Origin of the sequence: Pseudomonas sp. PI1 (assembly GCF_000812405.1) — a bacterium.
GTDB classification, from domain to species: Bacteria; Pseudomonadota; Gammaproteobacteria; order Pseudomonadales; family Pseudomonadaceae; genus Pseudomonas; species Pseudomonas citronellolis.
The window spans coordinates 1-46,309 of sequence record NZ_JWMC01000031.1 but is presented as its reverse complement, the minus strand read 5'-3'; the positions used below and the strand labels follow the sequence as shown (position 1 = coordinate 46,309).

Sequence of the window (46,309 nt, the reverse complement as noted above, 5' to 3'; positions counted from 1 at the left end):
ACTTCGGTGTAGCCCTTGAGTTGCGAGGGGCTGCCGCCGGTGACTTCGTTGAGGATCTTCTGCGCCGCCTGGCCCTTGAGGTTGGGGTTGCCGAGGATTATCCCGCCCAGCTGGGTGCCCTGGGTCTTGCCGGTGGCGTTGTTGAGGATCAGGCCCTGCTGGCCAACGCCGTAGTCGCTGAATTTATTGTGCGAGAGACCGCTGCCGTTGGGCGTGGCGATGTTGACGATGGGCACGCCGTTGCCCGCCGCGCCGATCTGCGTGTTGCCGCCGGCGGCCGCATCCACCGCCAATTGGGCGGCGGCTGCGACTATCGGATTGAGGAACAGAAGGCCGGCCAGGGCGCTGGCGATGGCCTGGTGGAGGGGGCGGCGGATGTCCATATCGGGGGGCTCGCGCGGGGTAATCGTTGACCCGGCGGACTCTATTCCCCTACTCGGCATGGGGCCTTGAGGGTTTCCAGCCCCCTTGCGTAAGCCTTTTCCGAATCAAGCCGCCTGGCGGAACTCCCCGCCCCCAGGTGCGCCAGGGCGCACTTCGCACGCGGCTGTGGCGATGGGTATCGCTTCGCTCAACCCATCCTGCGGGGCTGCTCCACGGAGCAGACCGATCGCCGACAGGACAGACCTGCCACTGCTATCCGTATGAAGCGAGGTCCCTGGCCCTCACAGAACGGCCATGGTGCCTGGCCAATAGAGGGCGACGCCGAGAGCGCACAGACCTGCAAAGGTCAACGAAGGGTGCCTTTGGCCATATGACGTGCGTGCGAGTTTCCAATCAGCGGCTGTATAGGCCAGGGCAAAAACGGGGAGCGCGTAAACGCCCATAGACCAGTAAGCGCCGCCGACGTCATGGATATATCCCATGTAGAAGGTCGAGCTGAAATACCAGAAGGCCCCCCAGATGGCAGTGAAGGCAATCACCCTGACTAACATCATCTCGACTGCTCCAAGTAGCTCCAATGAGCCCCCATCCCCCCCCTTCCCACGCCATAGCACTAGCAGGAATCGAGGACTCACCATGCCCAAAGAAAACACCATCTCCGTCAACCCCATCTTGGAGCAAGCTCAGGTGTTCGCCAGCATCTGGTCTCTCGTAGATGGCCCCTTTGACAAAAGCGGCGCCATGGGGATCGGGAACGGACGTACAGCATCGTAAGCATTCAGAGCCCCGAGTCCACATGACTTGTTCCATTCCCTATGCGGCTCGTCAGCATACCCCGTTGGCCACTCGCCATCATGCCCCCCGGCAGTTAGGATGACGAGATGCATGGAAGCGCGCGTCAGGGGAGGACCTGATTCGAGAGTCTTCCGCCACCGGGCGTCATGGCCCGGTTTGAACAAGGAGAGCGGCATGAACGACGAAGTTATTGCACAGCCCGACAGCGAGCTGCCCCAGGATTCGCAAGCCACCGTCCAGGCTGTAGAACCTGCTCCGATAAAAACCGTTCGCATTCAGACCACACTGGTAGCAAAGCTGAATCTGGCCGACTTCCAGAATTCGGTACCAGTGATTCGGGAGTTGCGCCTGGTCAATGATACTGACCTGAAATACAACGACCTGGAACTTCAGCTCCTATCCGACCCTCTCGTCTTCAAACCCAAGACTTGGCACATCGACGCTCTGGGCCCAGGTACATTTCTTCCAATTCCCGGGCTTGACCTGCAAATCGATGGTGCACTGCTTGCTCGACTTACTGAGACCGAGAGCGCAACCGTTACCTTCGTTCTGACGGCTCAGGGCAATGCTGACGAAGAGCGCCAAGAAGTCGCTCGTCATGAACTCAATCTGGAATTGCTGCCACGCAGCCAGTGGGGAGGGTTATCACATCTTCCCGACATGACGGCAGCATTCGTCCAACCTAACGACATCGCTGTCGAACGGCTGCTGAAAAAAGCAGCGGAAGTTCTGCGCGCTCAAGGCAAAAATCCCGCGCTGAACGGATACTCCGGTGGTTCCGCGCACGCCTGGGAGATCGCATCGGCGATCTGGGCTGCAGTGGCGTCTCTTAAGCTGGATTACGCGCTTCCTCCAGCCAGCTTCGAGCAATTCGGCCAGAAAGTACGCAGCCCGAACCACATCTTGGAAAGCGGCTTGGCAACCTGTTTCGACCTGTCACTACTGTTCTGTGCAGCGTTGGAGCAAGCAGGCCTCAATCCCCTGCTGATATTCACGCGAGGGCACGCGTTCGCGGGTTTCTGGCTCAAAGCCGAAGAGTTCTCGAACAGCACAGTCGACGACATCACCGCGCTGCGCAAACGCATCAAGCTCAACGAGCTGAAGCTGTTCGAGACCACGTTGATTACTCAGCCAAACATACCGTCGCTTTCATACGCCATTGAGCGTGGCACCCAGCATCTTGCGGAGGGGCAGGAGCATGATTTCGAGCTCGCCTTGGATATCCGGCGCGCGCGGCTGCAAAGAATCAAACCGTTAGCCAGTGCAGAAGCGACGCCAACCCTCACGGGCATCACTCAAGAACAGAACCGGGCTGGCCAGGAACTGCTCATTGATTTGCCGCCTGACCTTCCTGATGACGCTCCTGTTGAAGTCGATACTGCCTCGTTGGATCCGAAAGATCGCCTCGCCCGTTGGCAACGAAAGTTGCTCGATCTGTCCTTGCGCAACAACCTTCTGAACTTCAAAGCTGGAAAGAAGGCCGTACGGCTAGAAGCTCCAGATGCCGCAGCACTCGAGGACATCCTCGCCAGCGGGCAACACCTGAAGCTATTGACACGTCCGGATCTCATGGATGGTGCCGATCCACGCGATCAAGCCCTGCATGAAGAACGAGAGCGCGAAGATCTACGACGTCAGCATGCTTTGGATGCTTTAAAGCGCAACGAGGTATTTGTTGGCTTGCCCGCTGCTGAGTTGGACTCCAGGCTCACCGAGCTTTATCGCGGTGCCCGAACAAATCTGCAAGAAGGCGGCTCCAACACCCTGTTCTTAGCACTGGGCTTCCTCACCTGGACACGCGAGGACAGAGAAAGCCAACGTTATCGGGCACCGCTGATTTTGGTACCGGTAACGCTAGAGCGGAAGAGCGCTCGTGCAGGCTTTACCCTGGTTATTCACGATGATGAACCACGCTTCAACCCGACGCTTCAGGAGATGCTCCGTCAGGACTTTGAACTGAGCCTGGGCATCAGCGAAGGAGAGCTTCCTAAGGACAGCTCCGGCCTTGATGTAGCGCTGATCTGGAGAACGGTTGCCCACGCGGTCAAAGACATCAAAGGCTGGGAGGTCAGCGAAGATGTCGTCCTTTCGATGTTCTCGTTCGCCAAATACTTGATGTGGAAAGACCTCTCGGAGCGCTCTGAAGCCCTTCGCCAGAGCCCAGTGGTCAGACATCTACTGGATACTCCACGCGATGCATTCAACGGCGGCGGTAACGGAGCATTCCCAGCAGAACGGATGCTGGATACGCAGTACAGTCCACAGCAGATCTTCTGCCCTCTGCCCTCTGACTCGTCACAACTTTCAGCTGTCTTGTCGGCAACGCAAGGGCACGACTTTGTTCTGATCGGCCCGCCGGGCACCGGCAAAAGTCAGACGATCGTGAATATGATTGCCCAGTTCATTGCGCAACAAAAACGCGTGCTCTTCGTCTCTGAAAAGATCGCCGCTCTGGATGTGGTATACCGGCGTCTACGCGAAGTTGGCCTGGGGGAGTTTTGCCTCGAGGTTCATTCGAACAAGTCGAAGAAAACTGAAGTTCTTTCTCAACTGCACTCAGCTTGGGAGGCTCGTGGTACCGCTGATGCAGAAACCTGGCAGGTCGAGGCCCAACGCCTGCAGGGCCATCGCGATGTTCTGAACCTCTATGTCGAGAGACTGCACAAACGTTACCCCAACGGGTACACGATCTATAACGCCATTGGCATAGTAAGCACGAACCAGGACATCGCCCCGGTCAGCCTCGCATGGACATCGCATTCACAACATCAGTCCGCCGATCTGCTCGCCATGCGGGAAATCGCTGACCGCTTGGAGGTAAACGCACAGGCTGTCGGTTTCAACACGCTAAACCAACACCCTCTGCATCTGATTGGAAACAGCGACTGGTCTCCCACCTGGCAACACCAGATTATCGAAGCGGCACGCGAGTTGGGCCCGGCCATCCATGCGGTGCAAAAAACCAGTGAGCGCTACATCCAAATGTCTGGCCTGCCCTCGTTGCCGGTCAATATCAGGATACTCAAAGGTCTAGCTACTCTGACGAAGATCCTTCCCGCTGCCGCCGGACAGAACTGGGGTTTCGTGCTCCGCCCCGACGCCCGTGCCATCGGGCAACGTCTGGAGGCGGGCCTGAAACTCGTCGAGCAGCACCGCAAGCTCAATCAGACGCTCCCCCCTGTCTGGACGTCCAGCACCTTGGAAGAATGCCAACGCGGCCTGGGATTGTTGGCGCTACATGCTGAGCTCAAAGCTGGCCTTCCCCAACCCTGGCCGGTGTCGAGCATGATTCTGCTAAACCAAGGCCTGGAACTCCTCTCCGAGGTCGAACGAGTCACACAGACGTTGTCCGTTGGATATTCCGATGCCATTGAGGCGCTGGATGTCCAAGCGCTGCTGAAAGAATGGGAGCAAGCCAGCAAATCGATCTGGCCAAAATCCTGGCTCACTCAACGCAGGATCCGCGGCCAGTTAGCAAATACCCAAGTATCCCCTGCCTCGGCATCAGTCGCTGAGGATCTTCAACGTTGGATAGCCATTCGAGAACTCCGTGCCCGCCTCGATGTGATTGATCCAGGGCAATCTTCCAGCGCTGTTTGGAAAGGCTTCAAGACTGATCCTGCACTTCTGGTTGTAGTCATGCGCCTGCAAGCGTCGCTTGCAGCGTCCGTCGAAGGCCGCGCATGGGCAGATGAAGGTTTTGATCTCATCAGTCAGGGGCAAGCTGGTACAGCGCTGAAGGAAACGCTTGAGCGGATGCGAGAAGTTCGGACTCTTGAGGGGGAGATTTCCACACTCGACCCACTCGCGCTGACTACAGGATCGCTCTGGGCTGGTCTGCAGACCCAAGCCAAGGCACTCAACGCTGCAGTGGCATTCCAACGTGCACGACGGTCTATCCAACAGGAAGGACGCTTGGAAGACGAGCATGAGCTCGTTGCTAGTGGCGCCTGTGGTGAATGGCTTCAGGGGGAGCTGAAAACTCTTCGGCAACGTGAAGCAATCGAACGAGAGCTGAACGACCTGGCAGACCTGCGTGAACTGACCACAGGCCTGTGGTTGGGGTTGCATACGAAGGAGGATGCTGTCGCCCGCGTACTCAAATTCCATGTTCACATTACCGGCGCCATCTCTGCACTTGTCCAGACACCGGAGCATGTCGAAGGTGTGAGGTCTGCACTGGGGCGCTTGCTTGGTGATGCCAATGCCCTGCTCGAGCCCGAGGGGCAACTGGCCCTGGCAGGCGAGCAATTGCTGGAATCGCTAGATAACTACATCGCCCATATGCAAAAGCTCGTCGAGACTGGACATTTCTTGGTCGAAGATGCAGCCGGCTTCACGGAACAGGAACTCAGCCAACAGCATTTGCAATGTGAGCAGATCGTGCAATCCGGCAATGGCTTACACGCCTGGTGCGCCTGGAAGAAAGCATGCGATGAAGCATCAACTCTCGGGCTGCTTCCGCTAGTCGATGCCCTCAAAGCCGGCCATATTCCGCAAGGCTCCGTACGCAAGGCATTTGAAACGAACTATGCCCGTTGGTGGCTAAACACAGCTGTTGATCATGAACCTGTCATACGCTCATTCGTGAGTGTCGAGCATGAGCAACGCATTCGTGATTTTCGTGCTCTGGACGACCGCTTCACAGCGCTAACGCGCGACTTGTTACGCGCACGCCTGTGTGCCGAATTACCCACTCAGGAGTCGGTGAGCAAGAGCTCGGAATGGGGCATTCTTAGGCACGAGATCACAAAGAAAACACGCCACCTTCCGCTACGCGAGTTGATGTCGAAAATTCCTGATGCACTGACAAAACTGACACCGTGCCTGTTGATGAGTCCGCTCTCCATCGCCCAATATCTGGCTGCAAACTCGAGCGTCTTTGATGTGGTGATCTTCGACGAAGCCTCGCAAATCCCAGTTTGGGATGCTATCGGCGCGATCGCCCGAGGTAAGCAGGTAGTGATGGTTGGTGACCCCAAACAGCTTCCGCCCACGTCCTTCTTCGACCGCGCCGAATCCACTCAGGACGACGGTGATATCGAGGCTGATCTCGAAAGCATTTTAGATGAGTGCATCAGCGCCAACCTGCCAATCCGCAACCTGAACTGGCACTACCGTAGTCGGCATGAGAGCCTGATTGCGTTCTCGAACCAGCGCTACTACGAATCCAAGCTGGTCACCTTCCCCTCCCCCGTTACGACTGATCGGGCGGTCAGTCTGCACATCATCAATGGGGTGTACGAGAAAGGCTCCGCACGCACCAACCCGGCAGAAGCCAAAGCACTGGTCAATGATTTGATCAGCCGGCTGCGCAGCCCTGGTTTCAGAGAGAGCAAGCTAACCATCGGTGTCGTGACATTCAACGGCGAACAACAAAAGTTGATCGAGGATCTACTCGATACTGAACGCAGAAAGGATCCAACGCTGGAAAGCTACTTCTCGGAGAACGAACTTGAACCAGTCTTCGTGAAAAACCTGGAGAGCGTCCAGGGTGACGAACGCGACATCATGTACTTCTCGATCACTTACGGCCCTGATGCTGCGGGAAATGTCGCAATGAACTTCGGGCCCCTGAACAGAACCGGCGGTGAGCGCAGGCTCAACGTTGCCGTGACCCGGGCTCGCCATGAGCTTCGCGTCTTCAGCACTCTGCGAGCTGAGAAGATAGACCTTGCACGCACCCAAGCTCTGGGAGTCCGCGATCTCAAGCACTTCCTCGAATTTGCCGAGCGCGGCGCTCGCGCACTTGCTGAAGTCGATACCGGAAGCCTGGGTGGATACGACAGCCCATTCGAAGAGGCTGTTGCAAATGCACTGCGCCTAAAAGGTTGGCAGGTCGTCACCCAAGTGGGTGTGTCCTCATTCCGAATCGACCTCGGGGTTATCGATCCTGACGCTCCTGGGCGATACCTCGCTGGCATTGAATGCGACGGAGCGACCTATCACCGCAGCGCGACCGCTCGTGATCGGGACAAACTACGTGAACAGGTGCTGAGAGGGCTGGGATGGGAAATTCTGCGTATCTGGTCAACCGACTGGTGGATTGACTCGCATGGCACAGCACAGAAGATCCATGAACGCCTTGAAGTCCTGTTAGCTGAAAGCCGTCAGCAACGAGTCGCACGCAAAGCCCAAGAGCAACTAGCGACCATTACTGCGGAAAGCGAAATCGCCAACAGCGACAATGTTGTCGAATTGCACAGCGACAAATCCAACCTCGAGTCGCCGGACACATCCTCGCTCGAACCAGAGCCAGAACTGGATGAGGCTGAGATTCCAAACCTGCGCTACGCCCATGCGGGAGCAGACGTAGCGCGCTCCTCAATGGCCTTCGCTTACTACCGCGAGAGCGATCCGCTCAGTGCAGTGGAAGGCGTGGATCCGGACGCTTTCTTCGATACACGCTATGACGCCGTCCTGGACATGATGATCAAGCATGTGATCGAAGAGGAAGGACCAATCCTCGATACCACGCTCGCGCGCCGAATCGCTCGTGCGCACGGATGGACACGCACAGGTGCGCGAATCCGTGATCGAGTCGCAAATGTGGCAGATCGCGAACACAGCAAGGTTGAAGAGGACGTAGGGCAGTTCTACTGGCCTCGCCGGTTACCAACTCGCGAAGCAATCGCTTACCGACGCCCTGCAGACGCCACTAACATGCGCTCCGCCGATGAGATCTGCAGTTTGGAACTTCTTGCACTGGCACGTGCACTGACAGATCAGAGCCTCGTAGGCGATGACTTGCTCTATGCCATGGCTCGAGAACTTGGACTGAGCAAAGTATCTGCTTCGAGTCGAGCCAGGATCCAGGGGGTGATCGATAAGCTGCTTTCCTGAGCTGCTTGTTGACCATTCGGACACTGCTATAGCTGCGCAAGACGGCCGTTCGGTGGAGAGATACTCCACCGCTAGGAGCCAGTCGCTCAGCCCGGAGGGAACATGGGTCTATACATTCGCAAGTCCGTTCGGGTTGGGCCGTTCAGGTTCAACCTGTCGAAGTCCGGAATAGGTGTCTCGGCGGGCATCAAAGGGCTCAGGGTAGGGACTGGACCGAGGGGCAACTACATCCACATGGGCCGCGGAGGCTTTCATTACCGCCAGACGCTTTCACCGAATGGCTCAGCACCTGCCATTGCACCGCCCAAACCAACACGAGTCCCCTCCCCGGTGCTCGACACCCAATTGCGCACTCACGAACCTCTCAAGGAAATTGACAGCGGCAAGATTGGGTTGATGGTTGATTCTTCATCTCAAGCAATCGTCGATGAGCTGAATGCTAAACGTAAGCGTTTACGCCTTTGGCCTCTCGTCGCAGCCCTCACAGTCGGTGCGTTCGTCCTCACAGCGAATAAGCAGCTTCCCCCCTGGGCTGGCCTCATGGCGCTAATCGTAGGTGGCTTGCTTACGTTGGCGACTTATTACTGGGACTTGCTGAGAAAAACAACCGTAATGCTTTACGACATCGAGTCAGAGTTCGCAGGTGTCGTCGAGCAACTGCACACCGCGTTCGAAGGAGTCCGAAGCTGTCGAGCGACCTGGCATCTACAGGCCCAAGGGAAAGTGCTTGATCGCAAATATCACGCCGGTGCCAGTCATCTGGTGACTAGGAGCTCTATAGCGCTTGCACTCAAAAACCCGCCCTTCGTCAAAACCAATGTTGCTACACCCTGCATCCCAGTAGGTCGCCAGACGCTATATTTCTTCCCGGACAAGGTGCTCGTATTCGAAGCCAACGGAGTGGGCGCTGTGTCCTATGAAAACCTGAAGGTTGACATTTCAACGACCAACTTCATCGAAGATGGTGCTGTTCCGAAAGACGCCGAGATCGTCAACACGACCTGGAAATTTGTGAACAAAAAAGGTGGCCCAGACAGACGCTTCAAGAACAACCGAAAGCTACCCGTAGTGCGCTACGAAGAAGTTCAATTTTCGAGCAATACAGGCTTGCTCGAGCGCATTCAAATATCTTGTGTGGGACGCACATTCAGCTTGGCGCAAGCAATCAGCAGCATTGGCCACGTACAAGGGGAGCGCCAGTAGCTACCTTCCTCAACCCAACACAAACGAGCAGAGCAGGCGGCTCTGCGGTTTCAAGCCCGGCCCTGACCATCAAAACAGAACACAGCCGGCTTTTGTGGTGGCGGCCTTGGCCATGGCGGCTGCGGTGTTGGGCTACCTCTTCGGCCTGTGACGCGAGCTGCGGATTCACCTGAAATTTCCCACCCACATTCTCCCTTGTGGGCCTACAAAGGCCGTCGCTAGATTCGCTCCCTGTCACGGTCAATCCCGTGGCCGGGGTGTCGCAGCCCCGTGCACCGTTGTTCGCGTATAAGCGCCAAAGCATTCCTGCACAGGCGCTTTTTCTTGCCTGCTGCGTAGTGCAGTCATGGCGGATCGTGCGGGGCAGGCTTCGGCCTGGCCGGTTATATGCGCATCAACGGTGCCGGTACTGCGACCCCCGCACGATCCGCCGCCCCTCTCTCCGGGCTGGCGGTTTCTCCCTCCCAGAAGGAGCAACGGAAATGCACTGTCGCTTACATCTTGCTGTGTTCACCTTGCCGTCCCCCCTGCCCTGCGTCCTCGCCCTGGAGGTGTGCCATGGTTGATCCGAAACTGGTGCCGCTGCACCATCAGTCCTTCGAGGATGTTCTGTTCGTGAATGCCGGCGCGCCCGCGGCGCATCTGTACGATGCCGCCGCGCGCCGTCTGGCGGCGCTGGAGGACCTGTTGCACGTGCTGGAATGCCACGATGGCGACGACGTGCTGGTGCAGGAAACCTCGCGGTTGGCTTCGGCGCTGGTGCCGCTGGCCGGCGAGGCGCGGCACCTGTACGAGTTGGCCCAGCAACGGGCCGAGCGTAGCGGCGGCTGATCGCGCCGCCTGGATGGCCGAAGGCCGGGGCCTGTGCTTCCTTGTGGAGGCGCGGGCTCCGGCCTTCGGCTTTGATGGGCAATGGGTAGCCGGGTCAGTTCGCTCCGGTGTCGCTCACCAGCAGCTGCTCCACCCGCACGCCCGGCATCATCCGCCGCAGGCCCTCGGCCAGGCGCTCGCCGGCTTCGTGCAGGGCCTCCAGCGGCATGGCCGGCAGGCTTTCGAGGATGAACCACATCTGCCGGGCCTCGGCGTCCAGGCGCGTGCGCACGCCCTGGCGCCAGTTCCAGCGGCGGCAGGTGGCGCCCAGGTCGTCGCGCCAGATGACTTCGCCGGGCAGCGGCGGGTCGTTGGCCGGCTGGCCTTCCTTGAAGGTGTCGAACGGCTCGCTGCCGTCGGCGATGGCCAGCCGCGGCGTGCCGACGTAGGCGGCCAGGTTCTCGCCGCCCACCGGCAGCGCGTACTGGATGCTGATGGCGTTGTAGAGGTCCACCAGCGGGTCGATGCTCGGCAGGCTGCCGTCGCGCAGCACGCGCTTGCGCAGGGCTTCCACCGAGCAGGGGGTGCGCTGGGGCTTGGCGCCGAAGCCACGGAACACCTCGGCCCAGGCGGCGATGTGCGCCTCGGCCCAGGCCGGGCCGCCGTCGAGCAGCACCCGGCAGGCGCGCTCCACGGCCTCGCCGGCTACCTCCGGGCGCAGGATGGGCGCGGCCTCGGCCGTCAGGCTCAGGGCGCGGAAGCCGGGGGCCAGGCGGGCGACCTCAGGGTCGATCAGGGGCAGTACGGGTTGCATCGAAGCGTCTCTCTATCGGCGGTCGGAGGGGGCTGGCGCGGGCTATTTCTAGCACCGCGGCGGGGCGCACTCCAGATCGACTCCGATGATTTCAGCGAATGCGCGATCAGTTTTCCTAATGCCCGGGGCGTGTGGTTCGCCCGGCTGGCATCGCTGCGGCATGCAGACAGCCAGAAGCGACAGCCCCCTTCCCGCCGAGCTGGCCGTTCGGACAAGATAGACACGCCCCGCCGGGGCGCTTTCGCACGTGTCCCCTTCCCTTTTCTGCCGGTGCCCCATGCAACCTCGCGATCTCGTCGCCTACCTGTATCTCGCTGTGGCCTGGGGCCTGTCGTTCCTGGTGCTGCTCAAGGCGATAGCCGGCTTCGGCTGGGTGGGCGCGGTGAGCTTCCGCGCGCTGATCGCCAGCCTCACCCTGCTGGCGGCGGCTCGGCTGAGCGGGCGGGTGCTGGACTTCCGCGGCCTGTGGCGGCCGCTGTGCGTGGTGGGCGCCACCACGGTGGCCGGCCAGCTGATCGGCATGACCTTCGCCACGCCGCTGATCGGCACCGCCATGGCGGCGATCTTCGTGGCGGCCATCCCGCTGTTCTCCATGGTCATCGGCCGCCTCTGGGGGCTGGAGCGCATCACCCTGGCCGGGGCCTTCGGGCTGGCCCTGGGGCTGCTGGGCATGCTCCTGCTGGTGGGCTTCCCGGCGGTGCCGGTGACGCCTTCCTTCATGCTCGGCTGCGCGGCCTCGATCTTCGGCGGCGTGTGCGCGGCCTTCGGCAGCAACTACGCGGCGCTGCGCCTGCGCACGGCGGGCCCCTGGGAGGTGACCTGCGGCGCCTTCCTGGTGGGCGGTCTGCTGACCCTGCCGCTGCTGTACTGGGTGCCGCCGCCAGGCGTGCCCTCGGCGCTAGACGTGCTCTACCTGCTGCTGTGCGGCTGCATGATGAGCGCCTTCAACTACGTGGTGTACTTCCACCTGGTCGCCCGCATCGGCGCCACCCGCACCATCAGCGTGGAGTTCGTGGTGACGGTGGTGGCGGTGCTGGTGGGCGCGCTCTGGCTGCACGAGCCGCTGTCGCTGGTACAGGGGCTGGGGGCGCTGATCATTCTGGCGGGGTGTGCGTTGGTGCTGGGGTTGGTGCCCGGGGTGAGGCGGCGGGGGGCGGTTTGAGGTTGGGGCTTCGGGCTTCGGGTTTCGGGCTTTGGGCTTCGGGCTTTTGTAGGAACGAGCTTGCTCGCGAACAGAGTTACCCGGTAGCTGTGGTGCTTCGGATTGACTCCGTCCCCTCTCCCCAGCCCTCTCCCTGAAGGGAGAGGGAGCTTGTCCGTGCCGAGAGAGGGAATGGAGTCAGCCGGAAACCTTCGGTGTTGCCGGCTGACTCCAGAACATCCAAACACACCGAACGGTCCCCTCTCCCTTCAGGGAGAGGGTTAGGGAGAGGGCGCTCTTCAGGGCCCACACCATGCCCAATTCGAAGCCCTGTTCGCGAGCAAGCTCGCTCCAAAAAACAAAAAGCTCCCCGCCTCAGGACAAACTACGCACCCCCTCCCCCGTCGACGCCACGCCGCTGTCCACCTCTTCCATCTCCAGATACGCCGTCTCGCGCATCACGAACGAACAAACCGCCACCAGCGCCATCGCCGCCGCGCCATACAGCGCCACGTAGACCGGCTGGTGACCACTGGCGATAAGGATCGCGGTAGCCGCGCTGGAAGCAGTCCCACCACCCAGCGCAGCCCCCAACTGGTAGCTGGCGGAAATGCCCGAATAGCGCATCCGCCGCGGGAACTGTTCGGCGAGGAAGGCCGGGATCGGGCCCTGGGTGGCGCCCATGAAGAAGCCCACGGCCAGGTAGGCCAGCAGGGCCAGCGCCAGGTGGTGGGTGCCCAGCAGCGGGAAGAAGGCGAACAGCCCCAGGGCCATGATGGCCGCACCGAAGATCATCACTGTGCGGCGGCCGTAGTGGTCGGACAGGTGGCCGAAGAACGGCGCCGAGATGACGATGGCGATGGACAGCGCGAAGTCGAACAGCAAGGCCTGGCTGCTGCTGTAGCCGATGTCGGTGGCGTAGGCGAGGAAGAAGGTGCTGATGTAGGCCACGGTGATGTAGCCGAAGGCGATGCCGGTGCACAGCAGCAGCTCGCGCGGGTGCTGGCGCAGGGCTTCGAGCAACGGCAGGCGCGCCTTGGGCTGGGCCTTGGCCGGTTGCGCCGGCGCCGGGTTCTGCAGGCGCGCGTAGAGGCCGACCAGCACCAGCACGCCGCCGAGCCAGAACGGGATGCGCCAGGCGATGCCGCCCAGGTCGTCGTCGAAGGCCAGGCTGACCAGGGCGAACACCGCGGAGCCGAAGATGCCGCCGATGCCGATGCCCATGCTCGTGAAGCTGCCCCACAGGCCGCGGCGGCCGCGGGGCGCCACCTCGATGCCGAACAGCGCGGCGCCGCCCCATTCCCCGCCCGCGGCGAAGCCCTGCACCAGGCGCAGGCCCACCAGCAGGATGGGCGCGGCGATGCCGAGGCTGGCGTAGTCCGGCAAAAAGCCGATCAGCAGGGTGCTCATGCCCATCAGCAGCAGCGTGGCGACCAGCGCCTTCTGCCGCCCGTAGCGGTCGCCCAGGTGGCCGAACACCACGCCGCCCAGGGGCCGGGCGAAGAAGCCGGCGCCGAAGGCGGCGAAGGCCACCAGCACCGCGGTGAGGCGGTCCATGCCGGGGAAGAACAGCTTGGGGAAGACCAGGGCGGCGGCGTAGCCGTAGATGACGAAGTCGTAGAACTCCAGCGCGGTGCCCATGCCGGAGACGCAGAAGGTTTTGAACGCCGAGCGCGAGCCGGGCGTGGGGGTGTGGTCGATCATGGTGGTCTGCTCTTGTTCTTGTGGCAGCAGTGTTCCGCGCGGCGGCCGGGTGGCCGCCGCGGGGGTGGGTCGTTCAGCTCAGAAGCGCAGGGAGCCGTCGCGGGCCAGGGCCTGCGGATTGCCGGCGTGGTACTCCAGGTTGCAGCCGACGCTGTCCAGGCCGATGGTCAGCAGGGTTTCCCAGCGCTCGGTGTCCGGCTGCGACAGGTCCGGGTGGAAGCACACCACCGCCTGCTCGCCGGCCTCGCCGCAGAAGGCTTCGGCGCGCTGCGCCAGGCCCTCGCGGGCCATGCCCGGGGCCATGGCCGCCAGGTGGTCGAAGCGCGCGTAGGTGGTGGAGACGTCGGCGGTGCGCTCGCCGCGGGCCTGCTGCGGGTCGACGAAGTGGTTGGTGTGCAGCACCCAGCCGTCGGCGCGCGGCGGCACCACGGCGGTGGCCGCCGGGCTCATCTCGATGCTGGCGGCGCGCAGTTCGGCGTCGTCGCGGCTGAAGCAGGTCAGCACGGTGGAGGCGCTGACGCGGGCCGAGCCCACCAGCTCGATGGCCTCGGCCACGCTTGTGGCCTCTTCCAGCACGCGGCGGGCGATGGCGTGCACCGGCACCCCGGCCTCGGCGTTGTCGCCGGCGTGGTGGAGGATGTTGAAGTGCATGCCCAGGCCGGCGCTGTTGACGCCGATCTTGCCGAGCATGCCGAACTCGGTGAACAGCTTGACCGTCAAGCCGCTGCCGGCGGCCAGCTGCAGCAGCAGGCCGTGGGGCACCAGGCTGTCGTGCCAGTCCCAGGTCTGGATGCTCAGCGGCGCGGCGGCGCCGTGGGGCGCGTAGACCGCGGTGGAGCACTCGCCCTCCACCGGCTGCGCCGGCATCACCGCGAGGATTTCGGTGCGCGCGTTCAGCGCCGCCAGTTGCCACAGCGGCAACTGCACGCCGGCGGCCAGGCCTTCGATCTCCCGGGCCAGCGCCGGGCACCAGGCGTCCAGCGCGGCCAGGCTGGCCTCGCCGATGCCGCGCACCTGTTCGGCGGGCACGCCCACGCGGGGGAAGAAGTCGAGGTACAGCGCCACTGTGCGCCGAATCTGTTCTGCCCACCGCTCTCCAATCTGCCGCCCGCGCTCGAACGGCTCGCGGGTTTCGCTCACGAAGGAATGGATGATCACTGCAAGGCTCCTTTGTCGATTTGGAAAAACGCTGGGCGGGCTTCCCCGCCCGGCTGATCAGCGCTGGGCTGTCAGCGGCCGGTTGTAGACTTCGCGGCCGGCGAACCAGGTGGTCAGCACCTGGGTGTCACGCAGGGCTTCGGGTTCCGCGGTGAAGACGTCGCGGTCCAGCAGCACCATGTCGGCCTGCTTGCCGGGCTTGAGCGAACCGATGCTATCTTCCAGGCGGAGCATGCGCGCGGCATTGAGGGTGTAGGCCTGGAACATCACCTGGCGGTCGATGGCTTCGTCGGCGTTGAGCACGCCCTTGGGGCCCTTGCGCGTCACCGCCTGGTAGATGGCCTTCCACGGGTCGGGCGTGGTGATCGGCCAGTCGCTGGCCCCGGCGATGGTGGCGCCGTGCTTGAGCAGGGAATGGGCCGGGTAGGTGTACATGAAGACCATGGCGTCCACGTAGGGTTTGACGAGGTCGATGCTCGATTCATCCGCACTGGCCCAGTAAAGCTGCATGGAGGCGATCACGTCCAACTGCCTGAAGCGCTCGAAGTCCTTGGGGTTGACCATCTGCAGGTGGGTGATGGAGTGCGGGATGCCGCTGTGGCGGTCGCGGCGCGCCTGGGCCATGCCGTTGAGCGCCTCGTGGATGGCGCGGTCGCCGATGGCGTGCACGTGCACCAGCCAGCCGCGGGCGTCGGCGGCGCTGACCAGCTCGCCGAAGTGCTTGGGGTCGATCAGCAGTTCGCCGAACTTGTGCGTGTTCTTGTAGGGCTCGAGCATGGCCGCGCTCTGCGCCGGCACCTCGGCCACGCCGTCGGCGAAAATCTTGATGCCCGGCAGCGTCAGGTTGGGCACGCCGAGGAACTGCTGGCGCACCTTGTCCAGCTCGTCGAGGTCCTTCGGGGTGGCCTTGGAGTCGGCCATCAGCAACGCGGCGACGTGGGCGGACAGGTCGCCCTTCTCGGCCAGCGCCTTGTAGATCGGCAGCACACCGGTGGAGGCGTTGGTGATGTCGGCGCCGGGGATTTCGTTGGCCAGCGGGTCCATCCAGGCGGTGATGCCCAGGCTGTTGTAGTAGCGCAGCGCGGCATAGGCGCCGCGGGTCAGCTCCTCGGTGCTGGGCAGCGGCAACAGCGCCTGCAGCGGGTAGAGCCCGGCGTCCACCAGGAAGCCGTTGGGGGTGCCGTCGGCGTGGACGCCGAGGGTGGCTTTCTCCTCGCCCTTGAGCGTTGCGACTTTCGCCGCGTCCACCTTGGCGAGCTTCAGCATGGCCTGGTTGGCCCAGCCGGTGTGCAGGTCCCAGCCGACGAAGAGGATCGGCACCTGGGCCCATTCGCCCTGGTTGAAGGTCTTCTCCAGCCCCGGGATGTCGCCCCAGTAGGTGGACGGCAGGCCGCCGACGCTGAGGAACTCGCCGCGCTTCGCCTTGCCGTTGTCGCGCCATTCGCGCAGCTTTTTCTCAAGCTCGGGCACCGGCAGCAACTCGCCGTCGAGGTTGGCCTGGAGCATCTGCAGGCCGCCCTTCACGGTGTGGCTGTGGGAGTCGATGAAGCCGGGCATCAGCACCTTGCCCTGCAGGTCGACGACGCGGGTGCCGGCGGCCTTCAGGCGCAGCACCTGCTCGTCGCTGCCCACCGCCAGGACCTTGCCGTTCTCGATGGCCACCGCCTGTTGCAGGCCCTGGCCGGGCTCGGCGGTGTAGACCTTGCCGCCGTGGAGGATGAGGTCAGCGGCGGCCATACTTTCCGCTGAGGAAAAAGCACAGGCCATGGACACCAGCGCCGGAATCAGTATTTTCATGGGTTCGCCCAGATTCTTGTTGTGTGAACGCAGGTTAACCAAAGCCCGGCACGGCTTTAATGCCGATTTTTTGCACAACTTCTGTGCCTGACAGGAATAGATAAATGGACAAGATGACCGCCCTGACCATGTTCGTCGCCACCGCCGACCACGGCGGCTTCAGCCGCGCCGCCGAACACCTGGGCAAGACGCCCTCGGCGGTGACCAAGGGCGTGGCGCAGCTGGAGGCGGAACTCGGCGCGCGGCTGTTCGAGCGCACCACCCGGCGCATGGCGCTGACCGAGGCCGGGCAGATCTACCTGGAGGGCGCGCGCCAGGCGCTGCTGCACCTGCAGGCGGCCGGCGCGGAAGTGGAGCAGTTGCAGAAGGACCTGCGCGGCACCCTGCGCATCGCCGCCCCGCCCTCCTTCGCCCCGGCCTTCCTCAACCAGGTGTGCTGCGCCTTCCTCGAGGATTACCCGCAGGTGCGCCTGGAGGTGGACCTGCAGGACGAGTTCGCCGACCTGGTGGAAGGCGGCTACGACCTGGCCCTGCGCGACGGCCCTGTCGACCTGCCGGGGGTGATCGCCCAGCCGCTGCTGGAGAACCACCTGCTGCTGTGCGCCAGCCCCGCGTACCTGGCGCGCAAGGGCATGGACGTGACCCTGGAGAACTACACCGAGCACGACTGGCTGATCTTCCGCCACCCCATGCTCAACCGGAACTTCTGGTGGGTGAACCGCGACGGCGAGCGCATCCGCCTGAAACAGCCGGTGCCGCGCCTGGCCAGCGACAACTACGACTTCCTGCTCGCCTGCCTGCTGGCTGGCCGCGGCGTGCAGTTCCTGCCGCAATGGAGCGCCCTGCCCTACCTGGCCCGCGGCGAACTGGTGGAACAGCTGCCGGACTGCTGGCGCGACCAGAGCGCCTTCGGCGCCACCATCCACGTGATGTTCCTGCCGCACCGGCGCAACACGCGCAAGGTGCGGGTATTCATCGAGGCCCTGAAGGCGCACCTGCGGGCGCAGGGGTTGGGCTGAGGCCCGGCGCATGACGCTGTTGTAGGAGCGGGCCCTGCCCGCGAATCGCGCGCAGGGCGCGCTCCTACAGGGGAACGGCGTAGGTGGGGCAGCGTAGGAGCGGATCTCATCCGCGATCCGCGCCGGGGCATCCGGTTATCGCGGACAAGGTCCGCTCCTACGGGGGGAGGACTACCGTGCCTGACCTGTAGGAGCGGGCCCTGCCCGCGATTCGCGCGCAGGGCGCGCTCCTACAGGGGAATGGTGTGGGTGGGGCAGCGTAGGAGCGGATCTTATCCGCGAACCGCGCCGATACCTCCGGCTATCGCGGACAAGGTCCGCTACGGGGGGAGGACTACCGTGCCTGACCTGTAGCGGGCCCTGCCCGCGAAATCGCGCGCAGGGCGCGCTCCTACAGGGGGCTCAGGTAACGCTGCAGGATCGCCTGGTACTCCCCGCCCTCGACCAGCTCGCGCATGGCCCGGGCATAGCGCTCGACGAACGCCGGCGTGGTGCTGCGCTTGCTGAAGGCGACTTCTGCCGCATCGCTGGAAACCACCACGGCGGTGGGGCCGATGCGCTTGCTCAGGCCCAGTTGCTCCAGCTCGTAGAGGCCGCTGTTCTCGTCGGCGATGATGCCGTCGAGGCGGCCCTTGTCGATCATGTGCCAGAGGTTGCCGCGGCTGGGGTTGAAGAACACCCGGCTGGCGAAGTCATGGTTGGCGAGCAGCTGCTGGTAGGACTCGCCATAGCTCACGCCGACCTGCGCGCCCAGGCGGAACGAGGTGCCCAACAGGTCCAGCAGGCCATGCAGACCGTCCCGGGCCGGGTCGCCCTTGCGCATGAACAGGATGTTCCGCGAGGGCTGCAGGATGATCCCGGAGAAGTAGGCGTAGACCTCCCGCTCCGGCCGGCGGAAGGCCCCCGGCAATACGTCGAGGCGGCCCTGCTCCAGCTCCTTCAGCGCCCGCGCCCAGGGCAGCTTGACCAGCGTCACCTGGCAGCCCAGGCGCTCCAGGGTGAGCCGGTTGATGTCGACGTTGATGCCGCCGATCTCGCCATTGGGCAGGAGCATGCTGAAGGGCGGGTCGTCGTCCCAGCGCAGGGTCTTGCCGCAGGCCGGCGCCAGGGCCGGCAGTAGCGCCAGCAACGCCAGGCACAGGCGGGGCAGCAGGGACGCGAATCTCGTTGCGGCTCGGGACAAGGTCACGGCTCTCGGCATTATTGTGTCCGGCGAGTCTAGTGGTTCGCGGTCTCTGTCAGCCAGAGCCGTATGACCATTCCGTCAGGCAAAAGCAACCGCCTGGCTAGACCGCCACGCCGAGCAGCCGCGCGATCTCCTCGGCCACCAGCGCCGGTTCGCTGAGGATCAGCCCGTGGCCCGAGCGCTCGGCCAGCACATGGCGGCCCTGGGGCGACTGCCGGGCGCGGTAGGCATGGGCGGCGTTGGCTGCCGCGCGGATGCACTCGCTCATGCCGAAGTCCGCCAGGGCGCCGGAGATGACTGTCAGTGGGATATCCGGTAGCACCGGCGGTTGGTTGCGATAGGTTTCCAGCGCCGCCACCAGGCCGGCCAGCTCGGCGCCGCGGGTGTGCATCACCGACATGCTGAAGCCTTCCCGGCGCAGGTCGGCGAGTACGTCTTCGGGTAGCACCGCGATGGCCTTGCGGTAGCAGCGCTCCAGCAAGCCGCAGCGGGCCAGCAGCCAGCTGGCCGCGTGGGCGAATTTCTCCAGGCGGCGGAAGGCCGGGGTGAAGATCAGTTCGCAGGCTTCGTCGGAGACGTCCGCCAGCACCAGCCCGGCGATGCGCTCCGGCCGCGCGGCGGTGGCGGCGCGCACCAGGGGGCCGCCGCCGCTGTGCGCCACCAGCACGAAGGGCCCGGGGCCGAGGTGGTCGAGCAGGTCGTTGAGGTCGTCGGCCATCCGCTGCATGCTGCGCGGCCGGGCGTCCGCCGGGCTGCGGCCGAGGCCGCTGCGGTCGTAGACCACGGCGCGGGTCCACTGGGCCACCAAAGGCTGGACCAGCCCCCAGAAGGAACGGCTGGCGGCCAGGCCGCTCTCGAACACCACGGTGGGCGCCTGCCCTTCCGCCGGGCCTGGGAGGGTCTGGTAGAACAGCTCGCGGCCGTCGCGGGTTGGTGCCAGGCCGGGGGTGCCCTGGGTGGGTGCGGGGGCTGGGGGCATGGGGTGTCCTGGTGGGGTGTGGCGGTAGGTGGCGAATGATAATCATTATTTGTAGATTGGCGATATGTTGTTGCCTTGGTGTGTCTGGTTGCCTTGGTGTGTCTGGTCGACTCTGCTCCCTCTCCCCAGCCCTCTCCCTGAAGGGAGAGGGGGCTTTGTCCGTGCCGAGAGAAGGAATGGCTTCAGCCGGCAACTCAGTACAAGCCGGCTAACGCTGAATATCAGCGCACTCCGAACGGTCCCCTCTTCCTTCAGGGAGAGGGTTAGGGAGAGGGAAAGGCGCCAAACCAAAACACCGAAGCCACCGGTGAACACAACGCCCCGTAGGATGGCGTTGAGCGAAGCGATACCCATCACCGCCACCGCATGGGTATCGCAAGCTCAACCCATCCTACGAAAAGCACCTCGGCCCCATCGGTGAAAAGCCCCCTACTTCGCCTTGTTCTCCCGCAACATGCGCCTGGGAATCCCCAGCAGTATGGTCAGGCCACCCGCGATCAACACCAGCGCAACCGTATACATCCCCCACGACAGGCTCCCCGTCGCCCCGCGCACCCAGCCGATGACGATGGGCGCGGTCAGCCCGCCCACCTGCCCCAGGCTGCTGATCAGCGCGATGCCTCCGGCCGCCGCCGTGCCGGACAGGAAGGCGGTGGGAATGGTCCAGAACAACGCCGTCACCGAGAGATAGCCGACGCACATGATCGACAGCAGGACGATCGACAGCGTCCAGTTCGACGGCAGGTAGCCGATGGCGGCGACGGCGCCGGCCACCACCAGGATGCAGGCCATGAAGTGCCAGCGGCGCTCCACCACCCGGTCGGAGTTCCAGCAGACGATGAGCATGCCGACCGCGCCGACCACCCAGGGCAGCGCGGAGAGCAGACCGATGTACCAGACGTTGGTCACGCCCGACTGCTTGATCAGCGTGGGGGCCCAGAAGTTCAGCACCGAGCCGGCCCAGGGAATGACGAAGTAGCCGAAGGCGGCGATGTAGACCCAGGGGTTCCGCAGCGCTGCGGAGAAGTCGTGGCCCTTCTCGACGGCGGCCTTGGCGCTGGCGTCCTCGGCCAGGTGCGCCTGGACGATGGCCTTTTCCGCCGGGCTGAGCCACTTCGCCTGCTCCGGCTTGTCGGCCAGGTAGAAGTAGGCGATCACGCCGGCGACGATGGACGGCGAGCCTTCGAGCAGGAACAGCCACTGCCAGGCCTTCAGCCCGTACACGCCGCCCATGTTGTGCATGATCCAGCCGGAGACGATGCCGCCGATGGTGCCGGCCGCGGCGATGCCGAGGATGAACCTGGAGGTGACGCGGGCGCGGCGCCCGGACGGGTACCAATACGTCAGGTAGAGAATCACCCCGGGCAGGAAGCCCGCCTCGGCGCAGCCCAGCGCTATGCGCGCGACGTAGAACTGCATGGGGGTCTGCACGAACATCATGCAGGTGGAGATCAACCCCCAGAGGATCATGATCCGGGAGATGGTGACCCGCGCGCCGAAACGCTGCAGGCACAGGTTGCTCGGCACCTCGAAGAGGATGTAGCCGACGAAGAACAGGCCCACGCCGAAGCCGTAGGCGGCTTCGCTGAGGCCGATGTCGGCGCTGAACTCCAGGTGGGCGAAGCTGATGTTCACCCGGTCGATGAAGCCGAGCACATAGCAGATGAACAGGAAAGGCAGGATTCTGAGGTTGAGTTTCCGATAGGTCGCGTCGACGTCCGACGGGTTCAGTTCGGCCAGCGTTATTGCGGGGGTTGCTGATTGCATCGTTGTTCTCCACCCGTTGGCTGCCTGCGCAAAGCATGCAAAAGCCCTTGCCCGCTCTTCGCAGAGGGACAGCCGCTATTCGATTGATCGTGCTGGTGAGTGCGGGTCAGCCTCGCGGCCGGCCCAGGCGCGAAAGACCCGCGGGAGGCCTCAAGGCTCCCGTTCGGCGCCGAATACGCCGCGCTCGGCGAGCGCCTTTATCTGCGCACTGGAAAAGCCACACGCCATGAGCACTTCGTCGCGGTGCTCGTCGAGCCGGGGCGGCCGCCTGCGCAAGGCGCCCGGCGTGCGCGCCAGCTTCACCGGAATGCCCGGGCCGCTGTAGCCCTCCTCGTCCATGACCATCTGGCGATGCAGCGTATGCGGCGCCTGCGCCACCGTCCCGACGTCAAGGATGGCCGCCGCCGGCACGCCCTTGCGCAACAGCTCCTCGCCGAACGCCTCGCCGCGGACCTGCCCGAACAGCCGTTTCAGCTCGACTTCGAGCGCGGCCCGGTTCTCGACGCGCAGCCCGTTGCTGGCGTACCGCGCATCGTCCGCCAGGCCGGGCGCCCCCAGCAGTTGGGCGAGCAGGCGGAACTGCCGGTTGTTCGCCACGGCGACGAATATCGGCGCGCCCGCCGTCTCGAACAGGTCGTAGGGCACGATGTTCGGGTGGCCATTGCCGACCGGTTTGGGCGGCACCTTCGAGGCCAGGAAGTTCGCCAGGTACGGGTGCGCCATGCTTACCCCGCTGTCGTACAGGGCGACGTCGGCCATCTGCCCGCGGCCGCTGCCGTTGCGCTCGTGCAGCGCCAGCAGGGCCGCGAGCGCCGCGTTCATGCCGGTGCACATGTCGACGATGGGCGAGCCCAGCCGGACCGGCAGCCGCCCGGGTTCGCCATTGATGCTCATCAGGCCGGACAGCGCCTGGACCACGGCGTCGTAGCCGGGCAGTTCGCCGAGCGGGCCGTCGTCGCCGAAGCCGGTGATGCGGCAATGCACCAGCCGGGGCAAGCGCCGGGTGATCTCCAGCGGCGATTCGATGCCCCAGGCGCGCAGGGTGCTCGCCTTGAAGTTCTCGATGAGCACGTCGGCGCTTTCCAGCAGCGTCCAGAACACTTCGCGGCCGGCCTCGGAGCCCATGTCCAGGGTGATCGCCCGCTTGTTGCGGTTCACCGCGTTGAAATAGGCCGCGCTGCCCTCCACGAACGGCGGGCCGAAGCCCCGGCACTCGTCGCCCTCGGGGCCTTCCACCTTGACCACGTCGGCGCCGTGATCCGCCAGTATCTGCGCGGCGAAGGGCCCGGCGAGGACCCGCGAGGCGTCGATGACGCGCAGTCCTTCCAGTGCGCCGGCCATCACACACCTCCCCCGACGTGCCAGGCGAAGCGGCCGTTGGCCAGGTCCTTGTGGGTGACGCTCAGCGCCAGCCGGTGGTTGTGCGCATCGGCGGCGCCTTCCAGCAGGCCGTTCCAGATGTCGAAGACCGCCGGGTGCAGGGCCTGTGCCTGGCCGAACAGCGTCCATCCGCGCTGGCTGATGGCGTAGCCGTCGGCGCTTTCCTGCACCCTGACCTCGTCCCCCTGGGCCCGGGCCAGCCTGGCCAGGAAGTCGACGAAGGCGTGCAGCGACTTGTCCTGCGCCACGCCCAGACGCGCCGCCGTCTCGTGATAGCACTGCATGGCGACCTGGCGCGCCGACAGGCGCAGCACGTTCACCGCCTCGCTGGGGCCGAAGAGGTCGACGGCGGTGGGCAGGGTCGAGCGTACGTATTCCATCGCATAGTTGCGGCTGGCCTTCTCGATGCGCGCCTGCGGCCAATCACTGGAGGGCAGCGTGGGCGCGGCGGCCGCGTCGAAGTCCGGGGCGTCTTCGTGGCGGGCGAAGCGCAGCCGCTCGTGGGGCGCCAGGGGCGCGTCGTATTCGTAGTAGTAGCCTTCCAGGCCGGATTGGCCATCGGCGGTCTGCTTGGTGCAGACGAAGCCCAGGCGCGGGTTGCCCAGGGTGACGCCGTTCTGCGCATGCCAGCCGCGCAGCATGGCCGCGGAAACCTCCGAGGGGATGCCGCACAGCGCGGTGCCCGACCAGATCCAGCGCGGCGGCGTGTAGCGCACCCAGGCCTTGCGGTCGCTCTCGTACATGTACTCGACGCAGACGCCGCCGATGTTGTTCGACAGGTAGTGATATTGCGCGGCGGCCACCGCGGGCGGGAGCTTGTCGATGCCCAGTTTCGCCAGGCCCTGGAGGAACCGTTCCGAGCGTTGCCGGCAGAACACCTGGTAGACCAGTTCCGCCGCGCGGGATGTGCCTTGCCGGGTCACCGAGGAAAGTACCATCCCGGTGAAAAACGAGTGGTACCAGTGCGCTACCGCATGCCATGCCTCGCTGGTTTCTTTATCGACTACCGTATTCATCTCTACTACCTTCTAGTTGTTTTAGGTTTGCCTGAGACCATCTACGACGTAATCCGCAATCTCTTCTGCAACTTTCAGCCGCTGCATATCCGTTTCGCCCGGTTGGCGGCGATACCACATGGTCGTCCAGTTCAATGCCCCCAACAGCGGCTTGACCAACAGGTGCGAATCGACGGACTTGAATATGCCGGCGACGATTCCCTCCTCTATCACTTCGCGAAACAGCGCTTCGTATTCGTCGCGCATGACGATGAGCCGCTGCATTTCGGCGCGCTGGGCATCGGTCAGGCTGCCGGTGAGGTGCTTCTCGACGCCTTGCACGGTCACCCGCTGGTAGGACGTGTATTCCATCATCAGCCGGGTATGCTCGACCGCCATCCGCCGCAGCCGCTGGTCCGCGCCCAGGGCTAAGTCCGCGGCGATGGGCGCAACGCTTTCCAGGTTCATTTCCATGGCCCGCCGGTGCACGGCGGCGAACAGGTCCCCCTTGCTCCGGTAGTAGTAATAGACACTGCCCTTGGTAGCCTGAATCTGGTCCGCCACGTAATCGATCGAAGTTGCTTCATAACCAACTCTGGAAAACGCCTCTGCCGCGGCATCCAATATCGCCGACTGACGCAGCGGCATGTTTTCGTAACGGACGGATTTATTGGCCACACTTCATTCCTTCTTGTTCGGGTTTGCACACAACGAATGTTTTACCTGGCGCGCCAGGACCACCCGCTGGATCTCCGAAGTGCCTTCGTAGATTTCGGTGATCCGCTGGTCGCGATAATAACGTTCCATCGCGCTGGGCTTTACGTAGCCGCGGCCACCAAGAATCTGTAGGGCATCGTCCACAATGCGGTGGGAAGATTCGCTGGAGAACAGCTTGGCCATCGCCCCCAGCGCGACTATGTCGTCGCCACGGTCGTATGCACGGGCGGCTTCGTAGGTCAGCATGCGGGCCGCGTACAGCGAGGTGACGGCGTCGGCCAGTTTGAAGCCGACGCCCTGGTGGTCGATGATCGGGCGCCCGAAGGTGCTGCGTTCCACCGCATGGGCCGCGGCCTCCTCGAATGCCGCCAGGGCGATGCCGTTGGCCTGGGCGGCGATGACCACGCGGCCCACGCCGAGAGTGGCCAGCGCCAGGCCCAGGCCCTTGCCGGCTTCGCCGACGATGGCGTCGTCCTCGACGTAGGTGTCCAGCTTCAGGTTGGTGGTGGTGGTGCCGCGGATGCCCATCTTGTCTTCGTAGTGGTCGATCACCACACCCTCGGCGTCGCGGGCCACGACGAAGGCACTGATGGCCTTCCTCCCGGCGTTCTCGCCGGTGGCGGCAAAGACGATGAAGTGCCGGGAATGGCCGCCGTTGCCCAGCCAGCATTTCTCGCCGCGAATCCGCCAGCCCTTGCCCGAACGGGTGGCGGTGGTCTGCAGGGCGGCGGGGTCGGAGCCCGCGCCACGCTCGCTGAGCGCGAAGTTCACCGCGGCCCCGGTTTCGGCGAGCCCGCCCAGCAGCCGGCGCTTCTGCGCGTCGCTGCCGCCGAGCAGCACGGGAAACGCGCCGAGGGACAGGGCCGCCATGATCGCGGCGGTGGAAGCGCAGCCGCGCGCCAGTTCCTCGACCACGGCCACCAGCGCGCACAGCGACGCCCCTTCGCCGCCATATTCGCGGGGCACGAACATGCCGCTCAGGCGGTTTTCCAGCAGCACGGGCAGGTGTTCCAGCGGGTAGCGCTGGTCGCGGTCGATCTCGGCGGCCAGCGAGCGGAAATGGCGCTCGCCGAGCAACCGGGCGATCTCCTGCCAGCGGCGCTCGTCGGCGTTCAGCGGTGGGCTCCAGATGATGCTCATGGGAAATACTACCGAGTAGGTTTTCGAAAAGTGGCGACGCATCCCGGGCAGGCCGGAATCCCGTCTTGCGATCAACATACTACTCAGTATCCAAATCCGTCATCGCCCCGCCGGCAGCCCGTCCCGCTGCCCGCCAGGCAAGATGCCGCCCCTCTCCATCCCCCTTCCGCCGACGCTTCCCGACCCAGCCTCCGTCCCGCAAAGCAGCGCCAACCCTGACGTAGGATGGGTGGAGCGAAGCGATACCCATCACCCTGATAGCCACACCTACCAGGAACACTCCTACAGACATGGATGCCGCTTTACCCAGTCCAAACGACCAACGCCCTACCCGTCTATTCCGAGCCTTCCGTCCACCCCGGCGGAACCTTCTGCTATCCTGTGCGTCCTTTCGCTGTCGGTCACTGCCTTGACCGTGCTCCCCGTGACAGCCGCGCCCCGGCGCACCGCATAAGACCAAAGGACCCCTGATGACTACCTCCCCAACCGAACCGCGCAGCCGCGGTGCGGCCCTGGTGCTATTCGCCCTCGCCGTGGGCGGCTTCGCCATCGGCACCACCGAGTTCGCCACCATGAGCCTGCTGCCGCTCTTCGCCCCGGCGCTGGGCATCGATGCGCCCACCGCCGGCCATGTGATCAGCGCCTACGCCCTGGGCGTGGTGGTGGGCGCGCCGCTGCTGGCGGTGCTCGGCGCGCGCCTGCCGCGGCGCACCCTGCTGGTGCTGCTGATGGGGCTGTTCGCCATCGGCAACGGCCTCAGCGCGCTGGCGCCGACCTACCACTGGATGCTGCTGTTCCGCTTCATCAGCGGCCTGCCCCACGGCGCCTATTTCGGCATCGCCGCGCTGGTGGCCGCCTCGCTGGTGCCGCCGCACCGGCGCACGGTGGCGGTCGGGCGGATGTTCCTCGGCCTGACCGTGGCCACCATCGTCGGCGTGCCCCTGGCCAACTGGCTGGGCCAGGCCCTGGGCTGGCGCTGGAGCTTCGCGCTGGTCGCAGCCCTGGGCGTGACCACCATGCTCTGCGTGCGCCTGCTGGCGCCTTACTCGCCGCCCGAGGCCGGCGCCAGCCCGCTGCGCGAGCTGGGCGCGCTGAAGCGCGGCCAGGTGTGGCTGACCCTGGGCATCGGCGCCATCGGCTTCGGCGGCCTGTTCGCGGTGTACACCTACCTGGCCGACATCCTCGGCGCGGTCACCCACGTCTCCCCCGCCGTGGTGCCGCTGGTGCTGGCGGTGTTCGGCGTCGGCATGACCCTCGGCAACATGTTCATCCCGGTGCTCGCCGACCGCGCGCTGATGCCCACCGCCGGCGGCCTGCTGGTGTGGAGCGCGGTGGTGCTGGCGATCTTCCCGTTCACCGCCGGCAACATCTGGAGCATCGCGGTCTGCGTGTTCTTCGTCGGCTTCGGCGGCGCCCTGGGCACGGTGCTGCAGACGCGCCTGATGGATGTGGCCGAGGACGCCCAGGGCCTGGCCGCAGCGCTGAACCACTCGGCCTTCAACTTCGCCAACGCCCTGGGCCCGTTCCTCGGCGGCCTGGCCCTGGCCGCCGGCTACGGCTGGACCTCGCCGGGCTGGGTGGGCAGCCTGCTGGCCATCGGCGGCTTCGTGCTCTGGTCGATCTCCCTGGCCAGCAGCCGCCGCCAGGAAAGGGCCGCCCTGCAGGGCGACTGCTGAGAAAGCGCCGCGCTGCCGTCCGGCTGTGGCCGGCAGCGCCCGCTGCGCTGGGTTGATGCGGATCAAGCCGTCGCCCCCTGTGCGGCGTACAAGTGGTTGCAGTCCACTTCCCCGCCGGCTCCGCCAGGAGGCTTCCATGCGCACGCAACTGCTGCACACCCGCGATGGCCACTGCTACGTCCAGCTCGACCAGTTCCGGGTGCCCTTCCACGACGAGACCCAGGCCCGCGACTACCTGGAGCGCCTGCAGCAACGCCTGGCCGCGCCCCACGCACTGGCCGAGGCCCGCCGCCGCGACGCCGAGCAACGGCGCCAGGGCGGCTGAGCGCCTGCGATCAAGGGCGGCGCGCCGTGGGTCCGTCGTCCTTCTGCTGTTCCACCCAGAGCGAGCGCGGGTCGCAGATGATCCGCGACGGGTTGCCGATGGACACCAGGCATACGCGGTTCTCCCAGCGGTCCCAGAGGAACACGTACTGGGCGTCGCCGCCGGCGGGGGTGTAGCGCAGCATCATCCAGGCCACCACGGCGATGGCCCAGAGCGACAGCAGCAGGGCGAGGAACGCGACCATCTTCATGGCCGCGCGCCTCAGGGCCGGACCGCGAGAATGCCCGAATGCACCCGGTACAGCGCCTGTTCGGTGGTGCTGCCGATGATCTTCGCCAGGCCCGGGCGGTAGAGGGTGCCCATGACCACCACGTCGAAGCTTTTCTCGTTGGCGAATTCGCTGATGGCCTGGGTGGCCGCGCCCTTGACCAGGTGCTGGTAGGGCCGGCCGACGCCGAAGCGCTCGCCGATGCGGTCCATGCGCTGGCGCGAGCGGCCGCTCATCTGCTCGGCGACTTCCGGCGACCAGGCCACGGGCCCGGCGGCATAGGCCAGGTAGCCGCTGGCCAGGTCATAGGCCTGCAGCAGATGCAGCTCGGCGCCGCACTGCCGGGCTAGGGCCTGCGCCGACTCGACGATATGGTCGTTGAGCTGGTCGACGAGCACGTCGTCCTGGGACAGGTCCAGCGCGGCCAGCACCCGCTGCGGGCGCGGGTTGTCGGCGGTGCTGACCAGGTGCAGCGGCACCGGGCAGCGACGCAGCAGTTGCCAGTCCAGCGGCGTCATGATCGCCCGGCTCAGCGCCGGCTCGTACTGGCTGTCCTTCACCACCAGGTCGATGCCGTGCTGCTCCACCAGGCGCAGTGCCTCCTCCAGCGGGTTCTCGGTCCAGATAGCCTCGACGCCGACCTCAACGCCCTGGGCGCGCAGCTCCCCGGCGCGTTCCTCCAGCCAGCGTTCCTGGCGCAGGCGGGTTTCTTCGCGGGCGCGGGTCTGCAGCACGCTGTCGAGCACGCCCAGGCCTACCGGCAGGGCATCCAGGGTGACCATGTGCAGATGGCCGCCACCGGCCAGCGCCAGGGCCTTGGCCCGCGCCATGGCGGCGGAGTCACGGAGCAGGGGATCGCAGATCAGCAGCAGGCGCGTGTAGGCGTTCATGGGGGACCTCCGGAGGGGGACAGGGGTTGTGCCCTAAGCCTGCGCCTTCGCCGTTGCCGGCCCCTTGATGTGCATCAAACGCGCCGCAGCGCCTGCCAACCGGCAGCGACCCCGGCTAGTCGCCAGCCGGCGCCCGGGCGCTGCGCACTTCCCGGGAGACCTGGTTCTGGATGGCGTAGGCCGGCTCTTCCAGGGCGCTGAAGTTGCGCACGTACTGGCGGGCGAAGCCGTCCACGCCCAGCTCGCGGTACTGCTGCACGTGCTTGAGCTCGTGGGCCCAGAGGGCCAGGTTGTGCAGCGCGTCGTCCTCGTTGCGGAACACCACCACGTCGACCAGCGTCACGGCGACCACGTCCTGGTTCTGCAGCATGGCGCTGGCGGCGTCGACGTCCTGGCCCTGGCCGACGCGGTAGCGCACCGCCTGCAGCAGGTCGTCCGGGTACCAGGCCTGCAGTTGCACGCGCAGGTCCAGCGGCAGCGGCTGCACGCCGGCGGCCACCATGCGCTCGCGGGACTGGCTGAGCCACTGCGCCAGGGCGGGTGCGGCGACGTTGCGCGCGTCTTCCTGGAGCACGCCGAACACCCCATCGGGGTCGGCCACGCAGATGCAGCCGCCCAGGCAGACCTCCGACTGCCCGGCCGGGCAGGCATACAGCGCCGCGCTGGCGCTTAGGCCGGCGGCAAGGAGCAGTGAAAGCAGCGGACGCGACGGACGGGACTTCGACAAGCGGGGCTCCTGGGGTTCGGGCAGGCGGGCGAGTATACCCGCCTTGCTTCAGACAACGGCGGCGGGGGGTTAGCTCCCGGGAATGCCCCGGTGGTCAGCGGCGTTTCACGTAGGGCGCATAACGCCTATGGCGTTATCCGCCGTTTGGCCTTGGCTTCCGGCGGCGCCAGGGTTGACCTTGGCGTTGGCTATGGCCCCGGTGTATCGGCGGATAACCGCGAACGGTTATTCGCCCTACGCTCCCGGGAAGCACGGTCGTAGGAGGACCTTGTCCGCGATGGCCGGAACCAACGGCGCGATTCGCGGATAAGATCCTACGCTGCCCCGCTCGCGCCATTCCCCTGTAGGAGCGCGCCCTGCGCGCGAATCGCGGGCAGGGCCCGCTCCTACAGGTTGACGCCGAACAGCCCCCTCTCCCGCTTGCGGGAGAGGGCTGGGGTGAGGGTGCTCTACGGCCGCAACCGCAGCGGATCCACCAACCCCGCCGCAATAGCCATCCCCACCAGGTCGGCCAGGGTCTGCGCCTGCATGCGCTTCATCACCCGCGCCCGGTACAGGTCCACGGTCTTCACGCTGATATCCAGTTGCTCCGCCACCTCGCGGTTGGTGTAGCCGCGCACCAGCGGCAGCAGCACGTCGCGCTCGCGCGGGGTGAGCGCGGCGAGGCGTTCGTCCACCTCGCCCAGGCCGGCCTGCGAGGCGTGCTGGCGGGCGCGGGATTGCAGGGCCTGCTGCACGCTGTCGAGCAGCAACTGCTCGTTGTAGGGCTTCTCGATGAAGTCCAGCGCGCCGGCCTTGAAGGCGCGGATGACGATGGGCACGTCGGCGTGGCCGCTGACGAAGATCACCGGCAGCTCCAGGCCGCGCCGGCGCATTTCCTCCTGCACGCTCAGGCCGCCCAGGCCGGGCATGCGCACGTCCAGCAGCACGCAGCCGTGGGCGTCGGCCGGGCAGGCTTCGAGGAAGTCGCGGCCGCTGGTGAAGGGCAGCGCCTTCAGGCCCACCGACTCGAACAGCCAGACGGTGGACTCGAGCATGCCCGGGTCGTCGTCCACCACGTACACCACCGCCTCTTGCGGTACTTCCATGCCTTGCTCCCGTGCTTTTTCCATCATGCCTTGCCCCCTTCGCCGGCCGCCGGCAGCCAGCACTCCAGGCGCAGGCCGTCGGCCGCCGGGCGCGCGTCCAGGGTGCCGCCGAAGCCTTCGACCATGCCGCGGCTCATCGACAGCCCCAGGCCCAGGCCGTCCGGCTTGCTGCTGTAGAAGGGCGTGAACATGCGCCCCAGCGTCTCTTCGTCGGCCCCCGGGCCGTTGTCTTCCACCCACACGCAGAGCCGGCCGTCCGCCTCCAGCGCCGAGCCGATGGCGATGGCCGAAGGCGCGCCGGCGTGGCGCTCGCGGTTGGCCTCGATGGCGTTGCGCAGCAGGTTCAGCAGCACCTGTTGCAGCAACACCCGGTCGGCGTAGACCGGCGGCAGATTCTCCGCCAGCGCCTGGCCGATGGCTACCCCGCCCTGCCCCGCTTCCCAGGCGCACAGGCCGAGGGATTCGCGCACCAGCTCGTTGACGTCCAGCGCCTGCAGGCGGCGCTGGCCCTTGCGCAGGAAGGCGCGCAGGCGGCGGATGACTTCCGAGGCGTGGTTGGCGTGCTCGGTGATGCGCGCCAGGCCCTGGGCCACCCGCTGCGCCGCCTCCGGGTTGCTGCCCAGGGCCGCCAGGTAGCGCTGGCTGGCGCCGGCGTAGTTGACCACCGCGGCCAGCGGCTGGTTGATCTCGTGGGCGATGCCCGAGGCCAGCTCGCCGAGGGTGACCAGGCGCGCGCTGTGGGCCAGTTCGTCCTGGTGGCGGCGCTGCTGGTGCTCGCGCAGTTCGCGCTCGGTCATGTCGCGGGCCACCAGCGAGTAGTAGCGCTCGCCGCCGGCCGCGCGGTGGCCCAGCAGCACCAGCGACACCGGCACCGGCGCGCCATCGCCCAGCGGCCGCAGCTGGCCCTCGGCGCGCCACACGCCCTGGCTGTCGGCCGCCTTCCAGCCCTCCTCCGCCAGGCGTTGCAACAGGGCTTCGTCGAACAGCCCGGCGAGGCTCTCCGGCAGGCTGTCCTCGCCCAGGTTCAGCGCCTTGCGCGCCGCCGGGTTGGCGTAGTTGGGGCGGGCGCCGGCATCGACGAACAGCACCAGGTCGGCGTTGGCCTCCACCACCTCGGCCAGGCGCCGGCGGTTCTCCTCGGCGCGCACCCGCGCGGTGATGTCGCGGGACACGCTGACCACCTCCACCACCGCCCCGGTGTAGGTCTCGCGGATGGCGCGGCTGGCGGTCTCGAACCACAGGTAGTGGCCGTCGCGGTGGCGCAGGCGGTAGGTCAGGGTCGCGTAGCCGTCCTGTTCCAGGGCGTCGCGGGTGTGGCGGGCCACGCGCTTGCGGTCGTCCGGGTGCAGCAGCGGCAGCACCGACTGGCCGCGCATCTCCTCCGGCCAGTAGCCCAGCAGCGGCCAGGACGAGGGCGAGGCGTCGAGGATAACGCCGTCGAGGGTGCGCCGCGAGATCAGGTCGCTGGTGTTCTCGATGATCTGCCGGTACAGCCGCCGCGCCTGGGCCGCCTCGCGCTCGCCCTGGATCTGCGCGCTGGCCTCGCGGCCGCGCACCAGCACCTCGGCCTGGCCGGCGTCGGGGATGAAGCTCCAGAGGAAGTGCCGGCCACCCTGCTCGCTGGGCGCGTCCTGCACCGCGCGGGCCTGGGCCAGGCAACTGCGCAGCAGCTCGCGGTGGTTGCTCGGCAGCAGCTCGCGCACGTCATCCAGGCCCAGTTCGGCGGCCAGGCCATGCAGCGCCGGGTTGCCGTCGAGCAACTGCCCGTCGCCATCCAGCAGCAACGCCGGCAGCGGCTCGGCGGCCAGCAGCGGCGCGGTGCGGCGTGCGCCGCCGGCCAGTGCCATTACTTCACCCAGCAGCTCGCCGACCCAACCCAGCCAGGGCGTGGCGGCGGCATCCCGCGCGGCCAGCAGCAACAACCCGGGTTCGCCGCCCAGCGCCAGGTTCAAGGCCAGGCCATGGCTCCAGCCGGCGCGGCGCAGGCGCCCGCCCAGCCAGCCGGGCAGCGCCAGCAGTTCGTCCAGGGGCATGTCGCGGCGGCCGGCAAAGGCCGCATGCAGGGCCTCGTCGTTGGCCTGCAGCGGGTCGCCGGCGCCCGGAGGCAGGCGTTCGTCGCCCAGCGCCTCGTAGCTGCGCGAACGCGGCCGCCAGGCCAGGTAGAGCGCGCGCTCCAGGGGCGCGCGGGCGCGGCACAGGGCGAGCAGCGCATCGGCCTGGGCGGCGGCCGGCGCGGGCTCGCGGAGCAGGCGCACCAGGGTGTTGAGTTCAGGCATGGAGGCAGTTCCGGGTGCTTTTATTGGAATATAGTATTTATACCATAAGCATATGGTTGTACTTCCATAACTATCTCGGCATTGCTATAAATCGCCCCATCAGCCGCCCGACCCGCCTGCGGGCAGCCAAGAACAATGAGCTAACAATCAGCCACAGGGTGTCCATATGTCGATCTTCGAACAGGGTCTCGCGCCTGCCTCGGTCAACCATACCGCGCTGACCCCGCTGAGCTTCATCGAACGCACCGCCAGCGTTTACCCCGACCGCACCGCCGTGATCCACGGCAGCCTGCGCCGCACCTGGCGCGAAACCTACCAGCGTTGCCGCCGCCTGGCCTCGGCCCTGGCCTGGCGCGGCATCGGCCGTGGCGACACCGTCGCGGTGATGCTGCCCAACACCCCGCAGATGCTCGAAGCGCACTTCGCCATCCCGATGATCGGCGCGGTGCTCAACACCCTCAACGTGCGCCTGGACGCCGAGGCCATCGCCTTCATGCTGCAGCACGGCGAGGCCAAGGTGCTGATCACCGACCGCGAGTTCCACGACGTGATCCGCGCCGCCCTGGGCATGCTCGACCACCCGCCGCTGGTGATCGACGTCGACGACCCGGAATACGGCGAGGGCGAGCCGGTCAGCAGCCTGGACTACGAGGCCCTGCTGGCCGAGGGCGACCCCGAGTACGCCTGGGCCTGGCCGCGCGACGAGTGGGACGCCATCTCGCTGAACTACACCTCCGGCACCACCGGCAACCCCAAGGGCGTGGTCTACCACCACCGCGGCGCCTACCTGAACTCGCTGGGCAACCAGATGACCTGGTCCATGGGCCAGCACCCGGTGTACCTGTGGACCCTGCCGATGTTCCACTGCAACGGCTGGTGCTACCCCTGGACGGTCACCGCGCTGGCCGGCACCCACGTATGCCTGCGCCGTGTCGACCCGCAGAAGATCCTCACCCTGATCCGTGAGCACCGCGTCAGCCACATGTGCGGCGCGCCCATCGTGCTCAACGCGCTGATCAACATGCCCGACTCGGCCAAGGCCGCCATCGACCACCCGGTGCACGCCATGGTCGCCGGCGCCGCACCGCCGGCCAAGGTCATTGGCGCGGTGGAGGAAATGGGCATCCGCGTCACCCACGTCTACGGCCTCACCGAGGTCTACGGCCCGGTCACCGTGTGCGCCTGGCACGAGGAGTGGGACGAGCTGCCGCTGGACGAGCGGGCCAGGATCAAGTCGCGCCAGGGCGTGCGCTACCCGACACTGGAAGGCGTGATGGTCGCCGATCCCAAGACACTGGAGCCGGTACCGCGCGACGGCCAGAGCGTCGGCGAGATCTTCATGCGCGGCAACACCGTGATGAAGGGCTACCTGAAGAACCCCAGCGCCACCGAGGAAGCCTTCGCCGGCGGCTGGTTCCACACCGGCGACCTGGCGGTATGGCACCCCGACGGCTACGTGGAGATCCGCGACCGGCTAAAGGACATCATCATCTCCGGCGGCGAGAACATCTCCACCATCGAAGTCGAGGGCGTGCTGTTCCGCCACCCGGCGGTGCTGGAAGCGGCCGTGGTGGCGCGCCCGGACGAGCGCTGGGGCGAAACCCCGTGCGCCTTCGTCACCCTCAAGGCCGGCCACGCCGACACCGAGGCGGCGCAGATCATCGCCTTCTGCCGCGAGCACCTGGCCGGCTTCAAGGTGCCCAAGACCGTGGTCTTCACCGAGCTGCCGAAGACCTCCACCGGCAAGGTGCAGAAGTTCGTCCTGCGCGACTGGGCCCAGAAGCTCTGACCTCCCCTTCCCACTTGCGATAGCGCCCCGGCCAGGCCGGGGCGCCGAGGTACATTCATGCCCGACTACAAGGCTCCGCTGCGCGACATGCGCTTCCTGCTCACCGACGTGTTCGACGCCCCGGCCCTGTGGCGCCGCCTGCCGGCCCTGGCCGAACGGGTGGACGCCGACACCGCCGAGGCCATCCTCGAAGAAGCGGCGAAGATCACCGGCACCCTGCTCGCCCCGCTCAACCGCAGCGGCGACGAACAGGGCGCGCAATGGAAGGACGGCGCGGTGAGCACCCCGGCCGGCTTCCGCGAGGCCTACTCCACCTACGCCGAGGGCGGCTGGGTCGGCCTGGCCGGCAACCCGGACTTCGGCGGCCTGGGCATGCCGAAGATGCTCTCGGTGCAGTTCGAGGAGATGGTCTACGCGGCCAACGCCAGCTTCGCCCTCTACTCCACCCTCTCCGCCGGCGCCTGCCTGGCGCTGGATGCCCACGCCAGCGAGGAACTGAAGAGCAAGTACCTGCCGGCCATGTACGAAGGCCGCTGGGCCGGCTCCATGTGCCTGACCGAACCCCACGCCGGTACCGACCTGGGGCTGATCCGCACCCGCGCCGAACCCCAGGCCGACGGCAGCTACAAAATCAGCGGCACCAAGATCTTCATTACCGGCGGCGAGCAGGACCTGACCGAAAACATCATCCACCTGGTGCTGGCCAAGCTGCCCGACGCGCCGGCCGGCTCGCGGGGCATCTCGCTGTTCCTCGTGCCGAAAGTGCTGGTCGGTGAAGACGGTTCCCTCGGCGCGCGCAACCCGGTCAGCTGCGGCTCCATCGAGCACAAGATGGGCATCAAGGCCTCGGCCACCTGCGTGATGAACTTCGACGGCGCCACCGGCTGGCTGGTGGGCGAGCCGAACAAGGGCCTGGCGGCGATGTTCACCATGATGAACTACGAGCGCCTGTCCATCGGCATCCAGGGCATCGGCTGCGCCGAGATGTCCTACCAGGCCGCCGTGGGCTATGCCCGCGAGCGCATCCAGAGCCGCGCCCCGACCGGCCCGGTGGCCAAGGACAAGGCCGCCGACCCGATCATCGTCCACCCGGATGTGCGGCGCATGCTGCTGACCATGAAGGCCCTGACCGAGGGCGGCCGCGCCTTCGCCACCTACCTCGGGCAGCAGCTGGACATCGCCAAGTACGGCGACAACGCTGAAGAGCGCAGCCGCGCCGAAGGCCTGGTGGCGCTGCTCACCCCGGTGGCCAAGGCCTTCTTCACCGACACCGGGCTGGAAAGCTGCGTGCACGGCCAGCAGGTATTCGGCGGCCACGGCTACATCCGCGAATGGGGCCAGGAACAGCTGGTGCGCGACGTGCGCATCGCGCAGATCTACGAAGGCACCAACGGCATCCAGGCCCTGGACCTGGTCGGGCGCAAGGTGCTGGCCAACGGCGGCGAGCTGCTGGCGCTGTTCGCCGGGGAAATCCGCGCCTTCGCCGGAGCCGCGGCGGACGACGAGTTCAGCGCCCCGCTGCTGGAAGCCCTGGACCAGTTGGAAGCCCTCACCCGGCAACTCCAGGAACGCGCCAGGCAAGACCCGCGCGAACCCGGCGCCGCGGCGGTCGACTACCTGCACCTGTTCGGCTACACCGCCTACGCCTACATGTGGGCGCGCATGGCCCGCGCAGCCAGCGGCCAGGCCGATGACTTCCACCAGGGCAAGCTGGCGACGGCGCGTTTCTATTTCGCCCGCCTGTTGCCGCGCACCCAGTCCCTGGCCAGCGCGGTGCGGGCTGGCAGTGAAAGCCTGTATGCGCTGGAGGCCGAGCAGTTCTGATTCCCTGTTGAGCGTGTTGCGCGGCCAGTCCTTCGGGGGTGTGCCGCGCTTTTTTATTTTTGGCGAACGGTGCCAGCCGGTAGCCGTTGTGTTCGGGATGAACGCCGTCCCCTCACCCCAACCCTCTCCCAGAGGGAGAGGGGGCTTGTCCGTGCCGAGAGAAGGAATGGTTTCAGCCGGGGACCATCAGTGTTGCCGGCTAACTCCGAAATACCCGAGCACTCCGAACAGTCCCCTCTCCCTTCAGGGAGAGGGTTAGGGAGAGGGCGCTCTGCAGCACAGGCACCACCCCCAACCGGCAGAACACCGTTCGCGAGCAAGCTCGCTCCTACAAGTCCCCCCAGTCCCCATTACCCCAAAAACCCGGCGTAGAATGACCCTCCCAGCGACCCACCGACGCCCGCCATGCCCCTAGACGACCAGACCCTCCGCGACATCTCCCGCCTCACCCTGCAGCACTACCAGGACAGCGCCGAGGCCTTCCGCGAAGGCACCCGCGACCACGACGTCAGCCAGAACATCGCCGCCCTGCTGCGGCACATCCACGGCCAGCCGCCCTTCGCCCTGCTGGATTTCGGCTGCGGCCCCGGCCGCGATCTGTGCACCTTCAAGGCCCTGGGCCATGCGCCGGTGGGCCTGGACGGCTGCCCGAACTTCGTGGAAATGGCCCGCCAGGCCAGCGCTTGCGAGGTGTGGTTGCAGGACTTCCTGGCGCTGGACCTGCCGGCGGCGCGCTTCGATGGCATCTATGCCAACGCCAGCCTGTTCCACGTGCCGCGCCAGGAGCTGCCGCGGGTGCTGGGCGAGCTGCGCGCGGCGCTCAAGCCCGGCGGCGTGCTGTTCGCCTCCAACCCGCGCGGGGACAATGCCGAGGGCTGGAACGGCCCGCGCTACGGTGCCTATCACGACTGGGAAAACTGGAAACAGCTGCTCGAAGCGGCGGGCTTCGAGCAGCTGGAACACTACTACCGGCCCGCCGGGCTGCCGCGCGAGCAGCAGCCCTGGCTGGCCAGCGTGTGGCGGCGCGTCGGTTAGCTGCCCTTGGCGGCCCAGGCGTTGAAGCGCAGTTCCAGCTCCTCGCCGTGGTCCACCCAGAAGGCGAAGTCCACCGGCACCGCCTGCTCCAGGTTGGCCGGCGCGGTGTTCAGGCGCTCCACCAGGGCCGGGTCGACCAGCGCGTTGGTCTTGGTGTTGACCGAGCCATAGCCCAGCTTCACGGTGTGGATCTTCTGCTGCTCCGGGCGCAGCGAGAAGGCGATGAAGTCCTCCGCCGCCTGCTTGTTCGGGCTGCCCTTGGGAATGGCCCAGGAATCGATGGCGTAGAGGCTGTCGTTCCACACCACCTTCATCGGCGCGCCCTCTTCCTGGGCGGCGAACACCCGGCCGTTGTAGGCGGTGCTCATCACCACGTCGCCGCTGGCGAGGAACTGCATGGGCTGGGCGCCGGACTCCCACCACTGGATCGACGGCTTGATCTGGTCCAGCTTGCGGAAGGCGCGGTCGACGCCTTCGGGGGTGGCCAGCACCTTGTAGATGTCCTGCCGGGGTACGCCGTCGGCCAGCAGGGCGATCTCCAGGCTGTACTTGGCGCCCTTGCGCAGGGCGCGCTTGCCGGGGAATTTCTTCGTGTCCCAGAAGTCCGCCCAGCCCGTGGGCGCGGCGGAGAGGTGCTTGCTGTCGTAGGCCATGACCATCGACCACACCAGCAGGCCGGCGCCGCAGTCGGAGAAGGTGCCCGGCACGAAGTCGGCGGCATTGCCCAGGCGCGCCGGGTCCAGTTGCTCGAACAGGCCCTCGTCGCAGCCGCGCAGCAGCTCCGGGCCCTCGATCTGGACCACGTCCCAGTTGACGCTGTGGGTGTCGACCATGGCCTTGATCTTGCCCATCTCGCCGTTGTACTCGCCGGCGATCACCTTGTTGCCGGTGGCCTTCGCGAAGGGTTTGTAGAAGGCTTCGGTCTGCACGTCCTTACTGGTGCCGCCGAAGGAGATCACACTCAGGTCGGCCGCCATGGCGCCGGACGCCAGGCCCATGAGCAGGGCCGCCGCTATCGGGTTCTTCATTTCCACCTCTTGGCTTTGTTGTTGGCAGATTGCAAGCACGCTAGGCGCCCGGCCTCTGCGGGCCGGGACGCAGGCGAAGGGGTCAGCTGCGGTAGTCGGCCGCGCCATCCTCGATCAGGCGCAGGGCCGATTCCCAGGCCAGCAGGTGCAGGCCGCCGGCCAGGGCTTCCTCCTCCTGCACGGCGACGCGTTCACGTACCGCTTCGGGCGGGTAGCGCAGCTGGCGGCCGCCGGCCAGGGCCTGGACCTGGGCCTGGCAGGCGCGTTCGAGGAAGTAGATCTGGTTGAAGGCCTCGGCGATGCAGCGCCCGGTGGCCAGCAGGCCGTGGTTGCGCAGGATCATCGCCATGTGCGAACCGAGGTCGCGGACCAGGCGCGAGCGCTCGTCCGGGTCCAGGGCGATGCCCTCGTAGTCGTGGTAGCCCAGGCGGTTGTGGTACTTGAGCGCGTGCTGGCTGATCGGCAGCAGGCCCTCTTCCAGGGCCGACACGGCGATGCCGGCGGCGGTGTGGGTGTGGATCACGCAGGCCAGGTCCGGGCGCCCGGCATGCACCGCCGAGTGGATGTTGAAGCCAGCGCGGTTGACGCTGCCCGGGCCGAAGCGCGGGTCGATGACGTCGCCGGCGTGGTCGACCTTGACCAGGTCGGAAGCGCGCATCTCGTGGAACATCACGCCGTAGCGGTTGATCAGGTAGTGCCCCGGCTCGCCCGGCACGCGGGCGGAGATGTGCGTGTCGATGTGGTCGGTCCAGCGGAAGTGCGCCACCAGCCGGTACAGCGCGGCGAGGTCGCAGCGCGCCTGCCACTCTTCGGCGGAAATACTCGCGGGGTCGATGCTGTAAGCTGTGTCGCGCATGGCAGTTCCTTGTCATCAGGCTTGCGCGGCTTGGCTGCCGCGTCGTGCCCCGCAGTGTGCTGGGCCGCCCGCCCCGGCCGCCATGCACAGGGGCGCTGGAGTGCCTGCAGTGCTGTTATGGCCGCGCGGCCTGTACAGTTTCCGTTTCCCTTCCACCGGACGCTTCGATGCTGTTGCTCGACCCCACTTGCGAAACGCCCCTGGTCACCCAGATCGTCGACGGCATCGCCCAGGCCATCGACGAGCAGCGCCTGCGCCCTGGCGCCAAGCTGCCCTCCATCCGCAGATTCGCCCAGACCCACGGAGTGAGCCACTTCACCGTGGTCGAGGCCTACGACCGCCTGGTGGCGCGCGGCTGCCTGAACGCCGTGCCCAACGCCGGCTTCTACGTGCGCGGCCCGCTGCCCGGGGAAACCGCCGACGAGCAGGCCGCTCCGGAATTCGACTTCGACGCCCACCTGCTGCTGCACAAGGTGTTCCAGCCCCTGGGCATGGAACTGCGCCCCGGCGTCGGCGTGCTGCCCGAGCACTGGCTGGATGGCGAAGGCCTGCTGCGCGGCCTGCGCACCCTGGCCCGGGAGGAACCGGCGCAGTTCGGCAACTACGGCCACAGCAAGGGCAACCCGCGCCTGCGCGGCAAGCTGGCCGACCGCCTGGCCGACGCCGGGGTGGCCGCCAGCCCCGAGCAGATACTGCTGACCAGCGGCGCCAGCCAGGCCCTGGACCTGGCCGTGCGCTACCTGGTGCAGCGCGGCGACCCGGTGCTGGTGGACGAGCCCGGCTACCACAACCTGTTCCTCAACCTGCGCCTGCAGGGCGCCAACCTGTTGGGCGTGCCGCGCAGCGCCGACGGCCTGGACCTGGAGCGCCTGGAGCAACTGGTGCGCGAATACCGGCCCAAGGTCTACTTCACCCAGGCGCGGCTGCAGAGCCCCACCGGCGCCAGCCTGTCCCTGGCCGCCAGCCACCGCCTGCTGCAACTGGCGGAGAAGTACGACTTCCTGATCGTCGAGAACGACATCTACGCCGACCTCGACCCCGCCGGCCAACTGCTGCTGGCCAACCTCGACCAGATGGCGCGGGTGATCTACATCGGCAGCCTGTCCAAGGTCATCGCCCCGGCGCTGCGGGTGGGCTTCATCGCCACCCACCCGGAGCTGATCGAGGAACTGCTGCCGCTGAAGATGGTGGCCGGGCTGACCAGCTCTGAACTCACCGAAACCCTGGCCCTGGACATCCTCCTCCAGGGCCGCCAGCGCAAGCACGTGCGCCAGCTCCGCGAGCAGCTCGGCGAGGCCCACGACAGCGTGGCCCGGCGCCTGGAGGCGGCGGGGCTGGAGCTGTTCCACGAGCCGCGCGCCGGGCTGTTCCTCTGGGCCCGGCACCGCGCGGTGGCCGACGCCACGCTGCTGGCCGAGCGGGCCAAGGAAGCGAAGATCCTGCTGTTCCCCGGCCAGCTGTTCATGCCCGACGGCCGCCACGTGCCCTGGCTGCGTTTCAACGTCGCGCACTCCCAGGACGAACGGCTCTACGCCTTCCTCTCCCGCCAGGGCGAGCTTTCGTAGGATGGGTTGAGCGGAGCGATACCCATCACCCTGGCCGATGGGTATCGCAAGCTCAACCCATCCTACGAAGAGCGCCCCGGTCCAGCCAGCAAGACACCGGCGGATATCGCCAGGCGCCGCGCCAGCGCTTAGACTTGCCGCCCATCATGAACCAGCCAAGAGAACACCATGGGCGCCCAGTGGAAAGCCAAACATAAGGAAGCCGCCGCCAACGCCAAGGGCCGCGTCTTCGGCAAACTCGCCAAGGAAATCATGATCGCCGCGCGCAACGGCGCCGATCCGGACATGAACCCGAAACTGCGCCTGGTAGTCGAGCAGGCCAAGAAGGCCTCGATGCCGCGCGACACCCTGGAGCGCGCCATCAAGAAAGGCGCCGGCCTGCTCGACGGCGGCGCCAGCTTCGAGCGCGTGGTCTACGAAGGCTTCGCCCCGCACCGCGTGCCGGTGATCGTCGAGTGCCTGACCGACAACGTGAACCGCACCGTGGCGGAAATCCGCGTGCTGTTCCGCAAGGGCCAGCTGGGCGCCTCCGGCTCGGTGGCCTGGGACTTCGACTACCTGGGCATGATCGAAGCCACCCCGGCCAGCAGCGACGCCGACGCGGAACTGGCCGCCATCGAGGCCGGCGCCCAGGACTTCGAGGCGGGCGAGGAAGACGGCGACACCCTGTTCCTCACCGATGCCACCGACCTGGACGCCGTCTGCCGCGCCCTGCCCGAGCACGGTTTCACCGTCGCCTCGGCCAAGCTCGGCTACAAGGCGAAGAACCCGGTGAGCCTGTCCGGCGCGGAGCTGGAGGAAGTCGAAGCCTTCCTCGACGCCCTGGACGGCAATGACGACGTGCAGAACCTCTACGTCGGCCTGGCCTGACGCCACGCGCCGGGTTCCCGGGGGCATAGGGCGTATAACCGTTCGCGGTTATACGCCGCTACACCCTTTTCATCGCCAACGCCATGGCTGAGCCATGGTGATGGGTATCGCTTCGCTCAACCCATCCTACGGGACTGTAGGATCTCATCCGCGAAACGCGGCGGAATGCCCAGGCTCGCCCCCAGGCGGGGTTCGACCAAGGCCAAACGGCGGATAACGCGGAGCGTTATTCGCCCTACGCGCCCCGTCCCATCAGAACCGCCTGGCTCGCCTCGGCCTTCTCGCGGAGGAAGTCCCAGGTGGTGCGCATCCGCGCGATGTCCTTGAGTTCCGTGGGCATCAGCATCCAGAAGGTCCGCACGAACTCGATCTCGCCCGCCAGCACCGGCTGCAACGTCGGGTCCTCCGCCGCGGCGAACGCCGGCAGGATGGCCAGCCCCGCTCCCTCGGCCACCGCGCGCTGCTGGGCCAGGATGCTGGTGCAGCGCAGGGCCATGTGCAGCGGCCGGCCGATCTCGTCCAGGTACTGCAGCTCCTTGCTGTACAGCAGGTCGTCGACGTAGCCCACCAGCGCGTGCTTGCGCAGGTCGTCACGGTTGCGGATCGGCCCGCGCTCGGCCAGGTAGTCCCCGGCCGCGTACAGGCGCAGCACGTAGTCGGTCAGCCGGGTGATCAGGTAGGGCCCGCGGCCGGGGCGTTCCAGGGTGATGACGATATCCGCCTCGTGGCGCGACAGCTGCAGCGCCCGCGGCACCGCCAGCAGGTCCACGCCCAGGTGCGGGTGGCGGCGGTTCAGCTCCACCAGCTGCGAGGTCAGCAGCGTCGAGCCATAGCCTTCTGTGGCGCCGATGCGCACCTTGCCCGAGAGGTTGTCCTCGGCCCCGGCCAGGCGCTTCTCGATCACCTTGCAGGCGCTTTCCATGGCCTCGGCCTGGGGCAGCAGGCCGTGCCCGGCCTCGGTCAGCCGATAGCCGGAGGGCTCGCGCACCAGCAGCTGCGCGCCGATGCTCTTTTCCAGCGCCTGCAGGCGCCGCGCCACCGTGGTGTGGTCCACGCCCAGGCGCCGCGCGGCCACGGTGAGCTTGCCGGCGCGGGAGAGTTCGAGGAAGAAACGCAGGTTGTCCCAGTCCATCGCCGGCTCCGAGTGTGCAAAAACGCAGAGCATGCTTGCACATCACCGCATTGAATTCATCAAAAATGCACTGCTAGGATCAATCCAACTGCCTTGAGGCATGCCCAAGGCCCATAACAACAAACCGCCGCAGGCTGGGAGTTCCGATGAGTACCACCACTACTGCCGTTCCCACGGTCAAACTCTTCATCGACGGCAAGCCCGTCGAGTCCACCAGCAGCGAATGGCGCGAGGTGATCAACCCCGCCACCCAGGAAGTCCTCGCCCGCGTGCCCTTCGCCACCGCCGAGGAAGTCGAGCGCGCCGTGGCCAGCGCCAAGGCCGCGTTCAAGACCTGGAAGAAAACCCCGATCGGCGCCCGCGCGCGCATCTTCCTCAAGTACCAGCAGCTGATCCGCGAGAACATGAAGGAACTGGCGGCCATCCTCACCGCCGAACAGGGCAAGACCCTGCCCGACGCCGAAGGCGACGTGTTCCGCGGCCTGGAGGTGGTCGAGCACGCCGCGGCCATCGGCAACCTGCAGCTGGGCGAGCTGGCCAACAACGTGGCCGGCGGCGTCGACACCTTCACCCTGCTGCAGCCGCTGGGCGTGTGCGCCGGCATCACCCCGTTCAACTTCCCGGCGATGATCCCGCTGTGGATGTTCCCGATGGCCATCGCCACCGGCAACACCTTCGTCCTCAAGCCCTCCGAGCAGGACCCGATGGTGACCATGCGCCTGGTCGAGCTGGCCCATGAGGCCGGCATCCCGCCGGGTGTGCTCAACGTCATCCACGGCGGCCCGGACGTGGTCAACGCCATCTGCGACCACCCGGACATCAAGGCCGTGTCCTTCGTCGGCTCCACCCGCGTGGGCACCCACGTCTACAACCGCGCCTCGCTGGCCGGCAAGCGCGTGCAGTGCATGATGGGCGCCAAGAACCACGCCGTGATCCTGCCCGACGCCAACAAGGAGCAGACCCTCAACGCCATCGCCGGCGCGGCCTTCGGCGCCGCCGGGCAGCGCTGCATGGCGGTTTCCGTGGCCATCCTGGTGGGCGAGGCCAACGAGTGGATCCCGGACCTGGTGGCCAAGGCCAAGACCCTCAAGGTCAGCGGCGGCACCGAGGCCGGCACCGACGTCGGCCCGCTGGTCTCCTGCGCCGCCCTGGACCGCGTCAGCGGCCTGATCGAGCGCGGCATCCAGGAAGGCGCCAAGCTGGAGCTGGACGGCCGCAACCCGCAGGTGGCCGGCTATCAGAAAGGCAACTTCGTCGCCCCGACCATCTTCTCCGGCGTCAGCGCGCAGATGAGCATCTACCGCGAGGAAATCTTCGGCCCGGTGCTCTGCGTGGTCTCGGTGAAGACCCTGGACGAAGCCATCGAGCTGATCAACGCCAACCCCAACGGCAACGGCACCGCCATCTTCACCCGCTCCGGCGCCGCCGCGCGGCACTTCAAGGAAGAGATCGACGTCGGCCAGGTGGGCGTCAATGTGCCCATCCCGGTGCCGGTGCCGCTGTTCTCCTTCACCGGCTCGCGCGGCTCCAAGCTGGGCGACCTGGGTCCCTACGGCAAGCAGGTGGTGCAGTTCTACACCCAGACCAAGACGGTCACCGAACGCTGGTTCGACGAGAACGAAGTGGGCGGTGCGGTGAACACCACCATCCACCTGAAGTAAGCCACCCAAACCCGCCCGCGCGCCCCGCCGGCCAGGCCCCCCAGCAGGAAGCAGCGGGGCCACAGGCCACGCGCGGTGCGGGCCCTGTTCCCGACAACGACAACAAGGGGAAACCCCATGCGCATCGGCTTCATCGGACTCGGCAACATGGGCGGCCCCATGGCCGCCAACCTGCTCAAGGCCGGCTTCGACCTGAGCGTCTTCGACCTCTCCAGCGCAGCCGTGCAGGCCGCCGTGGCCCAGGGCGCCAAGGCCGTGGCCTCGCCGGCGGAACTGGCCGGCGCCGACGTGGAAGTGATCATCACCATGCTGCCGGCGGCGGCCCACGTGAAGCAGGTCTACCTCGGCGCTGAGGGCCTGCTGGCCAAGGTGCAGCCCGGCGTGCTGCTGATCGACTCCTCCACCATCGATCCGCACAGCGCCCGCGAGGTCTCGGCGGCGGCCCAGGCCCACGGCAATCCGATGCTCGACGCCCCGGTCTCCGGCGGCACCGCGGGCGCGGCGGCCGGCACCCTGACCTTCATGGTCGGCGGCGAGGCGGCCGACTTCGAGCACGCCAGGCCGGTGCTGGCGGCCATGGGCAAGAACATCGTGCACTGCGGCGGCGCCGGCAACGGCCAGGTGGCCAAGGTGGCGAACAACCTGCTGCTGGGCATCAGCATGATCGGCGTGGCCGAAGCCATGTCCCTGGGCGTGAAGCTGGGCATGGATGCGCAAGTGCTGGCCGGCATCATCAACACCTCCAGCGGCCGCTGCTGGGCCTCGGAAGTGAACAACCCGCTCACCGGCGCCCCGGCGGCGCGCGGCTACAGCGGCGGCTTCGGCACCGACCTGATGCTCAAGGACCTGGGCCTGGCCAGCGAGGCCGCCCGCCAGGTGCGCCAGCCGGTGCTGCTCGGGGCGCTGGCGCAGCAGCTGTTCCAAGCGTTCAGCAACCAGGGGAATGGGCAGCTGGATTTCTCGGCGATCGTGAAGCTGTATCAGGAGGGGTGAGGCCAACCGCCAACCGCTCTCGTAGGAGCGAGCTTGCTCGCGAATGGAGTCAACCGGCGGTGATGGTGCTTGAGGTTGACTCCGAACCCTCTCCCCAGCCCTCTCCCTGAAGGGAGAGGGGGCTAGTCCGTGCCGAGAGAAGGAATGGCTTCAGCCGGCAATCTCTGCGCTAGCCGGCTGACTCCAGAACATCAACGTCTGCCCAACGGTCCCCTCTCCCTTCAGGGAGAGGGTTAGGGAGAGGGCGCTCTTCAGGCCACACACCATACCCAGCCCGGAACCCTGTTCGCGAGCAAGCTCGCTCCTACAAAAGCTCCAATCCCCTCCCGCACTCTGCGAAATTTCACACCCGACCTTTCCATTGAGCCCCTACAAACCCCGCCGGTAGGCTCTGCCCGTCACGGTCAATGCCGTGACACGGGTGTAGCAACCCGGATAGCTAAGGCGCGGTAGCGCCAGGCATTTCGATGCGCT

At 66.4% G+C, this 46,309-nt stretch carries 35 protein-coding genes and 1 pseudogene; 15 read left to right on the top strand and 21 right to left on the bottom strand.

Translation table 11 applies throughout. The features are described 5' to 3' along the window. Window positions 1-383 (bottom strand): two-partner secretion domain-containing protein (locus RN02_RS11360; RefSeq protein ID WP_043314590.1); only part of this gene is annotated, 383 nt, incomplete at its 3' end. 282 nt (window positions 384-665) lie between these two features. Further along, window positions 666-938, bottom strand: a complete 273-nt coding sequence (locus RN02_RS11355; RefSeq protein WP_043273782.1) for a hypothetical protein — start codon at window positions 936-938, stop codon at window positions 666-668. A 415-nt stretch (window positions 939-1,353) separates the two neighbouring features. Here RN02_RS11355 and RN02_RS11350 point away from each other — a divergent pair, with 415 nt between their 5' ends. From RN02_RS11350 to RN02_RS11345, 4 genes and pseudogenes are all read left to right on the top strand, one after another. Further along, complete coding sequence (locus RN02_RS11350; protein ID WP_043273780.1) at window positions 1,354-8,022, top strand: DUF3320 domain-containing protein; 6,669 nt, start codon at window positions 1,354-1,356, stop codon at window positions 8,020-8,022. A gap of 102 nt (window positions 8,023-8,124) precedes the next feature. Continuing rightward, window positions 8,125-8,271, top strand: a pseudogene (locus tag RN02_RS34685) (DUF4236 domain-containing protein); the annotation flags it as partial. A gap of 81 nt (window positions 8,272-8,352) precedes the next feature. Then, window positions 8,353-9,225, top strand: a complete 873-nt coding sequence (locus RN02_RS32245; RefSeq protein WP_232245061.1) for a hypothetical protein — start codon at window positions 8,353-8,355, stop codon at window positions 9,223-9,225. A 558-nt stretch (window positions 9,226-9,783) separates the two neighbouring features. After that, window positions 9,784-10,056, top strand: a complete 273-nt coding sequence (locus RN02_RS11345) for a hypothetical protein (RefSeq protein ID WP_043314588.1) — start codon at window positions 9,784-9,786, stop codon at window positions 10,054-10,056. 94 nt (window positions 10,057-10,150) lie between these two features. On the opposite strand, the gene RN02_RS11340 is transcribed toward RN02_RS11345, so the two are convergent. Next, on the bottom strand, window positions 10,151-10,849 hold the full coding sequence (locus RN02_RS11340) for a B3/B4 domain-containing protein (protein ID WP_043314586.1): 699 nt from the start codon (window positions 10,847-10,849) through the stop codon (window positions 10,151-10,153). Window positions 10,850-11,126: 277 nt separating this feature from the next. On the opposite strand from RN02_RS11340, the gene RN02_RS11335 reads away from it, so the two are divergent. Then, on the top strand, window positions 11,127-12,011 hold the full coding sequence (locus tag RN02_RS11335; protein WP_043314585.1) for a DMT family transporter: 885 nt from the start codon (window positions 11,127-11,129) through the stop codon (window positions 12,009-12,011). A 354-nt stretch (window positions 12,012-12,365) separates the two neighbouring features. Here RN02_RS11335 and RN02_RS11330 read toward each other — a convergent pair whose 3' ends face one another. The 3 genes from RN02_RS11330 to RN02_RS11320 form a co-directional block, all read right to left on the bottom strand. After that, window positions 12,366-13,694 (bottom strand): MFS transporter, encoded by a 1,329-nt coding sequence (locus tag RN02_RS11330; RefSeq protein ID WP_043314584.1) that lies wholly within the window; start codon window positions 13,692-13,694, stop codon window positions 12,366-12,368. Between the two features lie 78 nt (window positions 13,695-13,772). Further along, complete coding sequence (locus RN02_RS11325; protein WP_043314583.1) at window positions 13,773-14,852, bottom strand: C45 family autoproteolytic acyltransferase/hydolase; 1,080 nt, start codon at window positions 14,850-14,852, stop codon at window positions 13,773-13,775. A gap of 57 nt (window positions 14,853-14,909) precedes the next feature. Further along, entirely contained in the window at window positions 14,910-16,649 is a 1,740-nt protein-coding gene (locus RN02_RS11320; protein WP_043314582.1) for an amidohydrolase, read from the bottom strand. Window positions 16,650-16,753: 104 nt separating this feature from the next. Between RN02_RS11320 and RN02_RS11315 the strand changes: the two genes are divergently transcribed. Next, the gene (locus tag RN02_RS11315) at window positions 16,754-17,668 is read left to right on the top strand and encodes a LysR family transcriptional regulator (protein WP_043314581.1); all 915 of its coding nucleotides are present in this window, start codon (window positions 16,754-16,756) and stop codon (window positions 17,666-17,668) included. Between the two features lie 391 nt (window positions 17,669-18,059). Here the strand turns inward: RN02_RS11315 and RN02_RS11310 are convergent, their stop codons facing one another. The 7 genes from RN02_RS11310 to RN02_RS11280 form a co-directional block, all read right to left on the bottom strand. Then, entirely contained in the window at window positions 18,060-18,851 is a 792-nt protein-coding gene (locus RN02_RS11310; RefSeq protein ID WP_236695178.1) for a substrate-binding periplasmic protein, read from the bottom strand. Between the two features lie 103 nt (window positions 18,852-18,954). Then, the gene (locus tag RN02_RS11305; RefSeq protein ID WP_043314579.1) at window positions 18,955-19,833 is read right to left on the bottom strand and encodes an alpha/beta fold hydrolase; all 879 of its coding nucleotides are present in this window, start codon (window positions 19,831-19,833) and stop codon (window positions 18,955-18,957) included. 429 nt (window positions 19,834-20,262) lie between these two features. After that, window positions 20,263-21,600: an MFS transporter gene (locus RN02_RS11300; RefSeq protein ID WP_043314578.1), complete on the bottom strand. Its 1,338-nt coding sequence runs from the start codon at window positions 21,598-21,600 to the stop codon at window positions 20,263-20,265. Between the two features lie 150 nt (window positions 21,601-21,750). Next, entirely contained in the window at window positions 21,751-22,941 is a 1,191-nt protein-coding gene (locus RN02_RS11295; RefSeq protein ID WP_082033769.1) for a CaiB/BaiF CoA transferase family protein, read from the bottom strand. Then, on the bottom strand, window positions 22,941-23,996 hold the full coding sequence (locus RN02_RS11290) for a hypothetical protein (protein ID WP_043314576.1): 1,056 nt from the start codon (window positions 23,994-23,996) through the stop codon (window positions 22,941-22,943). The genes RN02_RS11295 and RN02_RS11290 overlap by 1 nt, the downstream gene beginning before the upstream one ends. A gap of 21 nt (window positions 23,997-24,017) precedes the next feature. Further along, window positions 24,018-24,653, bottom strand: coding sequence for a TetR/AcrR family transcriptional regulator (locus tag RN02_RS11285; RefSeq protein WP_082033768.1), 636 nt, complete (start codon window positions 24,651-24,653; stop codon window positions 24,018-24,020). 3 nt (window positions 24,654-24,656) lie between these two features. After that, the gene (locus RN02_RS11280; protein WP_043314575.1) at window positions 24,657-25,832 is read right to left on the bottom strand and encodes an acyl-CoA dehydrogenase family protein; all 1,176 of its coding nucleotides are present in this window, start codon (window positions 25,830-25,832) and stop codon (window positions 24,657-24,659) included. Window positions 25,833-26,302: 470 nt separating this feature from the next. Between RN02_RS11280 and RN02_RS11275 the strand changes: the two genes are divergently transcribed. Both RN02_RS11275 and RN02_RS11270 read left to right on the top strand, forming a co-directional pair. Beyond that, entirely contained in the window at window positions 26,303-27,508 is a 1,206-nt protein-coding gene (locus RN02_RS11275) for an MFS transporter (protein ID WP_043314574.1), read from the top strand. A gap of 136 nt (window positions 27,509-27,644) precedes the next feature. Continuing rightward, window positions 27,645-27,833 (top strand): hypothetical protein, encoded by a 189-nt coding sequence (locus RN02_RS11270; protein WP_043314573.1) that lies wholly within the window; start codon window positions 27,645-27,647, stop codon window positions 27,831-27,833. A gap of 10 nt (window positions 27,834-27,843) precedes the next feature. Here the strand turns inward: RN02_RS11270 and RN02_RS11265 are convergent, their stop codons facing one another. From RN02_RS11265 to RN02_RS11245, 5 genes are all read right to left on the bottom strand, one after another. After that, window positions 27,844-28,083, bottom strand: coding sequence for a hypothetical protein (locus RN02_RS11265; RefSeq protein WP_009620020.1), 240 nt, complete (start codon window positions 28,081-28,083; stop codon window positions 27,844-27,846). A gap of 11 nt (window positions 28,084-28,094) precedes the next feature. After that, a complete protein-coding gene (locus RN02_RS11260; RefSeq protein ID WP_043314572.1) occupies window positions 28,095-28,991 on the bottom strand; it encodes a universal stress protein in 897 nt (298 codons plus the stop codon). Window positions 28,992-29,106: 115 nt separating this feature from the next. Next, window positions 29,107-29,718, bottom strand: coding sequence for an eCIS core domain-containing protein (locus RN02_RS11255; RefSeq protein ID WP_043314571.1), 612 nt, complete (start codon window positions 29,716-29,718; stop codon window positions 29,107-29,109). A 449-nt stretch (window positions 29,719-30,167) separates the two neighbouring features. Then, window positions 30,168-30,806 (bottom strand): response regulator transcription factor, encoded by a 639-nt coding sequence (locus tag RN02_RS11250; RefSeq protein ID WP_043314570.1) that lies wholly within the window; start codon window positions 30,804-30,806, stop codon window positions 30,168-30,170. A gap of 23 nt (window positions 30,807-30,829) precedes the next feature. Next, complete coding sequence (locus tag RN02_RS11245) at window positions 30,830-33,082, bottom strand: PAS domain-containing sensor histidine kinase (protein WP_043314569.1); 2,253 nt, start codon at window positions 33,080-33,082, stop codon at window positions 30,830-30,832. 166 nt (window positions 33,083-33,248) lie between these two features. Here RN02_RS11245 and RN02_RS11240 point away from each other — a divergent pair, with 166 nt between their 5' ends. The 3 genes from RN02_RS11240 (at window position 33,249) to RN02_RS11230 (ending at window position 37,730) form a co-directional block, all read left to right on the top strand. Continuing rightward, the gene (locus RN02_RS11240; RefSeq protein WP_043314566.1) at window positions 33,249-34,871 is read left to right on the top strand and encodes an acyl-CoA synthetase; all 1,623 of its coding nucleotides are present in this window, start codon (window positions 33,249-33,251) and stop codon (window positions 34,869-34,871) included. A 57-nt stretch (window positions 34,872-34,928) separates the two neighbouring features. Beyond that, window positions 34,929-36,695: an acyl-CoA dehydrogenase C-terminal domain-containing protein gene (locus RN02_RS11235; RefSeq protein WP_043314565.1), complete on the top strand. Its 1,767-nt coding sequence runs from the start codon at window positions 34,929-34,931 to the stop codon at window positions 36,693-36,695. Between the two features lie 405 nt (window positions 36,696-37,100). After that, window positions 37,101-37,730 carry a class I SAM-dependent methyltransferase gene (locus RN02_RS11230; protein WP_043314563.1) on the top strand — a complete coding sequence of 210 codons (630 nt, stop codon included), beginning with the start codon at window positions 37,101-37,103 and terminating at the stop codon, window positions 37,728-37,730. Here the strand turns inward: RN02_RS11230 and RN02_RS11225 are convergent. Together RN02_RS11225 and RN02_RS11220 are read right to left on the bottom strand one after the other, a co-directional pair. Continuing rightward, a complete protein-coding gene (locus RN02_RS11225; protein WP_043314561.1) occupies window positions 37,727-38,758 on the bottom strand; it encodes an ABC transporter substrate-binding protein in 1,032 nt (343 codons plus the stop codon). The genes RN02_RS11230 and RN02_RS11225 overlap by 4 nt on opposite strands. An 82-nt stretch (window positions 38,759-38,840) precedes the next feature. Further along, entirely contained in the window at window positions 38,841-39,614 is a 774-nt protein-coding gene (locus RN02_RS11220) for a class II aldolase/adducin family protein (protein WP_043314559.1), read from the bottom strand. Window positions 39,615-39,781: 167 nt separating this feature from the next. Between RN02_RS11220 and RN02_RS11215 the strand changes: the two genes are divergently transcribed. Continuing rightward, a complete protein-coding gene (locus RN02_RS11215; RefSeq protein WP_043314558.1) occupies window positions 39,782-41,179 on the top strand; it encodes an aminotransferase-like domain-containing protein in 1,398 nt (465 codons plus the stop codon). Window positions 41,180-41,347: 168 nt separating this feature from the next. Beyond that, window positions 41,348-42,049, top strand: a complete 702-nt coding sequence (locus tag RN02_RS11210) for a YebC/PmpR family DNA-binding transcriptional regulator (RefSeq protein ID WP_043314557.1) — start codon at window positions 41,348-41,350, stop codon at window positions 42,047-42,049. Between the two features lie 235 nt (window positions 42,050-42,284). On the opposite strand, the gene RN02_RS11205 is transcribed toward RN02_RS11210, so the two are convergent. Next, window positions 42,285-43,181 carry a LysR family transcriptional regulator gene (locus tag RN02_RS11205; protein ID WP_043314556.1) on the bottom strand — a complete coding sequence of 299 codons (897 nt, stop codon included), beginning with the start codon at window positions 43,179-43,181 and terminating at the stop codon, window positions 42,285-42,287. A gap of 146 nt (window positions 43,182-43,327) precedes the next feature. Here RN02_RS11205 and RN02_RS11200 point away from each other — a divergent pair, with 146 nt between their 5' ends. Beyond that, window positions 43,328-44,842 (top strand): CoA-acylating methylmalonate-semialdehyde dehydrogenase, encoded by a 1,515-nt coding sequence (locus tag RN02_RS11200; protein ID WP_043273745.1) that lies wholly within the window; start codon window positions 43,328-43,330, stop codon window positions 44,840-44,842. A gap of 117 nt (window positions 44,843-44,959) precedes the next feature. Continuing rightward, window positions 44,960-45,835: a 3-hydroxyisobutyrate dehydrogenase gene (gene mmsB / locus RN02_RS11195; RefSeq protein WP_043314555.1), complete on the top strand. Its 876-nt coding sequence runs from the start codon at window positions 44,960-44,962 to the stop codon at window positions 45,833-45,835. Window positions 45,836-46,309: the final 474 nt, after the last annotated feature.

Excerpts from the sequence above, each read along its gene's own strand:
- RN02_RS11355 (WP_043273782.1), bottom strand. The coding sequence starts at position 938 with ATGATGTTAGTCAGGGTGATTGCCTTCACTGCCATCTGGGGGGCCTTC.
- RN02_RS11350 (WP_043273780.1), top strand. The coding sequence starts at position 1,354 with ATGAACGACGAAGTTATTGCACAGCCCGACAGCGAGCTGCCCCAGGAT.
- RN02_RS11345 (WP_043314588.1), top strand. The coding sequence starts at position 9,784 with ATGGTTGATCCGAAACTGGTGCCGCTGCACCATCAGTCCTTCGAGGAT.
- RN02_RS11340 (WP_043314586.1), bottom strand. The coding sequence starts at position 10,849 with ATGCAACCCGTACTGCCCCTGATCGACCCTGAGGTCGCCCGCCTGGCC.
- RN02_RS11335 (WP_043314585.1), top strand. The coding sequence starts at position 11,127 with ATGCAACCTCGCGATCTCGTCGCCTACCTGTATCTCGCTGTGGCCTGG.
- RN02_RS11330 (WP_043314584.1), bottom strand. The coding sequence starts at position 13,694 with ATGATCGACCACACCCCCACGCCCGGCTCGCGCTCGGCGTTCAAAACC.
- RN02_RS11320 (WP_043314582.1), bottom strand. The coding sequence starts at position 16,649 with ATGAAAATACTGATTCCGGCGCTGGTGTCCATGGCCTGTGCTTTTTCC.
- RN02_RS11315 (WP_043314581.1), top strand. The coding sequence starts at position 16,754 with ATGGACAAGATGACCGCCCTGACCATGTTCGTCGCCACCGCCGACCAC.
- RN02_RS11305 (WP_043314579.1), bottom strand. The coding sequence starts at position 19,833 with ATGCCCCCAGCCCCCGCACCCACCCAGGGCACCCCCGGCCTGGCACCA.
- RN02_RS11300 (WP_043314578.1), bottom strand. The coding sequence starts at position 21,600 with ATGCAATCAGCAACCCCCGCAATAACGCTGGCCGAACTGAACCCGTCG.
- RN02_RS11295 (WP_082033769.1), bottom strand. The coding sequence starts at position 22,941 with ATGGCCGGCGCACTGGAAGGACTGCGCGTCATCGACGCCTCGCGGGTC.
- RN02_RS11290 (WP_043314576.1), bottom strand. The coding sequence starts at position 23,996 with ATGAATACGGTAGTCGATAAAGAAACCAGCGAGGCATGGCATGCGGTA.
- RN02_RS11280 (WP_043314575.1), bottom strand. The coding sequence starts at position 25,832 with ATGAGCATCATCTGGAGCCCACCGCTGAACGCCGACGAGCGCCGCTGG.
- RN02_RS11275 (WP_043314574.1), top strand. The coding sequence starts at position 26,303 with ATGACTACCTCCCCAACCGAACCGCGCAGCCGCGGTGCGGCCCTGGTG.
- RN02_RS11270 (WP_043314573.1), top strand. The coding sequence starts at position 27,645 with ATGCGCACGCAACTGCTGCACACCCGCGATGGCCACTGCTACGTCCAG.
- RN02_RS11265 (WP_009620020.1), bottom strand. The coding sequence starts at position 28,083 with ATGAAGATGGTCGCGTTCCTCGCCCTGCTGCTGTCGCTCTGGGCCATC.
- RN02_RS11260 (WP_043314572.1), bottom strand. The coding sequence starts at position 28,991 with ATGAACGCCTACACGCGCCTGCTGCTGATCTGCGATCCCCTGCTCCGT.
- RN02_RS11250 (WP_043314570.1), bottom strand. The coding sequence starts at position 30,806 with ATGGAAGTACCGCAAGAGGCGGTGGTGTACGTGGTGGACGACGACCCG.
- RN02_RS11245 (WP_043314569.1), bottom strand. The coding sequence starts at position 33,082 with ATGCCTGAACTCAACACCCTGGTGCGCCTGCTCCGCGAGCCCGCGCCG.
- RN02_RS11240 (WP_043314566.1), top strand. The coding sequence starts at position 33,249 with ATGTCGATCTTCGAACAGGGTCTCGCGCCTGCCTCGGTCAACCATACC.
- RN02_RS11235 (WP_043314565.1), top strand. The coding sequence starts at position 34,929 with ATGCCCGACTACAAGGCTCCGCTGCGCGACATGCGCTTCCTGCTCACC.
- RN02_RS11230 (WP_043314563.1), top strand. The coding sequence starts at position 37,101 with ATGCCCCTAGACGACCAGACCCTCCGCGACATCTCCCGCCTCACCCTG.
- RN02_RS11225 (WP_043314561.1), bottom strand. The coding sequence starts at position 38,758 with ATGAAGAACCCGATAGCGGCGGCCCTGCTCATGGGCCTGGCGTCCGGC.
- RN02_RS11220 (WP_043314559.1), bottom strand. The coding sequence starts at position 39,614 with ATGCGCGACACAGCTTACAGCATCGACCCCGCGAGTATTTCCGCCGAA.
- RN02_RS11215 (WP_043314558.1), top strand. The coding sequence starts at position 39,782 with ATGCTGTTGCTCGACCCCACTTGCGAAACGCCCCTGGTCACCCAGATC.
- RN02_RS11210 (WP_043314557.1), top strand. The coding sequence starts at position 41,348 with ATGGGCGCCCAGTGGAAAGCCAAACATAAGGAAGCCGCCGCCAACGCC.
- RN02_RS11205 (WP_043314556.1), bottom strand. The coding sequence starts at position 43,181 with ATGGACTGGGACAACCTGCGTTTCTTCCTCGAACTCTCCCGCGCCGGC.
- RN02_RS11200 (WP_043273745.1), top strand. The coding sequence starts at position 43,328 with ATGAGTACCACCACTACTGCCGTTCCCACGGTCAAACTCTTCATCGAC.
- mmsB (WP_043314555.1), top strand. The coding sequence starts at position 44,960 with ATGCGCATCGGCTTCATCGGACTCGGCAACATGGGCGGCCCCATGGCC.